Origin of the sequence: Cylindrospermum sp. FACHB-282 (genome assembly GCF_014697195.1) — a bacterium.
Lineage (GTDB): Bacteria > Cyanobacteriota > Cyanobacteriia > Cyanobacteriales > Nostocaceae > Cylindrospermum.
Map to the genome: position 1 here is coordinate 1 of NZ_JACJRJ010000036.1, position 57,671 is coordinate 57,671.

Below are 57,671 nucleotides of genomic sequence, written 5' to 3' on the forward strand. Positions count from 1 at the left end.
GATTTTGAGCTATAAATTCCTGTAGTTCGCCGATGACTCCACCCACCGCAGGTATCTCTTGTTCTAAATACTGCTTTATCATTGTTCTGTTTTAGACTTGTATGCTCTCTCCGGTATTATCTCTTATTTTTTTTCAAAAATCAAATATTATTCCTATATATGTCTAATGGTAGTAGACAAAAGCGCACACTAACAGCCCTAAATAGTAATTAACATCTTAAAAGATTCTCTTTACTTTCTTCTTCCTCCTCCTTCGCGTACTTTGCGTACTTTGCGGTAATGCCGACCGCACCTACGCGAACGTTTAAAAATTATCTGCACCACTCAAATAAAATTACTAAAAACCTATGACTTCAACAATCTTAGAAGCTAATTATATCGAGTCATTGCTAGGTAAAGAAGCAGAAGACTTGCTTACCCATAAAGCCAAAGTATCTCAGGATTTGCTGCATTTACCAGGGCCAGACTTTATTGAGCGAATTTGGTTAAATAGCGATCGCCATCCGCAAGTATTGCGAAACCTCCAGCAACTTTACTCTAGCGGTCGTCTGGCGAATACTGGCTACCTTTCAATTTTACCAGTAGATCAAGGGATTGAGCACTCAGCAGGAGCATCTTTTGCCCCTAACCCGATGTACTTTGACCCAGAAAATATTGTTAGACTAGCGATCGCAGGCGGTTGTAATGCTGTGGCGACAACCTTGGGCGTATTAGGCAGCATTGCCCGCAAATATGCCCACAAAATCCCCTTTATTGCCAAACTCAATCACAACGAACTGCTAACTTATCCGAATCAATATGACCAGATAATGTTTGCTGATGTAGAACAAGCTTGGAATTTAGGTGCAGTGGCGGTAGGTGCAACAATTTATTTTGGTTCAGAACAGTCTACCAGGCAAATTCAATTCGTCAGCCAAGCCTTTAAACAAGCCCATGAATTTGGATTAGTCACAGTCCTCTGGTGTTATTTGCGAAATAGCACTTTTAAACAAGATCAAGATTATCATGTCGCCGCTGACCTCACCGGACAAGCGAATCATTTGGGTGTAACTATCGAAGCAGACATAATTAAACAAAAGTTACCTGAATGCAACAACGGTTATGGTGCAGTAGCCAAAGCCACAGGTAAAAGTTACGGCAAAACTGATGAGCGAGTTTATACAGAATTAACCACCGACCACCCAATTGATTTAACTCGTTATCAAGTACTCAATTGCTATTCTGGACGTGCAGGGCTGATTAATTCTGGAGGTGCAACTGGTAAAAATGACTTTGCAGAAGCTGTTCGCACTGCTGTAATTAACAAACGGGCTGGCGGTACAGGATTAATTTCTGGGCGGAAGACGTTTCAGCGTCCATTTGAGGAAGGAGTAAAGCTATTTCACGCTATTCAAGATGTTTATTTGTCTCCTCTAATAACCATAGCCTGACCTCACACCTAAATCCTCTCTGAAAAGCATATACAGGAGACTTATCTGATCTGCATTTTAGCCATTTTTGTCCCCCTGTCAGACTTTTTATATACAGGTAACCAGCCTAGGGGAAGACGTAAGCTCAAGGAGAATTTTTTAAAGTTTAAGCATTCGTAAAAGAGCTACGAGGAAATTTCCCCAATGTTGGAAATCAAGAGAATATTTAATCAATTGCACCGCAAACTTGCCATAGTCATGCTGGCTAGTGTAATCTGGCTAATTAGCTTACCTGCGCCTTTAGCTCAGTCCGCTGGTTATTATTCGGCAGAAACCCACAAGCTCGAAGTAACTCGTCCTTATTATGCTAGTAAAGAACGTAAAATAGCGCGAAGCGAGGCAAATAGACCTTACTACACCATTAAAGAACGGAATCAGTCCAAATTAAAGACACCAGCAACAGGTGACGACTATATCGAAAGTGGTAAGCGAGCAGGTGAAGTGATTCCTAAAGATTTGGGAACTGGAAGCCGGCAAAACATCCCATAAATACCATCCTTCAACCCGTGTCCGGCTCCGCTCTTCTTCTTCTCCTTCTCCTTTGTCCTGTGACTTTCTTTCTGTTACCTGCTCTTGAGTGAGGCTTTGAAACCCCCATTTCCTCATAGGGAATGGGGATTAGGGTCAGGGGAGCTAGATTTCCAAGGTTTGTGTTAATAACGCTACTTTCCAAACATCCTCTTCAACTAAAGCCACTCTCACCCCAAAATCATACCTGTACAAGGCTCTGGGGCTGGTTGAGTTATTTTAAATTTTCTGCTAATTATTTTTTTTAAATTCCGGCTCTTGCGTTGTTTTTATGGTGATTGAGGATTGATTATAACAAAACCCTTATGGGGCAAGGGTTATAAAAAATTATGCCATCATTTTGAATGAAATGCCTAGGACTTACGCACTGTACAAATTTACCCTCTTTTCAAGCTTTTTCGATGCGTCCCCTGACGCATCCTACACGTAGTGTGCGTTCCCTAACGCACAATTTATAGGAGTTTCAATGAATAAAATCGATGAACATATTCACCATTGTTTGTCAATGCGTAAGTTCTAATGCCTACGAAATAAGGCTTTCAACGATTTTGAACCTGGTTTTCCATAAAAAGTACCGAAGAGCCTAAATTCCTTACGCTACTCTGGATTTTGTTTGTACTTTAGGCTGTACTTTGCCCAAAATTAAACGTACTTTTTAAGCTCTAAAATTCTCCTAATTTGAGAGCCGCTTAACTTAATTTGTGTTGTTTTTTCCCGATATGTTGCTAAGTTCATTGCTCTCCATCGACAAAACTCATATCCATATCCTGCTGGGTCTTTTTGAATTACTTCTAATAACAAATTAAGTAGGTGGGTGGGAAAATTCATAAGTATGTCATTGTGAGTGAAGCAGAGTGTAACAAATCAATTGCCAGGACTTTGACGGTTTTAGACTTTGTTCCATAGTTTAAGTTGATTCGTGCCTACATACCTACCTACTTATCATATTCTTTGGTAACTTTACGAAACTTACTGTCTCTTCTTCCATCTAAAAAAGCTTCTCTCTTTTTTGCGTCGCCATCAACGGCCCAATACGCTACTGTTTGGATATGCAATATCTAAAAAATACTAATTTATTGGTAACTTTTTTAATCATTCATCAACAATAAAATGAGAATGACAATTTTCTTTATTACATAGACTTTTTTATACTATCAAAATATTCCAGTAGCTGTTCACTCTGTTCTTGAGACAGACTCTTTTTTGCTGGCATAAGTCACTGGCAGTAGCTGCTTACTTAAGCATTTATTATACAATAAAGTTACGTATTAATTAATCAAAATTAAATTGACAAATTGAGTACAACTATGTGAATATCACTATTAATGTAAATCTGAATGTAACCATCATTCCACCGGAATATGTTTACGTAATTTTACAACAAAACACCTTTTACTAAAATTGGAGAACTTTTTAATGTTGCGTCGTTCTTTATTAGCTTGTGTTGCAATGCTAGCTAGCACTGCTGGTTTTGCTGGTGCTGCTAGTGCTGATACTGCTGATACCGCTACTGTTACATTCAGTGGCAGTATACCTGGTGTATGTCGTTTTGATAATGCTACTGGCAGTGGTTCTTTGGCAAGCTATAGTAGCGACTATTATCTGCTTGCCTACCCAGGACTGGGAGGAACAATGCCTACGCTCAATGTTACTTGCAATGCCCCTGGTTCTGTTTCTATCGGTGCTACTACACCAAGCGCTTCTAACCCTGTTGCCACTAGTGTATATGCAGGCTTTAACAATGGTAGTTACATTGATTCTAACCCTGTGTATGTTGAGGCAGGTTCCACAGTTCCAGTCTCAGTTGGTATGTATGCTACTAACCAAGATGGAGGAACTCTTCCTTCAGGAAACTACGAGTACACAGTAACTTTGACCGCGGCAGGAAACTAGTTAGCCAACTTGTAGTCAATAATCCAGATAAGTTCATGCTTATTAATGAATTATTGACTATGACTCATACAAATTTAAGATGAAGCTGCATAAAATAAGCCTTCAAAAATGAAATTGTAAGATGGCAACGAGCAGATTTGCTCTGGGGTTATTGTTTCAAGGACTTGTTGTAGACGTGAAAGTAAGTCCTGGGGGTTTGTAAAAATTTCTCCTTGAAGTTGGCGTTTAATAAATTCCCAAACTCCCTCAATTCAATTGATTTCCTGACTATGTGCTCTTTGACATACAGGAATCAATTTTTCGGCGTTGCTGAATTGAACTAGAAAATTCTCAAATCTAATTTTTAAAGCTTTTCCATAAAGCGGGGGCAAGTGGCTTGAATCCGAAGGCAGTAATCAACAAGCGGGTTTCATTTTGACACAAATATCCTAGCCTTTCAGTTCAAAATAATTGATTTCATGGGTAGCACAAGCAAAACCCAACAAATCCTAAATTTATGTTTTATTTTCTAACTGAACCGTATTGATTTATCTGGCTAATTATTGTATTTTGCTCAGTTAAATTTTAAATTCTGAATGACTTATGAAGTATCAAATTAGTCGTACTGCTTTGCGTCTGGGCGCTTGGGTTCTATCAGGGGTATGTCTTTTTTCTAACGCTGCTTTTGCAGAGGTTAGCATATCACCTCTGGTAATTGAAGGGGAGGCAAAACGCGGTCAATATCAAGATGCAATCAACATTACAAATACGAGTAATCAAGCGCTTCGCGCTCGTGTCTACATTGAGTTTTTTACCTATAATGATAGTGGGTTTCAAACTGTGCCTTCTAATGCTAGCGACCTTAGTCCGTATCTACAGTTTTCCCCACGGGAGTTGACTCTACCGCCAGGGAAAACCCGACGAATACGCCTAATTTCTCGACTTGCTCCCAGCCTTCCTGATGGGGAATATAGAGCGGTAGTTTTCACGGAAAATCTCAAAGAGGCAACTGGAGTAGATAAAACCGGTACTGCTATTAATCTTAAAACTCGTATTGGGGTGACAGTTTATGTCCGCAAGGGTAAGCTGTCTCCGAGTTTAGCTGTGGATCGAGCCAGCTTTAATGATCAACAAAAACAGATTCAAGTCTTGGTTCGCAATTCTGGAACAGCATCGGCTCGAACTTCACTCAACTGGATACTAAAGCTAGCAGAAAAGGTTGTCAAAACTGGCAGTGTTATTCCCAGTTCTGTAATAGCAGGACAAGAGCGAAATTTATTACTCAATTTCCCTGATAAAGATCATCGCCTTGCCCCTGGTAATTATCAACTAAGTGGTGAGTTGACATGGGGTGAAAACAACAACAAAAGCAAGCTTCCATTTAACATTAATGTAACTGTACCGCCTCAAACTGCTGGCTCACCTGAAGGCACTGGATTACCAAGATTAAATATTAAAAAGTAAAAAGTGCGTACTAGTATTTTTTGTTACTTTTTACTGATTTGCTCCAGTGACCAAAAATCCCGGCTGAACCTTATACCTCATCCCTCTCAGCTTGCAGAAAGCGGTGAAATCTGCCTATGGAACAAAATTTTTTTTCATAGGCAATTATCAGCCTACAATTTAAACCCCAGGTGGGTGAAAGGTTGGGATAAGATGTCACTTTTACCTTTTGCCTTTTACCTTCTGATTACCACCCCAGTAGGGGCTAATCCCCCGATTGTCAATCCGCCTATTCCCCGGATCCCAGAGGGAACTAATCCGCTAATCACGAATCCGCCTATTCCTACTCCTACTCCCACTCAGACAATCCCAACGGGGGCTATTACTCCTCCTGTCAAGCCAGCAAGCCCTACAACCACTACTCCAGCAGAGTTGCCTAAAGACTTAGGAAAAGCAAGTGTATTTCCAGTAGGGTTGAATCTGGGCAAGCGCAACGTGAATCCCAGCATCTTGGTGCGAGGGCAAGAAGACGGGACACAGGCAATTAATTTTGACAATTGGCTGTTGTCCTATGATGATGTAATTCAAGCATTGAAATTAAATGTTACCTCTTTACCAGACGGTCAGTTAGAAGTGCGAACGGCTGGTATTGTAACTCGCATCGATCCAAAAAAAATTCGCACAGATCCAGAACTAGGACTGGTTTTTTCAACTCAAGAGTTACAAGCTCTGTTTGGTGTGAAAGCTGAATTTGACATCAATGAGTATGCAATTATATTGGAAGTGCCTTGGTTAAATAAATCCAGTACCAACGTTGCGGAGACAGAAACTCCCATTCAACTAGAAGGGTTGCCACGCATTGCACCTGCAAATTTCAGTTTGGCGGCGGTTGAGCAAAAAGTAAATGCTACCGGAACCCAAACTAGATCACCAACTTATAAAGGAGAATTCGTCAGTGTCGGTAGCGCTTTCGGTGGATCATGGTTCCTGCGTACCAATCAACGTAACTTCCAAGATTGGCAGACTTGGAGTGTTGCTGACGCTCAGTTTTTGCGACAAACCCATCAAGCTGATTATATTGTTGGTTCCCAACAGACTTTTTGGCAAACTCAGCAAACTCAGCAAACAGGCGGCTATTGGGGCTTTACATTCATTCAACGGCAGGGGTTTGTACCCCGTCAAGTCTTAGGTGCTGGTTCTACAAATTCTCACCAACGTTTGGAAGCAGGCTCAATTGGACGGACAATTTCTGGTAGGGCAGAACCGGGTACTTTAGTGCGGTTGACGCAAAGTATTGGCGATCGCGTCATTGCGGAAGTGTTGGTTGATTCTTCTGGCATTTACCGCTTTGAAAATATCAAGAATAGTAACCAATTCTCTGGCGGAGGCTATCGCGTCTTACTGTACCCTCAAGGACGACTCACAGCCCAACCGGAAATTCGGGATGCCAGCTTTTCTAGTGTACCAGGACAGTTACCACCGGGGGCATCAGGGTTGATCGTTTCTGGTGGGTTGCGACACTCAGTTTCTGATTCTGAGAATGCAGGATTGTTGGGCAAATTTTCAGATTTCCGCGGTGGAATTGCTCAAAGATGGGGTTTATCGGAAAATCTGACGGTAGGCTTAGGTGGAATTTACGATAAATCCCCTAGAGCAATGGCGGAATTATTTTATCGTCCCTCAAAGGTACCTTTGCAGGTAGCAGTGTCAGCACTAACTGGTGATGAGTGGGTGTGGAACGCAGATATCCGCTACGACCCAACTCCCAGCCTAAGTGCTGCATTTATAAGTGATAGCTATTCTAATCGTTTGAATGTCAATTGGCGAGTGTTTGGTGGCTTCACCTTATTCACAAACGCTGTCAGCGACAATGGTATGGCTGGTGGAGTGCAAATTAACTTGAGCGGCAAAAATGCTTTTACCTTTGCTCGTGCCAGTCTAGATAGTAAAAATTACTTTCGCTGGAATTTGCTGCAACGTCTCGGCAAAATGGAATTCACGCAACGCGGTAATGAAGTTGGCACTTTGTCAGAATTTAGCTACAACTTTTCTAAAAACCTTTTTTCTAATACGGGAAACTCATTGGTGTTAAATTATGAAACACAAAATCAAAATCGCAGTGACAAGTTACTAACCGTGGGTTGGCGCTATCGCTCACCACAACAGGCGATTGATGGTAACTACCTGTGGGAAGCACAGCTAGGTTATGGCATTGCTTCTCAGGGTAGTGGAGGAGTAGTCACATTATCAACAACAATTTTACCAGGCTTACTGTTGCGGGGACGTTATCAAGGTGTAACGGTAACTTCCGATCAAGCTAGTTTTAGTGTAGATTTAGTGTCTAGCTTAGGTTTACAACAAGGGATTACCCCAGGCGATCGCCGTTCTGAATACTTCCGTACCCAAGGTGGATTGTTAATTCAACCCTTTTTTGACCGCAACGGTAATGGTAAACGCGATGCAGGGGAAGACGCTTATACAGAGAATGTTGAATCCCTACTTGTTATCAACACCCGCTCTATTAAACCTTTAAAACCGGAAGTTCTAGGCGATCGCATTTTATTACGTCTTCCACCTGGAACTTATCGTCTTGACCTTGATCCAGCAGGTTTCCCCCCCGACTGGCAAGCTACGATTGATGCCTTAGCCGTTGATGTAGTCGCTGGCGGTTATACCCCGATTGTGATCCCACTATTTCCTGCTTACACACGATCAGGGGTAGTTACGGATGCTCAAGGTAAAGCCGTTGCAGGCGCACGGGTAGAAGCTATACAATCAGATAAAGGAATTCGGCATTTTTCCGTGACCAACGGTGCAGGAGTATATTATTTAGAAGGCTTGCACCAGGGTAACTATACTTTGCAAATCAACGGTAAATCGGTTGACAGCTTGAAATTGCAAGAGTCTTCTGAACCATTCCAAGAACTTAATTTGCAACAGCCGTAAAGTTCTCAAAGCATCGCCATTATTATCTATAAAGGTGACTGTAGTAAGTAAGTCAACCTTAAAAAACATCAAATAGACCTAACCCCCCAACCCCCTTGCCTAGTAGGGAAGGGTGAGAGGTTTGAGGAGAGGTCTTACGTTTAATTAAGTTGATCTACTTATTAGGAATTCTAGGTTTGAAGAAGCGTCGGAGGAAAGCGAGCACATTCTCAATGGATGTAAAGAAAAATTTCTGTTTCTTAGAACAGGGATAACTTATGGAGAAGGGGAAAAGTTCCAACGAGGTTGGATGTATAGAAATTAGCTTAAGCTAAGGAATTCTGCAAAATGCAAATCTCGACCGGGATTGTGGGATATCCTTAAATAAGATAGAGATTCGCCGAATAAAGTAGAGTCAGTAACCCAGCCCTAAAGGGACTGGGCTTGCAAGAGTAATCAAGCAAGCCGTACTGACCAGACCACCCTAAGCCTAGTCAAAGGGTAGCCGTTATTTGAGTCACGACACCGGAGAATGCGTAGCCCCTTCGGGGTTCAGCAGTCGCTCATGGGGGAAACCCCCAAGACCGCGCTGCTTCACTAGTTAAGAGCTCTGTCGCTTGCGATTAAACAGTTCTAAGGTCACTGGGACAGTGTTGCAAGCCTAACAAGCTCTTATAACAGGTCGTTCGCGAAGCGTCTCCCCTTGGGAGATAGCTAACATTACCCCAGAAATGGGAGGCTCTTTGGAGCAAAACATTATGCGTACAGAGTTGGAAAATTTGAATCGGTAATTGTCCCGTTGAAAGTACATCACAAAAGTACCCCGAATTTCCCAACTCCAAGGCGGTAATGAAAAATATTCAAGGCGGTTAAAACCGCACGAGTCGTTTCCCTCTCAGCACTCTTCGTGACTGAGTTTCCCACTTACCGCAAGGTCTTATGAAGCTGGCAGCAAGAGTAAGTCAGGTAACACCCTCCATAACCTTAGCGATCGCAGCTAAAGCTAAGGCTCTAAAAGCAGAGGGAGTAGATGTTTGTAGTTTCAGCGCTGGAGAACCAGATTTTGATACCCCAGCCCATATCAAAGCCGCAGCAGCAAAAGCTTTGGATGAAGGCAAAACCAAATATGGTGCAGCAGCTGGAGAACCAAAGTTAAGGGAAGCGATCGCCCACAAGCTCAAAACTGATAACGGTCTTGATTACAAATCAGAGAATGTCATCGTCACCAATGGCGGTAAGCATTCGCTGTACAATTTGATAGTGGCGCTAATTGATCCGGGTGATGAGGTAATTATCCCTGCTCCCTATTGGCTAAGTTATCCAGAAATGGTGACTTTGGTAGGTGGGGTATCGGTAATCGTAAACACAGATGCAACAACCGGTTATAAAATTACCCCCGAACAACTGCGTCAAGCCATCACCCCCAAAACAAAGCTATTTGTCCTCAACTCCCCATCTAATCCTACAGGGATGGTTTACACGCCAGAGGAAATCAAAGCACTGGCCCAGGTAGTAGTTGATGCAGATATCTTCGTTGTTTCTGACGAGATTTACGAAAAGATCCTCTACGACGGTGCCGAACACATCAGCATTGGTTCCCTTGGTAAGGAAATTTTTAACCGCACCTTAATCAGTAACGGGTTTGCCAAAGCTTACTCAATGACAGGATGGCGTCTTGGCTATTTAGCGGGGCCTGTGGAAATTATTAAAGCTGCAAGTACCATCCAAGGCCATAGTACATCTAACGTGTGTACCTTTGCCCAATATGGTGCGATCGCCGCCCTACAAAGTGAGCAAGACTGTGTTGAAGAAATGCGCCAAGCTTTCGCCAAACGGCGACAGGTGATGTTAGACAGACTCAACGCCATTCCTGGATTGAGTACCGCCAAACCCGACGGCGCTTTTTATCTGTTCCCTGACATCAGCAAAACTGGTCTTAAATCCCTGGAATTTTGTGACGCCTTGTTAGAAGAACACCAAGTTGCAGTCATTCCCGGAGTCGCTTTTGGTGCTGATCACAATATCCGTCTTTCCTACGCCACCGATATGACAACTATTGAAAAGGGCTTGGATAGGTTGGATAAATTTGTGCGTAGCCGTATTTAGTTCTGATCTTGATTTCTGCTAAAATCGAGCATCTTTAGCCTGAATTTCCCAGTCTCTGACTGGGAAAAATCATTGACTCAACTAAAAGGACTCCACCATCAGGCGTGTATCTGGTAATATATCGAGTTCAGGTATAGGATAATTTGGATCTGTTACCCGATTAACCGCATTAATTGCCGATACAACTGCACCCTCCTGCCATCCCGGTAAGGCAGAAAGCTGATCACCAATGATGTAAAAGTTTTGGTTGCCCTGAATTAGGCTATTGTAGTGAGTCTCTTTCTCCTCAACAGCTTGCCAGTTTGCCCAACCACCCTTCTGATAAGGTATATTTTGCCAAGCAATAGCCAAGCCATGCTTCAAGCCATTGGCAAAATCATCACCTCCCAAGTTTTTAGCCCCTGCTTTGGCAATTTCTAGGCGCTTTTGTGGGGGTTTTTTGCCCCACTCAAAGGCTACACCTTGAAAATTGTAAGCTCCAGTTAGCACGCCCAATTCAGCATGGTAGTTATCTGATGGGTACCAGACTTGTCCGATTTCGTCGCTACTCCACGAAATTCCACCATAGATGGGAACATCACCAGGATTATTAGCCTTAGCCTTCTGCCACAAATCACGCTTTGCTTGCCAGCCCACCTTTGTAGCATCTGCTAGGAATTTAGGTTGGTATCCATCAGCAGAGGCATTACCACTACCATATTGCGCTTTATAAACTGCTTGTAACGCGGCTTGAAACTTCTGGTCAAAGTGTTTATCCTCCAATACCCCTTTCAACAAAGGAATCGGCATATTACTGAAGCAATAATCTGCTTCTATCATCTGTTCTACACCATCTTGTTGAAAGTAAATGCTATATCTTTTCGTGTCAGCACTATAGGTAATTTTTGTCACGGCAGCGCCTAGTCGAATATCGCCACCCTTTTTCTCCACCTGGTACTTAAAGGCATCAACAACTTTGTCCATACCGCCTACAGGTTGAAACAGCGTGGGCTGCCAGAGAAAATCTTGGGGTTGATAAAAGGAAGTTCTTCTTGCCCAAAACTCCGATGCCAGCAATTCTTTGAGTTGTAAAGGTTTTTCAATTTCACCTGCCGCCACACCTGGTAAATGAGTATAGCCAGATCGATCAGAACCTAAGTAATAACCTGGATTTCCTTCAACCGCCTGGAGATGTCCAAATCTTTCGAGTAATTGCTTAAATTGTTCGATTTCCTTTGGCGAAAAGTAGGCACATTTAGAGTCTTCCAAGAATTGGAACAACATCTGAGCAATCCAACCTCGTGTGTCATTATCCAAACGTCGGTTTGGTACTGAGCCACCAAAAGCGCCTTGTATGTAAGTCAGATTGGAACGACTATCCATTACATAAACTTCCAGAGGTACTTTAAACCGCTTGAGATAGTCTAAGAGATGTGTGTGAGCAGAGGGGATTCGCCCAGGCCCAGCATTCAGGTAGGGTTTATAGGGTTGATCTGGTTCACTCTCAAAAATACATTCTTCAGGCTCAAATCCCTCTTCGGCAATGGCATCACCAGGACGCACAGTAAAGTTTCGTCCACCTACTCGTTGATTCGCCTCCAAAATCACACAACTACAACCAATTTTTTGTACGAGTAACTCATAAGCAGTGGTTAGACCCGCAACACCAGCCCCAATAATCACAGCTCGCTTGTTGTGACCAATATTTTTATTTTCAGGCGGAACCACAACGTTGTTCCGAGCGCGTTTGAGGTACTCAGCAATTGAACCCCTGGCGGAGTCGATTGCTGCCCAGGCAGATAACTGAGGGTTTGCTTCCAGCAAGGCGTGTCGGCTCATGTTTTTCCGTGTTGTCACCATTTTCATAACTCCTAAAAATCAGACATCAAAATTTTTACAATTCCTATTTAGTGACAGCAAGATAAATCCTTGCTGGACATGGATTACAAGTCAAAGGAAAAATATTCTTGTGTGAACGCCATTAAAACCCGAAGGTCACAAATTAATTGACCAATTTCCAGATGCTTGACCACCAAATGTTTTTTGATTGTCATCTGCCTCAAGGCTCAATTTAACAAGTGATATATCACACCAAACAGTAGTTGTAATTATGATTTATTTCAATAAATAATTTATGAAACTTTCCGCAGAGGTTTCATTATTGCTCAGTAAATATACCTCAGTAAATACCGCTAACTTATAAAGTTTAGATAAATAAATAACTACTTTTCAATAATAAAAACTACTCATAGATATAAAAAAACTGACCATTACTCTCAAGCTGTTTAATCTTTTTCAAGAGAAAAATTATTAACCGCTGAAACATGGGTCACAACTTGCTATTGCTATAGTTGTCTGTATAGTTATCAGAGCTAAATCAACTCTTTATGCAAATTTCTAAAAAAAGATTATAGTAGTTATTCTGTACTATTAATAGATTAGATATTTCCAAAATCAATTTTTGTAAATTGTAAAAGGAAAGGTAGTCGATTAATTTATCACACGCTTTTGGCATTTAAACAGATGTTAGCCTTTTTATCTCAAGCTATTGAGCGGAAATATCAAGTCGTTGAAAGCATCTATATTCCGTCAGGTTAATATTGACCAATTTTCGGCTAGTTAATCATAAGTAATCATAATCTATACTATGTCTGCTGGTTAGAATATTCTCTATTTGCAAGTATCAACAGCTACGAATACTCTAGCGATCGCTCTTCGGGAAAAAACTTTTTGGTTTACTGATTATCAGTTGCTTTGTTCTAGACTTCCATTACTCACTTATGGGAAATTAATTAAGACAAGCTTTTTGAAATTTCCCAAAATGCCACAAGTTCAACACGTAGTTCTACTAAGTTTCAAAGAAGAAGTCACAACTGAGCAAATTACTTATTTGTTCGGCTTACTGGCAGAACTTCAGCAATTGATTCCAGGTATTACCCACTTTTCTGGTGGGCCAAATTCTAGCCCCGAAGGACTAAACCAAGGCTACACTCACGGATTTCTCATGACTTTTGTCAGTGTTGAGGCTAGAGATGTCTATCTCCCTCACCCCGAACACGAAAGAGTCAAAGCAGAACTCAATCCATGCATCGAAGCTGTCCTCGTCTTTGATTTTGACTTCAAATCCTAAGTTAGAGTTTTAGGGCTGGTAGTTCACAGCAACCCCATCTCTCGCAATCCCTGGCGTAATCGTTCCGCCTCTTTGGGGTTATGCTGTTTGTGAATAGCGATCGCATTTCCAAAGGCAGTCAAACTAGCTTTAATATTGCCCACCTTCAGCTGCACCACCCCTAAATTCTGATAAGCTTCGGCATAGTTGGGATTTAAGCGGATGGCTTTTTGGTAAGATGCGATCGCATCTGTAAACAAACCCAAAGCCTTAAATATCATCCCCAAATTATAATGTCCGGCGATAAAATTGGGGTCAATCTTCAAAGCTGTTTCATAAGCTGTTTTTGCACCGTTAAAATCTCCAGATGCTTTAAGTAAATTGCCCAGATTATTGTATGCTCCCAATTTCAGCATCGGGTAAATCGGCAACTTAATGGCAGCTTGATACTGGAAAATTGCCTCTGGGGAATTTTGCAAATGACTGTAAGCAATGCCCAAATGGTAGTGCAGTTCGTACAAAATCTCATAATTTTCCTCAGCCACGGCGATTCCTCGCGTCAGTAAATCCATCCCTTGGGCGATTTTCCCAGATTCCACATACAATGCCCCTAACTTACTGCACACATAGGGGTCATGAGGATGGGTAGCGAGAAACTCCTCCATTGTGGCTTGAGCTTTAGCAAATTTGTTGAATTGTGCGATCGCCTTTTTTTGATATCCTGAATGGAGAATTGCCACTCCTGGTAAATAGCCTACCTGCCAATGGAGTTCTTGCCTTAAAATTGCCGCCACGCTGTCATCCACCAAAGCATGGTAAGGACGTTCAAAGCGAATATCTGGGTGATGGCGAAATAGCCTAGAAACCATAGAATAAGGTGATTGTTCCGCCCCAACTTCTTGACGAACCAGATTAATCAGCAGATATTCCTCACTGCTGATAGCTTCTTGCAATGCTGGCACAATTTCCGGTTTTAGCATTTCATCGGCATCTAAAACCAAAATCCAGTCACCTGTAACGTACTTTAGCGCCTCATTCCGGGCAGCACTGAAGTCATTACACCATTGAAAATCATAAACCTTTGCCCCGTAACCTTTGGCAACTTCAGAAGTGCGATCGCTAGAACCTGTATCTAGAACAACAATTTCATCTACAACATTTCTCACACTACTCAAACATTTAGGCAGTGCAGCCTCCTCGTTTTTCACAATCATGCACAGACTTAGACTCATATAGCAATTAAATAGTGTTTACAATTAATAATTTATAAAAAAACATAAATATGATTTTAGGGTGCCTTAGGCGCATTTGTATCAGTAGGACATAGGCCGGGAACAAGATATATAAAGGATTTGCCAGTTAGATTTGTTTATACTTATTATAAGTGCTTAGAACAACTCATCATGTTAAATTTAAACCTACCAAGGTACTTACCCTCAGCCGAAGAACTACCCGACTCTGACGAAACACCTGTGGATAATGAACTACAAGAATTAATACCAGGTTTACTCAAAGCCATATTGCTCCTACTATGGGCAGATAAAATGGACTGGTTTTTTGCGGTAGATATGGGAATTTATTATCACCCTGATAAACCGCCAATTGTCCCCGATGGGTTTCTAAGTTTAGGGGTAGAAAGATTTTATGATGAAGAACTGCGCCCTAGTTATGTATTATGGGATGAAAACATTCTCCCGATTTTCGTATTAGAGGTAGTTTCCCAAAATTATCGCAAAGAATATAGCACAAAATTAGAAGAATATGCAGCTTTAGGTATTCTTTATTATGTGATTTATTCTTCTCGTCGTCGTCGCAAACCACACCTAGAAGTGCATAAATTAGTTAATGGCAAGTACGAGTTACAGCCAGGAAACCCAGTTTGGCTACCAGAAATTGGCTTAGGAATTGGTTGTGAACGGGGAAACTATTGCGGTGTCACCAGGGAATGGATGTACTGGTATGACCAAGCAGGCAAGCGTTACCCAACACCACAAGAACAAATTACCACAGCACAACAGCAAGTACAATTTGCAGAACAAAGGGCTAAGTTTGCTGAACAAAGAGCGCAACAAGAAGCCCAACGCGCCCAACAAGAAGCTCAACGCGCCCAACAATTAGCCGAAAAATTGCGGGAATTAGGGGTAGATCCTGATAATCTTGCATAAAGGAAAGTCCACTATAATCTTCTCTACAAAGATTTTTTCAAAATAGAGTGAAGATCGGTTTTTGTTGTCGTTGTTTGCTTTGAAAATATAGCCAATACAGCTTAGGTAAAGGCTTTACACCCCACTTTGTTGCGATGGGTAACAGCACCCCCATAGCGATATCGCCATGACATATCACAAGCAATTTGCCCGACATCATATGAGATCATTGAACACTCTCAGCGTCTAAAGATGCCCTCGATTCTTTAATCAACGAGCCAACTTGCTACTGCTGGATTACTCCAACCGGAGTAGAGGTCAATTCTCCTAAAGCTTAAATGACCGTATCCCTACCGTACTCAATTAATTTTTGTGGCTTTTAAGTCTAATCAAAATCTAGCTTTCCTAAACTGCTACACCGTTAAGCGTGACTACGCACTCAACTAATCCAGTTAAGTTTTTACCTTGTTTAGTTATACTTGTATTTTCGACTTAATTCTCATATTATCACGTTCACCAGGAATTAGGCGACTAAAGCGCACGAGTCGCTTATATCTCAGCACTCTTCGTGTCTGAGCTTTATGCTTACCGTGTACTTTGTAAACAGTCAACGACAGTCAACGAAGTCTGAACAGAATGGAACAACATCGGAAGTCAACAGTCGTGATCACGGGTGCCTCATCGGGGGTTGGCTTGCAAGCCGCGAAAGCTCTTTCCCAAATGGGGCAATGGCACGTGGTGATGGCCTGTCGGGATTTATCGAAGGCCCAAACCGCTGCCCAAGCCGTGGAAATGCCCCACGACAGCTACACAATAATGCACCTCGACTTAGCCTCCTTAGAGAGTGTTCGACAGTTTGTGAAGGACTTCAGGGCAAGCGGTAGATCCCTAGATGCTTTGGTGTGCAACGCCGCAATATATATGCCTTTAATCAAGGAGCCATTGCGAAGCGTAGACGGATATGAATTGAGCGTTGCCACAAATCACCTCGGTCATTTTCTCCTGTGTAACCTCTTCCTTGAAGACCTGAAAAACTCATCATCCTCAGAGCCAAGATTAGTCATTTTGGGAACCGTGACGCACAACCCCAAAGAGTTGGGAGGAAAAATTCCGCCGCGTCCGGACTTAGGGAATCTGGATGGCTTTGCAGCCGGATTTAAAGGGCCCCACGTCATGATTGACGGTAAGAAGTTTGAGCCTGTCAAAGCTTACAAAGACAGCAAAGTTTGCAACGTACTGACCATGAGAGAATTGCATCGGCGCTATCACGAGTCACACGGCATCACCTTCAGTTCTCTCTATCCCGGATGTGTAGCTACAACAGCCCTATTCCGAAACCACTATCCCTTATTTCAGAAACTCTTCCCACTTTTCCAGAAGTACATCACCGGCGGTTTCGTGACCGAAGAGGAATCTGGCAAGCGGGTTGCGGAAGTAGTCTCAGATCCTGCATACAGCCAATCTGGTGCTTATTGGAGTTGGGGAAATCGACAGAAAAAACAAGGCAAATCTTTTCTTCAAGAAGTCTCTGCCGAAGCAAGCGATGATGACAAAGCTGAACGTATGTGGGAACTGAGCGAAAAGTTAGTTGGACTTGCGTGACGCAACCTTTTTCCAAAGAAAGCGATGCTTCTTCATGAGCCAATACTAAGCGGGTAAGTGTAGCGAACCGCATACAAAGAGATTTTGAAACTCTTGTTTGCGGTTTAGTTGTAATTATTATGGTTTAACCTGATTTTGGACTTAACAGAAAAGTAGGTAATTAAAACTAATTTGTGATGATATGAATCTGTTAAAGTATCCTTCATATACTAGGACTTAGGCACCGTAAAAATTTACCCTCTTTTGCGGCTTTTTGGATGCGTCTCTTTACTCAACTTTCCCCGTAGTGTGCGTTCCCTAACGCACAATCTATAGGACTTTCAATGAATAAAACTGATGTTCATATTTACCATTTTTGTCAATGCATAAGTCCTATACCTAAATTATCTAAAAAAATAGTGGATAATATCTAATCATATTCTCAACATATATAAATCAAAAATATCCGCAATGAAAGCACCCTTTTTCGCAAAAATTACAGATTACTGGCACAGATTTAAGCAATGGTGTTTGGATACACCAGAAAGATCGGTCTTAGAAGCTTACCAAGCGGCTCAAATCATTAGAACAATTGAAATAGAACAATTTGACAGCCAAAAGATATCTACTGAATCAGGAACATTTAATGAAACTGAGATGTCTTATTGGCAGGTATATTTAGATAAAAATTTAACTATTATCAAGGTTAGATTAGGAGAATTTAATTTGAGTCGTACCTTCATCAATATATCTAATCCCCTTTTGTTAAAAAATCTCAAATTTATTGATGAAGTAATATCCAAGTATGATCAAAAATATCAACCAATTAGTAATAGTAGCTTATTGTCAAATACTCAACCACTACAAATTAACCGTCAGGTGGTCAATGAACAGTCAAATTCATCTGATAACGGCACTAAAATGCCATCTCTATCTCAGAAAAATAGCGTATTGCCAAGGTCTATTGGCACCACCATAAATAAAATTAAACGAGATTTTTCACCTCAAGCAGAAGAACGATTTGTGAGAAATTACCGAATCTCTACAAATCGGACAAGAAGTGCGATCAAATTTTTATTACTTCTCATTATTGTGCCGCTGCTAACTCAGGATTTTTCTAAGCAACTTTTAGTCAATCCTATAGTAGAGAGGATTAGAGTTGAAAATACAACTCGGATTTTCCTCAACTCGGAAATGGAAACAGAAGCTCTCAGTGAATTAAAAATTTTTGAAAATAAATTAAAGTTTGAAAATTTACTTCTTCAAACACCAGAAAATTTGCCAGCAGCAATAGAAGAAAAGATTAAAAACAAAGCCATTGAAATAGCAGGTAAATTTCGGAATCAAAGTATTGAAGCTGTCAGCAATGTCTTTGCGGATTTGATATCACTGATTGCTTTTGGCATCGTTATTGCTTCGAGCAAAAAAGAAATTTTGATTGTGAAATCTTTTCTCGATGAAATTGTCTATGGTCTCAGTGATAGTGCCAAGGCTTTTATAATTATTTTGTTCACAGATATGTTTGTAGGATTCCACTCACCCCATGGCTGGGAGATTATCCTTGAAAATTTAGCAACCCATTTGGGAATACCAGCGAGTAGAAGCGCAATATTTCTCTTTATCGCTACATTTCCGGTAATTTTAAACACGATATTTAAATACTGGATATTCCGCTATCTCAGTCGGCTATCTCCTTCAGCATTAGCTACATTAAAAGAGATGGATGAGTAAGTTAAGCAATTGAAAATTGTCTCATTTACAATAGACCATCCGGCTCCCCTAAGAGATAAAAAATTGAAGTATGTTTCCGAAGGAGAGCTAAAATTAATAGAGTTTATTTATTGAGCAAATGAAATTACTACTTATGAGCATCCTATTCAGTCAAAAACTACGCAATGCACTAGGTATTTCTGCTTTAGTGCTTATTAGTTTAGCTAAGAGCCATCTATATACTCAGTCAAAAAATTACGATAAACAGAATTTATCTGCTACTCAGCAAGAAAATGTTACCTCACCACAATCACAGACTTCTCCTGGTTTAATTCAATCTGTTAGTACAGTTACCACAAATTTTCTGTATCCTGTTATTCCGCAACAAACGCAAGATAAACCTTTATCTAGAAAATATTCTGCATCTACATCTGCACCTTATCAAGTAATCGATGAGTGGAAAAAATATAAATTCAGCATTAATGGTAGTCAAATTTTAACTCCAACAAAACTGCCAACCACTAAGGTAAATTTTAATCAAGCAGATTTATTAACTGTTCTCTCGAATACCAGAAAATATTTTCAAGACTACGCTGTGGAAGACCCAGATATTTTACGTACAGGAATTTTGGGTACTCAAGGAGTGACTGTAGAAGATATTCTCAAGACTTTAGATTTTATGGTGAATGTCTTAAGGGAGGATATTGCCAATAATCGAGCTAGTCGTTTACAAAACTCTGATTTTATTAATAGCAATTTCCGAGTCATTAAATGGTCTGCTAATAACCCAAAAAACCAGAGTCAGAAGCAGTTAAGAATTACAAAATATGCTGTTTTTACTCATCCAGGCTCTCGGACAAAAACTTCTACTTATAAAATACCTATCTATAGTTTAAAAGAAAATTTTGCTGTTGGCAAGTTTTATGAAAAATACACAAAGCAAGATGTTTTGTCAGGAATTTATGAGCCTGGTGGTAGAGAATTTGGTAAGGTTGAACCCCTGGCTTATTTGACCCGTTCTGGTTTAGAAGAAGCATTGATGGAAGGAACAATACTGATTAATTTTACAGATGGTTCTAAAGGATTATTTAATGTAGATAGAAACAATGGAATATCTTACATTAGAGGGTTAAAAGCAACAGCCCAAAAGCGTTATTGGTATTTTAGAAAGGTTGACGATATCAAAGGTTATGGATACAAGATAGATGCGAAAATTTCCATCAAGCCAGGAGTGACTTTTGCTGGAGATGTTTTAAATATTGGTTTAGGTAAAGTGATTATAATTGAGCATAATCAAGGGGGACGTAAACAGCTGCAAATGGGAGTTGTTGCCGATACAGGTGGTGCATTTTTACCCAATCTTCATCAACTCGATTTTTTGGCAGGTATTTTTCAGAATCATAAAGATTTTGGGGCGCACATTAGCCAACTTCCTGAATATGCTACAGCATACATTTTAGTGAAAAAGTGATGTTTTTGGCAGGCATTGAATTTTTTCAAAAAAAAGCCATCACAGCAGCCGGAGAACCTGAACCATCGCGCAACCGGAGAACCCCAATCACCAAAGTAGTACCTTGGGGTGGTAGCTGATCTAAATTGGTGAGATTCTCCAAGACAATACGTGGCTGTGCTAGTACCAGATGGTTAGTTGCAAAAGTGCTGTCTTGTCCAGAGTCTACACCATGAGTATCAAAATTAACTGCTGCTGCTGGGCGAATATCTATAACTACCGCAGGTACGACCAAAGACTGGGCGGGGTATTGGTCAATTCCGATACCTGAATTATCAAAACTGTTAGGGGCATTAATATGAGTGGCGCTATGTTCCCCTAAGGAAAAACGCCGCAGGTAATAGCCATCTTTGGGGATTTCAGCAACGGAGGAAAATTCCACTGGGGAATCTCCCGGCCATTGAGGAATACCTGTGTCGATTATGTGACTCAGATGAATCACGCGGGAGTAGTATATGGTTGGCATATTTACTGAGCCAAGCTGAATATTTATGTGCAAAAACAACTATATTCGGCAATTATAGAGACGTTGTATGCAACGTCTCTAGATTGATTACGCCGGAGTAAACTTCAGCGCCACCCCATTCATGCAATAGCGTTTACCAGTGGGTGCAGGGCCATCGTTAAACACATGACCTAGATGCCCACCACAGCGGCTGCAATGTACTTCAGTTCTAGTCATAAACAAGGTACGATCTACGGTAGTGGCGATCGCCCCCTCAATGGGGTTAAAGAAGCTGGGCCAGCCAGTACCACTGTTAAACTTAGTATCCGATGTAAATAGTGGCAGTTCACACCCTGCACACACATAAGTGCCTTGAGCATATTGTTTATCCAGTGGGCTGGTGTGAGCGCGTTCTGTCCCATGTTTCCGCAATACATAAAACTGTTCCGGCGTTAAAGTCTTACTCCACTCTTCTTCAGGTTTAGTAATTTCAAACTCAGTCTTGGAAGTTGCCATAGTTTCTGAACTCCGATTGATATAGCGAAACAAAAAGGCTGTGCCCACTAATGCGGCACTAATCTGTAAAAAATAGCGTTTGTCCATATATCTATATTAATAACCAACTACACTGGGTTACTGGAATACATCTGACGCTACATGGTAAATACCATAATATAGGTATTAGGGGTGATGCAGTAATTAATGCCTAATCCCCCATGACCAATTACCAATTTTACTAATGTCTAACCAAACTCTTTGCGTTGTTGCCCGTTTTAATGCTTTACCTGACAAAATAGAAGCGCTAAAAGCTCTATTGTTAGAATTGATTGAGCCAACCCGACAGGAGCCAGGTGCGATTAAGTATGAACTCTTGCAAAACCAGGCTGACTCCGCAGAGTTTACTTTTGTAGAAGAATGGGCATCTGATGAAGCCCTTAAGGTTCATCTAGCCTCACCCCATTTTCAAGCAGCTGCTGCTAAATTAGAGGCTTTGGTCGCTACACCACCGGAAATCCGCCGCTACAATCTTTTGGCGTAGTTAAAATTCAGCAGTCTTGATATATTTAAACCAAATTCCGCAACTGAGTTGGTATAAAACTGGCTTTGGGACGATTTTAAGCGAATTGGTTGGGTAGAAGGATTACTTGGTAGCCCTGTTCAATAGTTGGAATATTTCACCAATAAATTGTGAAGATTGCAGCGATCGCACCAAAATAGATGCAGCATTCTGAAGTATCTTGTTCCACAGCCATTAGTTTAAAATTCAGAGCTACTACATCGATGTGCCAACTGCTGGGAATGAATTGCAATGTGCCAACGGATATTTGTTTTTCCTTTGAAGGTTTTTCTGCACGGGGAGGAAAAACCGATGATCATCGCGATGGCTGGGGGATTGCGTTCTTTGAAAAAAAAGGATGTCGCATTTTTATAGATGCCAAACCCTCTGTAGCCTCTCCAGTGGCAGAGTTAGTCCGGAGTTATCCCATCCACTCTACCCATGTAATTGCCCATATCCGCAAAGCTACCCAAGGTGAAGTCGTCTTAGAAAATTGTCATCCTTTCCGGCGCGAACTGTGGGGGCGTTATTGGGTGTTTGCCCACAACGGAAATTTGCCAAATTTTCATCCTGAAAACAGGGGCTTTTTTCAATCTGTGGGTAATACCGATAGTGAACAAGCATTTTGCTTGATGTTAGAAACATTGCGATCGCACTTTCCTCAAGGTAAGCCTCCCCTAGAAGAACTGTACCCGGTACTCTATAAAATCACAGAAACTTTAGCATCAATAGGCGTTTTTAACTACTTGCTGTCAGATGGAGAACACCTTTTTGCCCACTGCTCAACCAAACTCTGCTATATTGTCCGGCAAGCACCATTTGCTGCTGCTCACTTGATTGACCAAGACATGACCGTAGATTTTCGGGAGTTGACTTCACAGAGCGATCGCGTCGCTGTCATCGCCACCACCCCCCTCACCGATAACGAAGTTTGGACACCAATCCAACCAGGAGAATTGCTAGTATTTCGGGATGGGCTACCGCTGAAGTCTGGATAGGAGGGCGTTGGATCGACTCCATCAAAAATCCTACTTTACCAGGGTGAAAACGAAATATTTGCTGATTTTTGCCCGGACAAATCTCTTAATAAGAAAGTGCCAAATTATATGTGTGATTGACTCTTGAGTCAGTCTGTAAATACTTATCCACTATCCCCATTACTTTATCAGTTTCTACTGGTTTAGTGATAAAGTCCGTAGCACCATATACCTTAGACCGAACTCTATCAAAAAGACCATCACTACCCGTTAAAATCACCAACGGTGTATTGGCAAAAACAGAACTCCGTCTTAACTGAGCGCAGAGTTCGTATCCGTTGACGACTGGCATCATTAAATCCAAAAAAATCAAGTCTGGCTGACTCTGAATGAGAATTGGTAGAGCTTGCACAGGATCTTGAATATTGATAAACCTCAGCCCATTTGAGCCAATAATCATTTCTAGCATTTTACAGACTTGGGGGCTATCATCTACACAGGCTATTAGTGGAGCATTCTTTGTCCTTGGTTGTGTAAAGTTATAGTTGTGTTTGACTTTAGTGCGTGGTAAGGGCAAGTCGGGTACTTCTATCAGTTCAGTAATTCCTTGATGGATATAGGGAAGCAATGAACGTGTAACTGGCAATACACTCTGCTTCATTTTCACTGCTAAATCCCAGAGGCTATATTTGCCGTTGATGAACTTGGCAAAGTTTTTGTAGACAGCTGGACTTACCTGCCGCTGGAGTTGCTCTGGTTTCCGCAGAACTACTCCTAAGTTAGGAGAAAAACTCCCTAACCCAGCTTCTGACCATTTCTGCCAGGAGTCTTGCATTTGCTTGAGAGCTATACTTACACAAGTGGAACTGATTGGTGCTTCTAACCTCACTTGTTGTTGGCCTTTGGCGAGGCGTAGCCCATCGCAACTCAAAGAGGTAGAATTTGCTTGTTGAACTAGATCAAATAAAAGCTCTGCTATTGTATTGTCCACAATAGCCTTGATTTGTTCCCGTTGGATTTGCTGTTTTTTATATAATTTTTCCAGGAGTTGATAATCCCAGTAATCTATTAATAAATCTTCCGAGGTTAGCTCTACCTGAGCAATATCAATTTGGGGACAATTTTTAGCTATATTTCTACGCCAACGACGAGCGGGATGAGTCCCTCCTGTCGCCCAAACTAGTTGTCCCAGTTGATAATAAAAAGTCCATTTATTTCCCTGGGAACTTGTAATTTTTAATTCCCCACTATATTGTTGTTGCGAACATTTTTTGAATTCATTAATAATAAATAGTGTGTTCGATTCTATAAGTGTTTCATTAGTCATAATTCTAACCTTTGATCACTAATTGATTTGGCAGAATGAAAATTTATCTCGACATATTACGATATGCTAAGTTTTGTTTAGAAAACTTCAATCAGTATAATCACGGATATTTGTTATATTGATATTGATCATTGGTAATTTTGTCTTGAAGAAATAGTAGATAAGATGTATTTTTCATATTATGAGGAAGAACTAAGCCAAGATATGATTGCTACCGTGAAGTCAGGTGATCTTCATCACTAGCTAAAATACAGTTACTACAAGTGTTGCCGGAGCTAATGGGTTTAGACTATCAGAGTCACTACCAAGCCATTCATAGCCCAGTGTTACTGATAGATTTTTGGTACAGCAGAATTGGAAACTAAGGATAAACACCAAAGTTCCTGTAGGGTTGTGTAATCCCTTCCCTGGGTGCGTACCACCAGGCGAGGCTTCTGAAAATTTGCCGGAGCCATTGAATATTAGGAAATATAAAGGCTGAAAAAGCCCCTTAGCATCTTTCTTGAGAGATATTTGAATTAGCTTAATATCCATCTCCAAATAAATATTGTAAAAACATTAACTTTCTTGTACTGTACGGTGCGGTACTCATAGTCCTTAAAGTTTGGATGGTCCTTCCCCTTGACAAAATTAAGTAAAAGTTAAAGAGAGATTAAGAATTGCAAATTTAACTTTCGCTAGTTAAATAACTCTTCATAAATGCGATCGCACGGAGTGCCCCTTGGGGAAAACCCGTCCAATGTCCAATGAAAGGATAACTTTAATGAAGCCGTCGGAGGCGATTGCAGCACTACTACAGCACAGGCTTGAGGGCTAGAACTACCAGAGATATTTCTAGTCAAAGTAATTTAAATTCTCTATCAAACTGCTACAATCCCCATATTCCCTATCAGAAATGTGATGTTTTTCCCACATTGACGATCAGATACTTGCAATCATACATCACCATGAACTATATATACTGTATTCCCACCGATTAACTGTAGATTTAGAGGACGAGAGAAAATGAGTTTGTGGCAGCGCCAACTGAAACGATTGCAACTTATTGCTGAACAGAGAACCAATCGGTTCAGGCTGAATTCGCTCAAAGGCTTTGTATCATTATTTTTGGTAGGGACGGTCTTGAGTGTGGCGCTTGCCGCCTGCTCTGGTGGAAATGTCAGCAACTCTACGGCTGATACCCCTGCGGCTAATCCTGTCGCCAACAATAAAGACAAAGTAGAACTAACCCTGGTGTCCTTTGCCGTCACCAAGGCAGCACATGAAGCCATCATTCCTAAATTTGTGGAAAGATGGAAGCAAGAACATAACCAAACCGTCGAATTTAAGCAAAGCTATGGTGGGTCTGGTTCTCAAACTCGCGCCGTCATTGATGGTTTGGAAGCAGATGTTGTCCACTTGGCACTGGCAGGGGATACCGCAAAGATTGAAAAAGCTGGATTGATTCAGCCTGGTTGGGAGAAGGAAGTCCCCAACAATGCCATTGTCTCCAGATCGGTGGCAGCATTAATAACTCGCCCAGGTAACCCTAAAGGTATCAAGACCTGGGCAGATTTGGAAAAAGACGGGGTAAAACTAATTACCGCCGATCCCAAAACATCAGGTATTGCTAAGTGGAATTTTCTGGCGCTGTGGAATTCCGTGATTAAAACCGGGGGAGATGAGGCGAAAGCTACCGCATTTGTGACAAAGGTTTACAACAATGTGCCAATTCTGACGAAAGATGCTCGCGAAGCCACGGATACATTCGCCAAGCAAGGTCAGGGAGATGCCCTAATCAACTACGAAAACGAAATTATCCTGGCACAACAAAAGGGAGAAAAGGTTGAATATGTAGTTCCGGATGTCAACATTTCCATCGATAATCCCATCGCCGTAGTAGATAAAAACGTCGATAAGCACGGTAACCGTGAAGTGGCTGAAGGTTTTGTCAAATTTCTCTATACTCCAGAGGCACAGCAGGAGTTTATCAAATTAGGATTCCGACCGGCGGATGAGACTTTAGCCCAAACCAAGGAAGTTGCAGATAAATTTCCTAAAGTGAAAACTCTGGGTACGGTTCAAGACCTTGGCGGCTGGGAGGCTGTCGATAAGAACTTCTTCGCAGACGGCGCTCTTTTTGACAAGATTCAAGCCCAAAAGAAACGGTAATTAGTCAACCCCCTAATCGTGAGTCACCGTTAGCCAAATGGGGGAGTTAAAAATTCAAAATGAAAGACTTAATTTTGAATTTTAGGTTGCAGCTTAGAAGCCTAGTAGAGTTGCAGAGCAAAGCTTATCGCTTTCTTAGCTACGATTTGGTGAACAGTAGAAACAGAACCGACAACTGGCAAAACTTCTTTTTAATTTTGAATTGTTTATGAGTCTATCTCCTTCTGTGCAAATTGACAGTAAAACTCCTGTCTGGAAGGTATTCTTGGAGCAGTTAATTCGCCTTCCTTGGACTTGGCGAATTACTCTGGGATACCTGAGTGTGATGTTATTTCTTCCCATCGCTGCCATGTTTCTGAAAGCGAGTACTGAACCTCCTGCTAGGTTTTGGGAAATCGCTACTAGTGAAATCGCACTAGCAACCTACAATGTCACCTTTGTCACGTCAATTTTCGCGGCTTTGCTCAATGGCGTCTTTGGGACTCTGATAGCTTGGGTTTTGGTGCGCTATGACTTTCCCCTGAAACGCATAATTGATGCCACAGTGGATTTACCCTTTGCCCTGCCAACATCGGTTGCTGGGCTAACACTGGCAACTGTTTACAGTGATAATGGCTGGATTGGTTCACTGCTGGCGCCACTAGGTATTAAGGTATCCTTTACCCGCTTGGGTGTAGGGGTGGCGATGATATTTATCTCACTGCCTTTTGTGGTGCGGACTGTGCAACCTGTGCTTCAAGAAATGGAATATGAAATTGAAGAAGCTGCTTGGTCTCTGGGGGCTTCTCAATGGCAAACTTTCTGGAAAGTGATTTTGCCGCCTTTGTTTCCCACAATTTTGACTGGTGTGGCTTTGGGTTTCTCCCGTGCCGTTGGGGAGTATGGTTCAACGGTGATTATCTCTTCCAATACGCCTTTTCAAGATTTGATCGCACCTGTGCTGATTTTCCAACGTTTAGAGCAGTATGACTATTCTGGTGCAACTGTAATTGGCATGGTTTTATTAGCAATTTCCTTGGTGTTGCTACTGGCAATTAATTTCTTACAAGCTTGGGCGAGACGATATGACCAGAGATAGAGCCAAACAAGAGCAAAGTTGGGTACCGGCGGTTTTGATTGGTATTGCGATCGCCTATTTAGCCCTAGTTCAATATATCCCAGCGATCAACGTTTTTGTCCAAGCTTTCCACAAGGGAGTAGGCCCATTTTTTGCCAACTTAACACGCCCTGCCTTTCTGCATGCAGCTTGGCTAACGCTGATACTGGCTGTGATTGCAGTGCCGATAAATACGGTGTTTGGTCTATGTGCCGCTTGGGCGATCGCTCGCCATAAGTTCCCCGGTCGCGCTATAATTTTGAGCATTATTGACCTCCCCTTTTCCATCTCGCCGGTGGTGGCCGGATTAATGATTGTGCTACTGTATGGGCGACAAGGGTGGTTTGGCCCTTGGCTCCAAGAGCATAATATTCAGGTTGTCTTTGCCTTTCCCGGCATGGTGCTGGCTACAGCATTTGTGAGTATGCCCTTTGTTGCTAGGGAAGTAATTCCTGTGTTAGAAGAATTCGGCAGCGACCAAGAAGAAGCTGCTAAAACCTTGGGTGCAAACGATTGGCAGATATTTTGGCGGGTTACCCTGCCCAGCATCCGTTGGGGCTTACTCTACGGGATAATTTTAACCAATGCCAGAGCAATGGGTGAATTTGGGGCGGTTTCTGTAGTCTCTGGCAATATTGGTAATACAACCCAGAGTCTACCACTGTTTGTTGAGGATGCTTACAAACAGTATGAAACGGAAGCTGCCTTCTCTGCGGCTGTACTCTTGGGACTGCTAGCAGTCGTAACTTTAGTACTGAAGGAGATTCTCGAACGGAAAACCCGCATTAAAGATGTTGAATAGCACAACCAAGCAGTTAATTTTTGATATGGCTAGTGATCACAATACCCTTACCCATAAACAGATTCAGGTCAGGATTCCCAACGACTATCATCAGGAACCTGTAATTTCTCGCCTGGTATCTGACTACGGACTAGTTGTGAATATCACGGCGGCGCTTTTGGCTGCCAATGCTGTTGGCGATGGTTGGTTTAAACTGGGGTTAGAAGGAACAGAAACCCAAATTCAAAATGGGCTAACCTATCTCCAAAATTTGGAGTTGCAAGTCTGGGATGAACGTGACATACTTCTAGATTGATGCCAGCCTACAGTGTAGGCTTGTCAAAAAAAATCCGGTAGAAAGTGCCAACAATCTCTGCAAAACACTTTAACTACCGTGGATTTTTTTACTTTTAATCTCAAAGTGTTGCTGATTTATTCACCCTCAAAGCTACCGACTCCAGGTTTCTGAGAGCGATGTTTTTCTTCTTCTTCGACAAATTGCTCAACTGCATAGACATCTGGCCAAACTGTCGCGCCGTGTTCATAAGCATCAATACCAATGCGATCGGCTTCGGGATCTACACGCAGGTGGCCGATAGCCTTCAGACCACCAAACATCAAAAAGGCAAAGGCAATGGTGAAAAGTGCGATCGCCACTATACCCAAAAGTTGTACTAAGAGCAAGTCAAAGCCACCGCCTAAAAATAACCCAGCTTTTTTGTTCAGTGTCAGTTCTGACTGACCAAATAAGCCGATGGCGATCGTACCCATCATACCGTTGATACCGTGAACCGCAAAGGCTCCCACTGGATCATCAATGTGGAGTGATTCCACAAAATCAATCCCCCACACTACCAAAATCCCACCAGTGAGTCCAATTACCACTGAAGCCCAAGGTGCAACAAAAGCGCAACCAGCAGTAATTCCCACTAATCCTGCCAGAGAACCGTTCAGACAATAAACTAAATCCCACTTACCTGAACGTAAGTATTGATAAAGCATCGCCGCAATAGCACCAGCGCCAGCCCCAATGGTGGTATTGATAGTAACTAAACCAATTAAGCCAGGATTACCAGTACCGAGGGTGGAACCTGGGTTGAAACCGTACCAGCCAAACCAGAGAATCATGGTTCCCAAGGTCGCTAAACCCAAATTATGGGCTGGTGGGATTGTTCCCCAAGCCGGACGTCCAGGACGCGGGCCAAGTAAATAAGCACCAACTAGGGCTGTCCAACCACCGACGCTGTGAACGACAGAACTACCAGCAAAGTCATGGAAACTCATTTTGGCTAACCAGCCGTTAGCATTCCAAACCCAGTGGACGATGATTGGGTAGCTGATGGCCCCCATCACAGCGCTATAGATTAAGTCACCAATAAAGTCTGTTCTTCCAGCCATCGAACCAGTGGTGATGGTACTGGCAGTTGCAGCGAAGGCAAACTGGAAGAAAAATAAGGTGTAGGCATTTAGCTGTGAGGGAATCCCTGGTACTGTGCCCATTGGGAAAACACCATCTACTGGTAGCTGACTGAGGAAAAAGGTATCTGTACCAAAAAATCCGCCTGCACTTGTACCGAAGGCAATACCAAATCCGACACCCCACCAGACTAAAATGGTGACAGCAGCATCAACGAAGTTTTCTAATAAGGCGTTAACTACACCTCTTTGGCGGAGCAAACCTGCTTCTAACATCGAAAAGCCGGTTTGCATGAAGAATACTAAAAACCCAGTTAGCAGTACCCAAGTAGTGTCAATGGAAATTTGTAATTTCGCTGTAGTGTCTGCTAGAGAGTTGAGGGTTGGAGGATCTGCCGCTTGGACAACTGTCGGCGCACAAACGGCAAACACCATTGAACCAATCGCCAGCGCCAGTAGGCGGTGCCAGGGTCTAATACGCTTATTCATTGCTGTTTTTCCTGCTCGCAAAGCCGTAATTTAAGTTCTAAAAATGCTTACCAAAACAAATTAATTTAATTAGGGTAATTAAACAAGGTTTTAACCAAAAGTTTTGGACAAGAATTGTCTCATGGTCTTTGTCAGTTGTTTATTTTTTCTTATATTTCCAGGTGTTTTAATTCCTATCAACAAAAGTGATTCAGCGAAAAAGATGATATTTTTCGCTTATGCATAAACAGATAAATTTGACTGATTTTCTATTTAAAAAAATAAAAAAATCTGTAGCGAACAATACATTTTTTGCAGTTTTGTGGCAACTAATACTATGAGAACATCAGAAAAACCAACTATATTCCTTACAGCATCGGCATTTGCTGTGTCCAGAATATAGGAATCAGATTTATATTAACTTTTATACAAATTTGACTACTTTCGATCACCATTAAAAGACGGTAAACAGCAAAGTAATTACTGGAAAACCAGTAAAGAAAGTTACTCTAAAGTATATCTCTGCGAAGGCTGTTATCATGAGACAATTACAGTGAAATTTCTATGACATCTGTTTTAAATATTGCTCATAACCGAGTTGTTCGAGTTTGGCTTGCTTTGCTATTACCGATTCGGATAGGCTTTGGCGATATTCTTGGACTCTTTGCATTAATTCTGGTTGTTGAGTAGCCAAAATTTGCACTGCCAAAAGTCCGGCATTTTTAGCATTACCGATCGCCACTGTAGCTACGGGGATACCTGCCGGCATTTGGACAATTGAATACAATGAATCAACGCCCTGTAAGTTACGGGTGGCTACAGGTACGCCAACTACAGGCAGTGGGGTTAAAGATGCTACCATGCCGGGAAGATGAGCCGCGCCACCGGCACCAGCGATAATCACCTTAAGCCCGCGTTGGTGTGCAAGTTGGGCATATTCCACCATCCGTTGTGGGGTACGATGGGCAGAAACGATCGCCACTTCGTACTCAACGCCAAATTCTGCACAAACAGCGATCGCTTCTTTCATTGTGGGCAAATCGGAATCGCTGCCCATGATAATACCAATTTGGGGACTCATAACAATTAAAAATTAAAAATTAAACTTTATCTTGATAAATACCACGTAAGTCAGATTATATGAGCAAAGCCACACAAAATTTGATGCCGACCAACCTAGATATTATCAACGCACGGGTACCAGGATATCAAGATTTGCAGATGCTCCGGATTAACCAATTCGGCATAATTGAGCAAATTCTGCCAATGGGTACAGTACCAGCCAAGGATTTGCCAGTGTTGGATGTTGCTGGTGACTGGATTTCCTTGGGAGGTGTTGATTTGCAAATTAACGGCGCATTAGGATTAGCCTTTCCCGATTTATCAGCTGAAAATGCTCACATACTCCAAGACATTTCCCAATTTTTGTGGGATGTCGGCGTAGATGGATATTTACCAACCCTGGTGACAACATCTGTAGAAAATATTCAGCGATCGCTAGCCGTTATTGCTAATCTTACAGCAGCGCCGGGGGCAAAGATCCTCGGAGTCCATCTAGAAGGGCCTTTTTTAAACTACGGTAAACGGGGCGCACATCCAGCAGAGTACCTGTTACCCCTAACCATGAATGAAGTGAAACGGGTTTTAGGTGACTATGCTCATGTTGTCAAAGTCATCACCTTAGCACCAGAGTTAGACAGCACTGGGGAAGTAATCCCATATTTGCGTTCTTTAGGAATTACCGTCAGTTTAGGACATTCTCAAGCAACTGCAGAGCAAGCACAACAAGCCTTTGCACTTGGCGCCACAATGGTAACTCATGCTTTCAACGCTATGCCACCATTGCATCACCGCGAACCAGGGTTATTAGGCGTAGCAATTACCCATCCTGATGTGACATGTAGCTTGATTGCAGATGGACAGCACGTTTCGCCGATCATGTTGCAAATTCTCCTCCGTGCCAGTAAAGGGTTATTCCTCGTTAGCGACGCCCTCTCTCCTTTGGGATTACCCGATGGGGTGTATCCTTGGGATAGTCGGCAAATTGAAATTATCGATGGCACAGCTAGATTAGCAGATGGCACCTTATCGGGGACGACTTTACCCTTATTGATCGGAGTGCAAAATTTGGTGAAGTGGGGGATTTGTGATGTTGAAAATGCCATTTTCCTGGCTACAGATGCACCCCGCTTGGCAATTAGCTTACCCAGAATTTCCCCAAATCAACCCGCCAGTTTATTGCGCTGGCATGACGATGAAGCTACAAAAGAACTAACTTGGCAAAGATTAGGCTAAACTTTGCATCTTTGCGTCTTTGCGTGAGATATCATCCTGAAAAATCTATAATTTGAAAGATTGGGAACCATTACAGATTAAGCCTCATGAACGCAGCCGACGATAAAACGATAGTTCGCGAGTATTTCAATTCTACAGGGTTTGACCGCTGGAAACGGATTTACGGTGATGGCGAAGTTAACAAAGTCCAGCTAGACATCCGTAATGGACACCAGCAAACCGTGGATACAGTCATCGGCTGGCTGAAAGCTGATAACAATTTAGCAGAATTATCAATCTGCGATGCAGGCTGTGGTGTGGGTAGTTTGAGTATCCCCCTAGCAACAGATGGCGCCAAGATATATGCCAGCGATATATCGGAAAAAATGGTGACAGAAGCCAAGGAAAGAGGTTTAGCCACTTTGGGAAATGCCGAAAATCCCACTTTCGCTGTGCAGGATTTGGAATCTTTGAGTGGTAGTTATCACACCGTCATTTGTTTGGATGTTCTCATCCACTACCCCCAAGAAAAAGCAGATGAAATGATTTCTCACCTCTGTTCTTTGGCGCAATCGCGGATAATTCTGAGTTTTGCACCAAAAACCTGCGCCCTGACTATACTCAAAAAAATTGGTAGTTTCTTTCCTGGCCCAAGTAAGGCAACTCGCGCTTATTTACACCGGGAGGCTGATGTCGTGAAAATCCTAGAAAGTAACGGTTTTTCTATACAACGCCAGTCGATGACTAAAACTCGCTTCTACTTTTCTCGCCTGTTGGAAGCAACACGTAAATAAGGTGACAATCGCAGCAAAATAAATACTATATTTTTGCTGCGATTTGGGTAGTTACACGGCATTTAAAATATTACTGGAAGCTTCGAGGAAGTAAGGTTAAAATCGCAAGCAAGGTTTACATCAGAAAAAAAATATGAAAACTCCTGAAAAATTGGCCGCAGGTTGGCTACTCACACTCGGATTCATGTTTTTAACGATGTCAGTCTCAGCGGTAGTTGAGAAGACTGCTAAACCTCCGGTGATTGTCTATCCCCAAGACGAATATGATTTTCCCGCACCAAATACCCCTGAAAAGATTAATGATACTATCGTTTGTGGGATAATTTATGGTATTCCTAGCACGCTGCTGGGGGGATGGTTAGCGTTAGGATTGTACCGCCAAAGCCGACAAGATAAAAAAGCACTGAAGGAACAAGCAAGCGATCGCTTACAATCACAATTTTATCAAATGCTGCAACAAAATCATGGGCGCGTCACTGTTTTAGGTTTTGCGATGCAGTCACAACTACCAGCAGCTACTGCGAGGCAATATTTAGATGAGAAAGCTAAAGAATTCAATGCAAATTTTAAAGTGAATGAGGAAGGGGCAGTATCATATCATTTTGATGTCTAATTAAAGTCCCAATGAGGGATTATTAGCTCTACCCCGTTAACTCTACACCAATTTACGGCTAGGTCTTATGACACAGATTTTTGTCACCATCGCTGCCATTTTCGGCGGTTTGTCTGTTGCCGGTGGTGCTTTTGCTTCCCATGCCTTGCGGGAAAAACTCAGTGAGCGATCGCTAGAAATTTTTGAAGTTGGCGCTCGTTATCAAATGTACCACGCTCTAGCACTGTTGTTAGTCGCCCTACTCATTAGCCGCACTCCATCGCCATCAACTACTTTAATAGCTAGTGGGTGGCTATTTATTATTGGTGTGACGATTTTCTCCGGTAGCTTGTACGCCTTGAGTTTAAGTGGTGTAAAATCCTTGGGAGCGATCGCACCACTGGGGGGAGTAGCATTGATGTCTGGGTGGGCTGCTTTAGCTTTTGCCGCTGGCAATCTAAAATTTTAATATCTTTTGGACGAAGCAGAAAGCAGATCCCGAAATTCCCAATGGCCGCGTTCAGCTAAACGGTGGATTAAAGCCTTAGCAGTCTGTTTTGCTGTGTCATTGCTGCCTTGAATGGCTTTAGCCAGGATAGTTTTGATTTCATCGTGCCAACTATAGATACCCCAACCTTTGTGATCTTTATTAATCATCAATTTCAGGCACTCCACGGCTGATTCTGGCAGCACATCAGCAAGTGTAGCCAAGCGTTCTAGCACCAAAAAGTCAGAATCTACCTGATCAACTACTTCCAAAACCAGTTTAATCTGTGCGATCGCCCAAGAGTTATCGAACTTTCCAGAACCGAACCACCAGCCAAAGGCAGCAAGTTCAGTGGCATATAAACTAGGTTCAGTAGAATTCCGGGCTATTTCCAGACGGCTTTCCCAAAGTAATTGCAGCCGCTTGAGGATTTGTGGTACTTTAGCCGAGCTTGCCGTAGGTATGGCATTTTGTGTATGCTGGAGACTGCGCCCTACAATTTGCAGAGCATAGCCACGCAGGGCACTAGGAGCCAAGTCAAAGAACTGCGCCAGTAAGCCTCCTGGCTCATGCAAATCAAGCTTTCCACGCCAATATAGAGCCATCAAGTGCTGGGCAAGACTTTCATCAGACTTTGTTAGTTGTTGTTTTCCATTCAGCCCTTCGATTGTATGGCGGTATTCTGCTTGCAGTAAATCGAAGCACTTGTCATTCACACGGGAAAAACTAACGTAGCTTTCCCAAGCCGCAAAGCGGAGGTTACTTAAAGTCTGAGCCTGAGGAAAAATTTTCTCTACATTCTCACTCGCCCAGTGCAAATCTAGTAAAATCAGCGAAGGAAACCACTGACCATAGACTGAGTGAATTGCCAAGGATGACTCTTGCTCTGGGCGAAGGTGTTCATCAAGTACCTGCCTAACTTCGGGCATTTCCTCAAAACCCCGCTCCAGTTGCCCTGCTCCCTCAGATGTTAGCTCCCAGTGGCGGCGAATCCAGAGTGCATAGCGGATAACTGTATGCATCGCTTCCCCTTGGTCATTAACTGTATTTATCGCCAGTTCACAGGGATGATGAATTGATATTTTGGGCGTCGGTTCTTGAGCTTGATTTAAAAGTTTGATGGTATACCAAACTTCCTCCCGAAGCTGAAGGGGAATTCCGATTTGCTCATCTGTCAGACCAAGTTCTAGCAAGTCTAACACTGCTCGACAAGATTCGCGCCAATCGTTATCAGTTGTCTGAGAATTCTGGGCTAACCAACTACACAAACTCAAAACAGATTTCCAAGAAAATTGTCCTTGTTCTCTCTGTTGTCCTTGCTGATTATTTAACCCTTGACGCAGCCCTTTGAGCAGATTGAATAAATATATTGGGTGCAAATCTGTAAAGTGAGCAGAGGCTTGGGCATAGCGTTGAAGATTTTTTTCAGCTAGTTTTGCCAAAGCAGATCCTAGCAATTGGCGTGATGATTCTTCTAAACAATCTCTAGAGTCCGGCTCCCATCTTTTCAGAAAAGATATTAGCTCTTCAATGGTCATAGATGCCAATTCTGAGTCAGTCTTCTGACGTTCAACGGTTAGGAGTTTAACCTCTTTTACCTCTCCAGAAATAAGCTCTGAAACTGCAACAGCACCAAACTTATCAACTAGCCGATTATACTTTTTTTGCCACTGTATGGTAAGACTTTCTTGTAATGACTTGATCTGGTTTGGTTGCCAATTTATCACCCAGTTAACTTTTTTTTCTTGAGCTTCTCTAGGGGATTTAGCAAAATTATTTTTTAGTAAAATTGCATATTTATAATCTTCGTAATCACTGCCATCTGTGAAGCCATGAGAAACGGTCAGTCTTGCTATAAGTAAATCTTGGTCTGCATCTAGAAACTCACGAACAGGGTAAGGTGCAGTGCTATGAAAAATCTGCCAATCCCAATCTGAGAGCATTGACAAGAGTGTTGGTATTTTAGTTTGGTCTTGTCCTAAAAATTGTTTTGCTAAATCCCGCGTTGCTACTACATAAATTTCTTTAATTTCATATTGAATTATGGGCGTTTTTCCAGTAGTCTTGCAAGACTGAAAATATATTTTTTTCTGGAATAGGTTCAAACTGTTTACCATTTAATTACACAACTTATTTGCTAAAGATATATATATGTCCTAAGTATATATTGATAAATAAATCACTATTTTAACAATCGTATTTCTACGTAAAAGTAGACTTGGCAATATATTTTATTTGAATAAGTCCCATTTGCTCATCATTAAGCACCCGTGTTTGATTTAAGACTTCTGTAAAAATGACGTGAAAGCCTTGATTCACCATAGGGGCAATTCATGAATCGCCCCTACATTTTGTACTTGATGGGTATGTCCTAAGATTGTGTCCACAGGGGAAAATCGCCATGATTGAATTAGCCATTACTCTGACAACCTTTGAACCACCCATCTTAAATACACATCATCGGCGTAGCTGGAAATTACGCCAAAATTAGATAAATTCTTGTGAAAATTGGCTAAACAAGATTTTGTCAGGTGAGGAGAGTTATGGGCTGACGCAAATTAGCCTTAGCTAGCTGGGAGGTAGCGCCAATCTATCCAAATAGAATAGGTGGAATGGATGAACTAAGCATCCCCCTAGTGACATACTCTACACACTGACCGGAGGTTATTCAATCCAAAATCTCAAATCCTGAGATTGCTTCGGTTAATATCCCCACTCTGCTAGCCGAAATATTTAGACTTTATTTTTCTGGAACATCCGCCGCCTACCTCCATTTTCAGGCTCAGTCTTTCGCAAGGGTACTACCTCAGCTTCACTACTTTCCCGTGCTACCCGAATTAGTAATGCAATAGCTACCAAACTGGCAACCATCGAATTGCCACCATAACTAAACATGGGTAAGGGTAAGCCAGTAGTTGGTAGGGCACCTGTAGCAACGCCAATATGCAGCAATGATTGTCCCACCATGACAGTTGTCACACCAATTGCTACTAGTCGATGTACTGGTTGTTTGGCCTTCAGTGCCACAATTAATCCTAGAGTGGCGAATAATCCTAAGAGTATCAACAGCAGGAGGCTACCAACAAAACCAAATTCTTCGGCGAAAATTGCAAAAATAAAATCGGTGTCTTGAATTGGTAAATAAAATAGCTTTTGTTGGGAAAGTCCAAATCCAGCACCCCAAGTTTTACCAGAACCTACGGCTAGTAAACTTTGCACCAACTGGTAGCCATCCCCTGTAGCATCAGCCCAAGGGTTGAGAAATGACATCACTCGCTTACGCTGATATTCTTTGATGCTAATACTGAGTAATGCTAAAAGTACTCCACCGACTGCTGTTCCTCCTAGATACTTGTAAGGTAATCCAGCTGCTAGGGCAATGAACCAAATGGTCATACCGCAGAGTGCTGTTGTACTCAAGTTAGGCTGGGCGAGAATTCCTAAAAGTACAAGACCGAAAACTCCAAGCCAAGCCAAGCGAATACCCCAACGCAATCGTTCCCACTGACCAAAAAGCCGCGCACTTTGCAGTACTAAAAAGGGTTTAATTAATTCTGAGGGTTGAAGGGGAATTGGCCCTAGGGCTATCCATCGGGCTGCGTCAAAAGCTTTCTTTCCCAATCCTGGTATCAGGGTGACGAAAATTAAGATTAAAAATACCATCAAAAACCAATGAGATATCCCCAAAATTTTCCGCAAGGGGAGATTAACAATGATATTGAATAAGATTAAGGAAGCTAAGGCCCAAAGAACTTGACGTTTAAAGTAGTACATCCCATCATCATGACGCGCATCAGCGACGGGATAGGATGCTGAAAATAGCATGATTAAGCCGGCAAACAGCCAAATAAATGTTAACCAACGCAATAACCGCGCATCTAAAGCCCAGCTGGAGACGGAATCATCAAAAATTGGTATTAGGTGGCGTAGGTTCACTATGGTTTCAGGATGGATAGGAATTTTAAATTTTAGTTTGGAAAATTGTGTTTGCTATTGGGTTTGTTCAATCTGATGTACCGCTTGGATTGCGCCATTAACATAGGATGGCACAGATGGCGATTTTGTTGGTTCTATTTGCTCTAGGAGGATGCTGACAGTGGCAATTGCATCCTTAATATCCCGCACCCAGTAACCTTTGCTCGCTCTTTTTTTTTGGCGATCGTACAGTCGTGGAAAAGCTAGTCCTACCAACGGTACACCCACAGATGCACATTCGTAAACTGTGTTGTAGCCTGCTCCTCCCAGTACAATATCAGCTGCTGCTAGACATTCTATTCCCGGATGGTGAGACACCCATAAAGTTTCTGGAGATTCTTTTGGGCAATTAGGGGCTAAAATTCTGACTGCACAATCAGGAAAATTCTGGTGTAGCTGTAGCGCTAGTTGACCAAAAATAGATAATTCTGATGTTTGACCGGCTGCGCAAACGAGGATGGTTTTGACGGGTTGGTCAATTCTGAGAATATGCGATCGCACAATACCTTTGTCTGGTAACTCCCAATCATTCCGCATTAACCAAGGTGCTGTATGCTGCACACAAGGTAAGTCACAAAAGGGTAAGTCTTTCCCTTCTCCAGGTACAATTACCAGATCAAAGTTTTCTACTACAAAAGACCGCAAACCCTTGACGGTAATATAGTGTGGGTTAATATCCCGATGTATTAAAATCCGGGGGATGTGGTGCATCTGGGGCAAAATATCTGCTAACTCACCCCCCAAGCCTCTAGGAAAAGTATCGATAATTAAGCGATCGCATTTATTCAAGTTGCGGAAAATTTCTCGTACATACTCGCAAGTTTGGCTAAACCCAGCATCATCGGGAATCCAATGCACTAAGCAACCTTCATGGCTGATTTGCGGTGCATAGGGACTATTGGTAATTATCCTCACTTTTCTTTGCTTTGCAGCGATTCTTCCCAATGACAAAGCACGAGTTAGATGTCCCCAACCACCACCTAATGCATAAATTAGCCACTCTTTAGTCATTGGTCATTGGTCATTGGTCATTGGTCATTGGTCATTGGTCATGTGTCACAGAAAAGAGGACGACTATCAACTTGCTCCCATATTACGTTCAAAGTCAGTGTCGCTTTCATCTTCTAAACTCGCACCATCAGCTTCTGTAAAGTCTATGTTGCGCCTTTGGTTGTAGTAATCGCTACCCCAATATCCAGAACGATAATCACCATAATCTGAATAATAAGCATAGTCAGTTTCATAAGACTGGTTACAGTGTGGACAGTCTGTTGTATCAGTACGTCCACAGCGACGTTTGAAGAGAAAGCCTATCATGCGATCGCATTCCCTACTAGCGGTGAAGCTGATCACTATGTCGCAGCTACCAACCGAAATGCGATCGCCATTTTTCAGGCTAGCCTTAGTCAACTTTACGCCATTAATTTTTATACCACTAATAGTATTTTGGTCAACAATAATTAACTCTTGATCTTGCCAATCAATCAAAGCATGGTAATCTGCAACTAAATCATCTTCAATCACCAGCCTAGAAACCTTTTTACCATTGCTTTGTTGTGGCATTTTGGCAAATTGTCGCCCAATGGCCACAGGAGTTTCTAATAATGGTTCTAGGCGTTCTTCTGTATTTGGATCTATCCAACTAAGCTGAATCTGCAAAGTTTATTGTCCTCCTGTTAAATTGACTGCATAAGCTAAAGCCATCTGTTGTTCGCGGGTGAGAGTATCAAATCCCAAACAAGCAAATGCAATGGGTGATATCCCGGATTTTGTATAAAAAAGTATTGTTTGGGATGGATTAATCAAAGAGATTTTACCTTCTTTAACTTTCACCTGATAAACTAACTGTTTGGCTGGTGTTCCAATCTCAAAGCCATTTTTCCCAGGCTTAACCTGATAAATTTCTTTTTTAGCAGCATCTTCTAGCTGATAATCTCCGTTAGCCAGACGATTGAAAATATATAAATCCTGATTTCCCTCTTGGTTCTTTAAAGTCCAGTTACCTTTAGCAGTCACCACATAACCCAAGACTTGATCAGCAGCATTTTTAAATTTAATTCTCCCCGGTTTATCTACTTTGATTCTGGCTAATTCTTGGTTATTAGCATCAATTAATTTAGCTCCATCTGCTTGCTGTTTGAGGGAAAATAAATCTGAACCTCCCGCGGTTTTAAATTTGATTTTATCTGCACTAGCAGCAACATTAGTGGTAACTGGTGTTGTTGGCTGACTATTTAATGTGGCTGCATTATTAGCTGGAGATTTAGTACTACTGCTGCAACCAAAGAGGGAAATAACAAAAAATACTGAAACTAAACTGGATAGAATTGTCTTTTTCATCATTTGGCAAGTTTTTTAGCTAAATTGAGGACTTGATAAAGACTCAAAAACATCATGGCAATTGTTTGATATATCTCTTCTTTATTCTCTGCCATTTGCGAAGCGACTCTGACGACAAGATGCATTTCTTTATCTGTAACTTTTACCCCTCTCATATAAGAAGTTGCGGGAAGCTTGACTGCATCGCTGATTTCATTTTCTAAAATCTTCACAGATCTATATCGCCGCTGGGAATAGTTTAAGATTAAGCTGATATCTAATCCCCGCGATTTTGTTTTTGATTTGTGCTTGCTTTTGCCACTACTGCTACGTTTCCAGCCATATTGCCTTTTAGATAGCCCATTTGCTGTTAATTGAAAGCGAGTTTTGTCTAAAAACTGCCCTTGAATTTTCAACCATACATGCTCATGATTATCTATCTTCCATCCTGATTTATCAGGATGTGGCATGGTAGTTGTCTTATACTCTTTTTTATCAATTGGTTGAAAAGATAACTGCAATTCGACATCAGCCGTTTTTTCTATATCTCTATCTAGCATTTGCAGAATTTGTTTTGCCACCTCATATCGATAATTGCTGATGTTTAATTTGCTAAATTTAAACCAGGTTATCAATTCACGAATAAAGACAATTATCAAACCTAATACTACTAATATAATAACCACGGCAAATATAGGTATGATGAAAATCACCACAACCGACGCAACCAAGCCTAAAAAGTAGTAAAGCGCTTTTTTACCAGATTGTTTTTGTTTGATTTCGGCGAGTTTGTCAATTTCGGCAATTTCCTGCAAATCAACTACAATATTTTGAATTGGTGCTGTTAATTCATAACTTAGATTTTTACTGAATCTGTTTAATTCAATAGGCATTTTATGCAAACTCCATCAACTCAATTTCAGTAGAAATTTAATAGTTATAGCTTGTCACTGCGTAGACTCTATTGCAATTATTCTTAAACTTAGTTCTGGAAAGAATTAGATAAATCCAGATAAAAGTAGCCGCCAGTATAACAAACGGTAAATTAAGTGTCAATCAAAAGTTTAGTTATTTATGAATCAACATGAATCAACCGAAAATTGCTTATATTTCCTTTGACACCGTTCCTGCCCCCAAGGGTGCGGCAATTCATATTACGGCTTTTTCTTTGGGTTTAGCAGCGGCTTTTGGCGATATTCAGCTAGTCACAGTTTCTTCAACAGCCGAAAGTAGAGATTTTTCGGAATTTTATCCGCAAGTGATGCAGACAACAATAGCTGCTTTGGGTGATAATTTGATTGAGAGAATTTTGCATTTTCGTCATTTGCTGCGGGTATGGTTGCAAAATCGGCGATTTGAGGTAGTGCATATTCGTTCAATTTATGAAGGTTTGGTAATAGCAAGCAATAAACAGCAATATTGCGATCGCCTAATTTTTGAAGTCAACGGCTTACCCTCAATAGAACTAAAATATCGCTATCCTGCCGTTGCTGATGATCGGGAACTGCTGCATAAGTTGCATACCCAAGAACAAATTTGTTTAGAAGCAGCCGATTTAATTGTCACACCCAGCGGTGTCACTGCTAAATACTTGCAAAGCCGAAGTATCCCCGCAGATAAAATCCGGGTGATTCCCAATGGTGTAGATTTAAATATTTTTACTGGCTGTTTAGATAATTCTTACCGCCCACCCCAGCCAGAAATGTGGCAGATGTTATATTTTGGCACGCTTTCACCTTGGCAAGGTGTCAATCTAGCAGTTGAGGCTTTGGGACTAATAAACCGAGATTTTCCTGCCTATTTGACAGTAATTGGCCAAGGTAAAGACTATCAAATTAAAGCACTCAAGCATTTGGCACGCAAGCTAGAAGTAGCAGATCAGCTAATTATTCTCGAACCAATGTCGCAAACACAATTGGTTGAACATATTCAGGGTTCAGATGTAATTTTGGCACCTTTAACGCCCAACGATCGCAATTTAGTTCAAGGTTGTTGTCCCCTGAAGGTTTTAGAAGGTATGGCTTCAGGAGTACCTGTGATTGCTAGCGATTTGCCAGTGGTAAGGGAATTGGGGGAAGACGGGGTAGATTTTTTGTTAGTCAAGTCGGGTTCAGCAAAGGCAATTAAAGATGCGGTGTTGGGGTTGCGAGGTGATAGAGAATTATCAACCCAACTGGCAGCAAATGCCCGGAGGCGAATTGAAGAGCATTATACTTGGAAACTTGCCAGTGAAGCTTTGACGGCTGCTTATAGCGAATTAGGAATTAAGCGATTGATGACAGTTTGAAGTTGCAGTTTTTCCTGAGTGAGGGAATAATTAGTCAAAATGCGATCGCTTGCTGCTTGCTTAATCTGACTTTTTTCATCTGCTGACATTGCCAAACATTCCAGCACCGCTTCACCCAACTTGTGGAGATGAGAACGAGGTAATATAAAGCCATTTTCACCATGGAACATCACCTCCGGAATCCCACCTGCATCGCTACCAATACAGCAACAACCACAAGCCATAGCCTCAAGCAGCCCATTTGGCATTCCTTCCCACAGTGAAGGCTGAAGGTAAATATCGCATAACCGCAGATGTTCTGCGATCGCTCTAGGGTTAGATAAATGTCCCGTAACAATAATCCTTCGGGCATTTTCTGGTTGTTGGTTTGTATAAAATTGCAGCACAGATTCCTGAGATGCCCGTACCTCACCAATGATTAACAAGCAAGCAGGGCGCTGACTACGAACTGTTGTTAAAGCATTCAACAGAAACTGCTGTCCTTTCTTTTCCCGCAATTCCCCACAAAATCCCAATATTACCTCATCAGCAGCAATTCCCAAAGCCTCTTTACTAATTTCCCCCCTCCTCCCTTGTGGTGAGGGGTTCCAAGGACAAAATATTTCTGTATCTACCGTATTCCTCAACACCAACACATCATCCCGTCCACTCAGCAGCCGAATTTTACCAGACATATCAGCACTTACCGCCGTAATCAGGTTAGCGTGTTGCAGCGTCCATTGCAGACGCGCAAAATCTCCCGGCGGAAACATTTCGCGGTCAATATCATTACCACGGGCGCTAACAGTGCTGACTAGTCCTTTAAGTCCAGTAAACCAAGTAGCGAGAAAACCACTAGGAAACAGATAATGTCCCCACACAGCATCATAAGTATGAGTTTGGTGTAACCAGTCCAGCACATTTAAAGTGTGGGGCATAGTTAGATCCCAATGACGGTATAATCCTATTCGATAAACGCGAGAATTTACCCCTATAGTTTCCGGTGGTGAAACTTCACCCGGTTGTAGGTAACGACTCCAAGTAACAACATCGACATCAATCCCCAATTGGCAGAGTGTATTTACCAATCTTGTTGCACTTCTCGCCAACCCTCCTAAATCTGGTGCAAATCTTTCGGTAATAAATAACAGCATCTCCCACCCAGTAACCTATAAATCAGTCTCATACAGGACTTACGCAAAAATCACCAAAAAGCTTAATTTATCTAACCGCCAAGAGGAGGCAGGGCGTTGCCGGGGTTCCCCTTGGGATAACTGGAAGGGGACTCGGAAGGACAGGTACTATTCTTGCCCTTACGTTAACAATTCTCGAAAAAAAAGAGGTCTATATTGACCCCTTAAAAATTTACTAAAATAATGTTTGGTTTATAGCAATTACTACAGCCCAGTATTAGTACCTTGCTTACCGGTTGCCAATTCCACCTTAACGATTTTGCCACCTGCTTTTTGAATACGTTGTTGTTCGCGGAACCAGTTCTCATAGGGAACTAGCTTGGTGAAGTAGGTATTTTGTAGTTCGCGTTGGGTACGAATCCGGCTTTGGCTAGGAACACAAGCTGTAATTTTAAACAAACGGGTCATTTTTGGAAATCTCCTGAAGTATTTGCAGAAACTTTTTTTATCTCAAAATCTTGAGTGCAAATCTTTAAATTAATGGTTCCAAGGCTGGAAATCATGCGTAAATACTAGACCGCTAACACTCACAATCAATAAGCAATAGAACGTTCTAGCACTCACGATTGATTTCCAGACCTTAATAAAGCCGCACCTAAATCATTAAGTGCAAACTAGCTCCTAGCTCAAGCCAGAGGAGATATAGTCTAAGTAAACGCCCATTTCCTTACCAGCGTCAGAACCGACTAAGCTAGCGGTTACTTCTTTGATAGCTTGGATAGCTTGTACGGTAGCACCGATGGGTACACCCAAGGAGTTGTAGGTTTCCTTCAAGCCATTGAGCACACGCTCTTCCAGAATGGAAGTGTCGCCAGCTAACATAGCGTAGGTAGCGTAGCGGAGGTAGTAGTCCAAATCGCGGATGCAAGCAGCATAGCGACGGGTGGTGTACATATTACCACCGGGACGGGTGATGTCAGAGTATAGCAAAGATTTTGCTACAGCTTCTTTGACGATCGCAGCAGCGTTAGCGCTGATGGTGCCAGCAGCACGGACACGCAGTTCGCCTGTTGCAAAGTAGCCTTTTAGCTTCTCCAGAGCAGCGGTGTCAAGGTATTTACCTTGAACGTCTGCGGAGTTAATTACAGAGGTAATTGCATCTTGAGCCATGTTGTTAATTCCTTATTTCCAACAGTAGAGAAACAGTTTTACCCTACAGTAGGGCGCCAACTACGTAGTCAAAGTAGGAACCAGCTTCAGCAGCGTCTTCAACGGACAGTAGTGAAGCAGCTACATTCTTCAGGCCACGAACACCTTCAGCAACGCCTTCGATAGGAGTGCCTAGTGATCTGTACATTTCGCGAACACCAACGATACCGATTTCTTCGATGGGTGTTACATCACCAGCAACGATTCCGTAGGTAACGAGGCGGAGATAGTAATCCAAGTCACGTAGGCACGTAGCAGTCATTTCTTGACCGTAAGCGTTACCACCGGGGGATACAACATCAGGGCGCTTTTGAAACAGTTGGTCGCCAGCTTGCTTAACTAAACGCTCGCGGTTGTCTGTCAAAACTTGAGCGATGCGGAGGCGGCGTTCACCACTGCCAACAAAGCTCTTAATCCGATCTAATTCGCCTGGGCTGAGATAGCGGGCTTCTGCGTCAGCATTCACGATAGCTTTCGTGACGATACTCATTAATGGATTCCTCCAAAACTAATGAAACCAGAATTTGATTAAACTGGTGCGACTATAAATTTGGTTGAGAGTAGGTTCGTTTGCTCGTTTTTTAGATACAGCAGTTAAAAAACTGCCATAGCTAGCAAATTTCGCGATCGCTTGGGTAAATATCAACTACACAAGCGCTAAAACTCATCTACCTTCCGCCAAACATTTTCCGGCATTATGTTGAGCATTTATGACTGCTCTTCACACTTTGTAACATTGCTTTTCAGATTTGCTGTCATCCGAGCAATCTGAAACCATTGTTACGAAAGGTCGCGAAGGGGTATTGGGGAAAAAAGTAATGGGTTAAGAGTTTTTCCCAGTTCTCAATCAAGAGTCCCTAATCCCCAATCCCCTCCCCTAGGGTCTTAGCGATCGCTAGGGCGTCCGGTGAGTACAGCAGGAGACAAACTAGACCAGGATTGTTTCACCAAGTCAGCTGCCGCCTGTACACTGCCGAGGTAGTTACCTGCTGGCAGGGATGGGAAGCGTGGGTAAGGTACCACATCTTCACCAAAGTAGCGGGCGTACTCTGGGCTATCGATAATTACCTCTACCGCTGCTCTCAAACCGCTATCAGCCAGCAGTTTGTTATACTGGCGAATTTCGCCCTGAGTGGCGGGTGCACGTCCCAACAGGTGACGGAATAGGAACTCAATCACTTTGGTGTTGGGATAGGGCGTATAGAAGCGTTTGCGATAGATTTCTGAACTAGCTAGCTCACGGACAAACTCACGGACGGTAATTTCTCCGTTACGTAGTTTGCTGTCTAGTTCAGTCCGGCGGTAATAATCGGGAATCTGACCGCTAAATACATCCAGCACCTGAGTGTAAATAGCGTTGATTACCAATTGTCTTTCTGGTTGATTTGTGCCATCAGTGAGGCGGTAAATCCGTGCTGGTTTGCGGCGGCTTGTACCTACACCCACTTCCACTGACTGTCCGCGACCATCGTTGAAAGAACGACCCAATTCAATAAACAAGGGTCTGCTCTTGTCCACAGCCCTTTCTTGTGCTGCCAAGTCTGCGATCGCCTTGGCCAAAATTGGCGTCTTGGCAGATTCTATCCGGGGCTTCACTACCTTAAAGCTAGGTACAACCACATCATCATTCTGCTTGGTTAACTGGTTGTACAGCTTTTCAGTATTCGGGAAGTTAGCCGCGGGCAAGGTTGGGAAGCGACGGTAAGGCACTGTATCTTCACCAAACACCTGACGATACTCGGCACTATCCACCAGGGCACCAATAAAGGCACGAATACCTTGAGTAGCCAAAATCTGGTTATATTTACGGATTTCAGCTTGGTCAATAGGTGCGCGTCCTAGGAAGTGTTTAGTTCCTAGTTCAATTACCTTGGTGTTGGGGTAAGGTGTGTAGAATTCTTTCAGGTAGAGGTTTGAGTAACCCAAGCCCTCAATAAATTCCTTAACGGAAATTTCACCGTTCCCTAGCTTGCTTTCTAATTCAATGAATTCGTTTTTGGCGATGTAAGGTGCTACATCACGTTCAAAAATTTGGCGATAAGCAGCACTGATCAAAGTTTGCACCGCAACTTTATCGCTGGTATTCGCCACCAGCTTAAAGACCTTCGTCTGTTCACGCTGCTTGGTAACACCTTGATTAATCCGGAACTCAATATCCGGTTCTGTCCGCTCTTCTATGACTGCACCCAGTTCCACAAAGCGTGGCGTTTCTTGTTTCTCAAGTTTTCCGCCAACATCTTCGCGAATACTGCCAACTCGCAAGCGTCGCAGAGCCTCACCACCAGGAGTCAGATAGCGCTCATAAGGAACTGTATCTTCACCAAATGCCTCGGTGTATTCTAAGCTGTCAATGATGGCGTCAACGACAGCGTAAAAGCCCTTCTTCGAGGCAATGTCAAAGTACTTGTTGTTCTCTTGACGACCGTAGGTAGGACGACCTAACAAGCGGCGGTGGATGTACTCAATCGCCTTACAAACATACAGCCGTGTCCAGTACAAATTGCGGAATAAATCCGACTTAGCCAAAGCACGCACAAACTCCCGCAGAGAAATTTCGCCGTTTTCCAGCTTGATTTCTAGCACTTTCAGGCGCTGACCTTCATAGACATCGCGACCGAAAACTTGCAGGTAAGTAGCTTTAATTACTGCTTGCGTAGAGCTTTCGGAGAATTTGACACTCGCACCCTTAGCAGCCTTTTTGCCAATAGTGCCAGGAAGTTGATCTAACTTAAACACCTTGGGCCCAAAAGAACCAGGAGCCACACCCCGCGCTTGGGGATTGCTATTTTGGTTATTAATACCTGGCCCTTGGTGAATCAGGATACGTTTGGTATCCTTGCCAAAAGGAGCCGGGCTGGTGCTGGGGTTACGAGTTTCTTTCGGAAAAATCGCCCCAAATTGAATTTCCAAGGGGTCATTACCAGAACCGTAGGGGTGTTGATCTGGTAATGGGCGATCGTAAGCAGCGAATGTGGTAATAAACTGAGGTACTTTGCGGAAAGGCGCACTGTAATTAAACAGGTCTTGCTGTTGTCCCCAGTTGCGACATTCTTGTGCTTCTTGACCCAAACCCCGGATGTAGGGTACTGTCTCTTCGCCAAAGTAGTCTGAGTATTCTTCAGAATCCACCAAAGCATCCACTAAGGCTGCTAAACCGCCTTGGGAAATAATGGCGAAATACTTTTGTACTTCTTCTCGGCTACTTGGCCCCCGTCCCAGAATATGACGGAAAGCCAATTCGATAACTCGGCTGTTAATAAAAGGCTGGTAAAACTGTTTTTGGTAAAGGGGAGATTTCGCGAGACGACGGACAAATTCCTTCACGGAAATGTCGCCATTTTTAACCTTAGATTCTAGGTCAGATACCGACAAGCTATAAGCACGGGTAATATCGCGCTCAAAGATTTGCCGATAGGCAGCTTTAACTACCTCATTTTTTTCGCCAGCTGACAACCCAGGCTTCATCGCATACTTGGGACGCCGTTCTGCCGCACTAAAATAAATTTGCGGCAGTTGCAACCCTTGTTGGTCACCGGAGGGACGTTGGCGCAGTTTGGTTGAAGGTGTGGGTGCTTTGAACTCTGTCAGCAAAACATCCATGTACTGAGACACAATCTCTGTGGCCTCAGCATCTTTGCGGAAATAAGAAAGGGAAGCTGCTTTAATTTCTTGCAAAGCCACCAGAGTTGCTTCACCAGAGCAGGCATTTTCAATAATTTCCCGCAAACCTCGTGTATTGACAACGATGATATTCGGGTCGCCAGCCACGATCGCATAGGTAGCATAGCGCAAGAACCACGATAAGTCCCGCAAGCTCTTCGCCATGTTACTTGGGCCGTAACGGGCGATGTTAATTGGTCTAAAGCCTGGAGGTGTCGGCCCACCAGATGAGGTGTTAAAGATTGAGCGCAAATTTTCTAGAAACCCACCACGACTTTCAACGTAGGTTACGGTTCCCAGTTTCATGCCCTCTTGAACATCACCACCACCGGCAGTAGCCATCGCTAGCTCTCGTTCTCTTGGCTTTTCTAAAAAAGCCATTGGTGAACCACCGACAAAAATTCGGTTGGCAGCCCGAGATACAATAATTTCCGAATTTTCCGTTAGCGTCTGGGCAATATCTAGACGCTTTGCACCAGACGCAAAATAACTTGCTAGTTCATTCAGTTCGCCATTTCCCAAAAAGCGGTCTTGTTGCTCCGCTTGAGAAATTGTCGCCACAGCTAGAGTTTGATATAGTTGCGGACGCGCAACTGAGCTTCCACCACTTGCCTTAACACTCATTGGATTTGTAAAACTCCCATCATAATTATTTAGTGTGTTAAGTCTGGGTTGTTTTGAAGCTTGACACATCACCGTGGATATGCCTTATGCCTTCAGGGTACCGCCTTCAAAACTGCCAGTAAATTAACCCAGTCAATTTTTAGATTAGAACGTTTTGCGTTTACGCTGTTGGTTTATTAAGAAGTGTGTAGAAGCTGTAATCTAAATGGGTCAAGTTGAACAAGTTCATACTCTAGCTTTGCTCGTAGCAAATATAGGTCACGTCACAAAACGCTAAAACATAATTAGTGACGAAATTATTAATACTTAATCTTTTTTTAACTAATCTTGGTTTGCGTGCAACTGAAGAAAGGGCAGCGCTAATATGGCCGTCTTCTAAGTAACCTGGCTTAGTTAAGCCGAAATTATTCAGTATAAAATCATCCAAGTGCAATAAAGCTTCCAGGTTCAAAATCTCATGAATTTATCTCAAGACTTACGCAAGAACTCTCTCAAAGCCTTCTTCCTTCTCTTCGAGACGCGAAGCCTCGCCTCTGACGATACGCGTCCTTTGCGTCCTTTGCGGTTTGTTTCTTCATGATTTTCCGTAAGCCCTGTATCTATGAAAACTTACACCATGGATTTACTTAGTTATTATTTTTATCAGTCCCTAAATTCTAAATATGCTGAGGTTAGTTTTTCAAGCAACATTACAACTTGACTAATAGCAATTTTTTTTGGCTGTATCTGCCATTTTACCCATAATTCAGTATGGTAGCAAGTAAGATAATGCTGTTAACAGTCTAAAATATAGCTTCTAAGTACAAATAAATGATATAACTGATTAAAAGATATACACACGACACAATTATTGAATTTATATATTTGACCAGATTCGCTGCTTATTTGTGCAGTAAATCCGACACACTATATTAATTGGCTATAGGGTTTGTGAATTTGATAAAAATTACCCCTGGACAATCACTGACTGATACACAGAAAAATGGCTTAAAGTTAGTTTCCCTGTTGGGTGGGGGTAAACGCGATGTTGTTTTAGCCATTGATATTACCGAAAGTGTTGGCTTAAATGACCAAGGACGGATTCGCTTACGTCAAATAATTGAACACAGTCTCCAACCTGGGGATTCTGTTTATATTGTTCCTTTTGCCCAAGATGTAATTTTAGGTGAGTATCAATCTATAGAAAATCCATTAGGAACACCGATATATTTTAGTGGCAACAATCCAGAAAATATTGACAAAATATTAGCAAAAGTTCCTTTTAACTATGACCCTAAACGTTATGGTGCAGATATTCAAAAAGCTGAATTAACTGTATATCAAGGTATTGCTCAAATTAATCACAATCGCTTGTCGTACCAACAAATTATCAAGCCTCAATCGGTTGTTTGGGTGACAGATGCACCTTTATTTACTCAACCCGGAATTACTTCCCAAGTTTGGATAGAAACACCTGCTAATAGTCCTTTTAGAATAGCAGAATCGCCGGAAAGTCAAGAAAGACATAAGTGGCTAAATACTTTACCTTTAAAAGAGCGATCACTTACTATCAAAACCCAATACAATCAAGAATATAAACTTTCTGTAGTCGATATTGAACCTACAGTTCAAGAATTTTGTACGCCAGCACCAGGAGGACAAGAAACTTGTTTAGTTAATCCTTATTTAATTAAACAGCTATCCCTACCAACTTTAATTTTAATATTGATTTTCGGAGGATTTTGTTGGAGCATATTCAAGTTATATCGATTACAAAAAAAATGGCAATTGATAGTAGAATTTGAAGCGACGGAAAACCCTGAAGATCAAAAATGCCGACTACCAAATAATAAGCGGATTGCAATTGGTGAATATGATGCAACTTGTGTAGATTCTATTGACTGTCCAGGTACAGAAATTAGAGCCTATTTAGAGCGAAAAGGTGACAAGCTATATTTAGTGCCAACCAATCAAGCACCAATCTATTACAAAAATGAAGAAATTACATCACGTACTGTAATATCTAATTCTAATTTTAGAATTAATTGTCCAGACGCTCGTAAGGGTGACTACGAGATAATTATTAAAGTTAAAAAATAGTATTCAGGTAAAAATACCATGAGCCAAGCAACTACCAACAACCTTCAGTATCGGGGAATTAATCGCACAATTTGTATAGGTTTAGGCGGAACTGGTAGGGATGTATTAATGCGAATTAGACGGTTAATTGTTGACCGTTATGGAGATTTAAGCAATTTACCTATTGTCAGTTTTGTTCATATTGACACAGATAAAGCCGCAACTCAAATAACTGGAATTCGCACAGGCAGTACTTATCATGGTTTTGACCTAAGTTTTAAAGAAACCGAAAAAGTCAGCGCTACCATGTCATCTAAAGAAGTGACTATGTTTGTAGAAGGACTAGAACGGCGTTCAGAATATACTCGTCACGGACCTTATGACCATATTGGTAGATGGTTTCCTCCACAATTATTACGCAACATTAAAGCAGTTGAAGAAGGTGCAAAAGGTATTAGACCTGTAGGTAGGTTAGCTTTTTTTCACAATTACCAAAAGATTAAAACAGCAATTGAAACCGCAGAAAACCGTACCAGAGGCCACGAGTCTTTTTTATTAAAATCAGGTTTAAGAATCGACCCAGGATTGAGTATTTTTGTTGTCGGTTCTCTTTGCGGTGGTACAGGAAGCGGGATGTTTTTAGATGTTGCTTATAGTCTGAGAAATCTTTATGGTGATCAAAGTGTTCAAATTGTCGGCTATTTAGTCATTAGCCCAGAATTGTATGGCAACACCCCCAGCATGAGCGCCAATACTTACGCTGCTCTCAAAGAATTAAATTATTACAGCACTCCCAATACACAATTTGAAGCTTATTATGATACTCAAAATTTAGTATATGTACAAGAAAAGCGCCCACCATTTGAATACACTTATTTGGTATCTAGTCAGACAGGAGGTGAATATTCAATTCTTGCACAAGGTAAGCTGTGCAACGTCATTGCTCATAAGATTGCGATGGAATTTTCCAGTGAATTAGCTCCAGTAGTTAAAGGAAATAGAGACAATTTTCTCCAACAAATGATTAAGGAAGATAAACATCCACGCCCTAATAGCCAACGTTATTTAACATTTGGACTGGCAGCAATTTATTTTCCTCGCGATACGATTGTCCAAATTGCCTTAACAAAAGTCAGTTTAGAATTAGTAAAATTTTGGTTAACTGGTAAAGGTCAGAGTCCAGACCCCATGAACTTACTTGAGCAATTTTTGATTCAGCATCGTTGGCATAATGACCTAGCAAAAAAGGATGGTTTAAGTACCAAACTGGCAGAATCTGTACAAGAATCTAACAAAACATTTACTAATACCATTAATTCTTGGCGGAATAAATTAGAACGTTCGATTTCCGAATGTCAAAATCGAGATGACCGTCATAGTATTCGTCAGCAATTGCCAAGAGAGTTTCGAGAGCAATTTCGCAAAATTCAACCAGGGGAAACTGAAAGTACCAGGGGCATTTGGCTGACCAGAATTCTACAGGTTTGTCCAAATATCACTAAAGAACTAAAAAGGAATATTGATGATTATCTAAGTCAATTATTCACGCCCATAGAGTCTAACTTTTCGATTAAAAGCACCCGTGACTGGTTAGATGCTTTGCAACATGAACTGAATAACTATCAACGAAATTTGCAAGAAGAAATTTCTGATTTAGGTGGCATGAAGCGCTCGGAAGATATAGATAAAAAGTGGCGCGATGCTGATCAAATAATTGAGGATATTGAGCATAAACCTACCATTCCTATACTCAATAATAAAAATACCCAAGTCCAAGCTGAAGCAAAAAGGGTGTTACAAGAAGTCTGCAAACTCATCAAGCATAATTTTGATTTGACAGTTCTTGAGGAAACTCTAAAAATTGTTAATAATCTGCGAAAGCACCTTCAAGAGAAAGCAACTGAAGTTGCTGCTTTTAGTAGCTTGGTAGAGGATTTGCAAAGTGCTTATGAGAAAGCAGAAAGAGAATTGAAACAGTTAAATTTTGATGAAATGAGCGGTGAAGCAATATTTGATAGCGAAGATATTGACCGCTGTTATCAAACTATGTTATCAGCAGATGATTTTCGCAGCCAGTTAGTGTTAGTAAGTTCGGCAATTACAGAATCAACTGGATGGGGACAATCTTTGGCAAATTTTCTCGATAAAGAACGCACTACTCAAGACCAGCTACAAAAAGAAATTGATTTCAGGGTTGATAGCTTATTTGCTAATCGGGGTATGAATATTGTCAACTCCGTGATTAAGCGCTTCATGCAAAACTACTCTTTAGGAGCGCGTTCAACTCGCTTAGGACAAATTATGCAGGAAGCTGAACCCCTTCTGCGTCTGAATTTAAAAGACCCTTACTTCTTTGCTGATGAGCGCAACAGCAGTAAATTAGTAGGATTTAAAGATACAGATGAGTCAGAAGTACAACAATTTAAACTTTTGCTGGAAAATGATTTGGGAATTAATAACAATACACATAAATACACTCAAGCTGAGGACGAAATTTTAATTGTCAATGAGTATGCTGGGTTTCCACTCAGACTAATCAGTGGTTTGGAAAGAATGAGAAATCCCTACCTACGGGAACAGCATTCAGCCACATCATTCTTGCATAATGACTATCAAACTGCTTTTCCTGATATTATCCCACCTGATGCCAGAAAAATGGAGGAACTGGAGGATATTTTTTATCCTTGTTTAGCATTAGGCTTATTAGAAGAAAACCAGGAAAATCACGAATTAGAATTTCAATATTATGATGAATTGCAAGACAGTTTTTATACTGCTTCTCTCAGTCCACAGTGGATGCAAGCTTTAGAGGAACTTGCTAATAACCAGAGTATGACGGCAACTTTAAAGCAGCTTTTTGATGCTGAAATTAATAAAATTGCCAATGAATCTGCACTCTGGCAAAATGACTACTTACCCAAACTGCGGCAATTTGTCGAACAGGTGAAAAATCTCCCAGAAGACAGCCCAAATGAGCCTTACAAAAAAACAGTATACCTACCTCCAGAAAATACTGACCCCACATCTAAAGATGGAATTATAAATCGTTTTTGGAGAAAGATGGATGAGCAATTTAAAGCCCGAAGTTTTTCACCAGGCATTAATTCAGGTAATCAGACAGCTATTCGTGGGGAAATAGTTGTTAGTTCTCCTTTAAATTCTTCTGATAACCTAGCGAAACGGGTGCTAAATTTGGAGCCGTTAAAAAAAGCTTTAGATGATGGTTTTATGACTCCAGAAGAATACGAGCGAGAAAAACAAAGAATCTTCGCTCAATATCCACTTTAGTTTTTTATGGTAGTTCACATCTACCTAGTTTTAGCAATCTTCTCGCAACTACCAAAGGTAATTTTTATGCCACCAATACCACCTTACTTAATTATCCCTGTTGTAATTGTTATTTTACTTTCTATAGCCGCCATTTTTACCCGCTTTACTCTCTATCGACATTTGCTAGATTTGGCAAACAAGGTACAAAGATTAATCAAAAGAGATTCACGGGGAGAACAGCCAAAAATAGTAGAAGAATTAGAACGAAGGTTTAATCAAGCTAGTAGTAAATTAGAACAGGTGAATACAGCAGCATTGGTAGACCAATTTTACAGCCAAGAAAAAATTAGGGGATTCACCTGTGAACAAATCGATTACTTCTGCCGCATTATCCCAAATTTACTTCTATCTTTCGGCTTACTTGGTACTTTTTTCGGTATCACAGTTAATTTATCTGCGCTCAGTCAAATTATCAATCAAACCAATGCTAGTGATGTCAGCAATTTAGTTAATGAACTAAATAAACCATTAGAAGGCATGAGCATTGCTTTTACTACCAGTTTAATTGGAATATTCTTGAGTGCTGTATTAACAGTATTCAATAGTATTTGGAATACTAGCTTTGCGAAGTATCGACTTCTTAGTTGTTTAGAAGATTATCTAGATAATATTTATCTCCCGCAAGTACAGGGTGATACTCGACTCGATAAAATAGTTAATAAAATGGTATCCCAGCAAGATGAGTTTTTAACTAGATTTGGGGATACAGTGCGGGATGCTGTTGAAAAATCTATAGGAAATGTGGCAAAGCAAATAGCTGATGGTAATAAAGAAGTGACAGATTTAGCCAAGCAGGTTTATGAGCGATTTACAGAAGCTGCCGGCACTATATCTGGTGCTGCTAATACATTTAGCAATTCTATGACAGAACTAAATGCAACATCTCAAATATTTAAACATTCAGCAGAAATTTTTGAAAAAAGTCAGTTTTCTCAGCAATTATCAGCAGCTACAATAGATTTGGCTAGAACACAGGATAAATTTTCACAGTCTGCTACCAGTTTGGCTCAAACGACAGAATTAATTACAACAGTGCTGATTGAAATTCAGCATTGTAGTCAGATTTTAATTAATTTGGCAGAAGATATCAAGAGTGTTAATCAAACTTCATTTCAAATTTTAGATTTACACCAAACAAACCAAAATTATCTTGGTGAAATTATTCCTCAACTCAAGCAAGGATCTAACAGTTTCCAAAAAGCGGTTAACAAGCTTGATAAATTAGAAATGAGAATTGTGAATAAAGCTGATAGTTTAAATAATGTAGAAGTTGCTTTAACTCAATTGCTAGAGTCTGTTAAAGACTATACGAAACAGGTGAATGTGGCAATTGAAAATTTAGGCGATCGCTTTATTAATAATTTTTCGCAGCAAATCGATAATAATCATCAACAATTTCAGACTCTTATCACCATTTTTGAGCAATATTCTAATAATTTTAGTGTAAAATTTGATATGATAAAGTTAGATTTGATAAATTTCTTAGAGAAAAATAATGTTCAATTGATTTTAGAATATCAAAATGGCACTAATATCATTGTTCAAGGTATTAACAAGCAAGGAGATACAAATACAAGGGGTTTACAAATGGTAATCAAGAATATTCAAGAATGTAACCAACACTTGAATGATACTAAAAACTCTATTAACCAACTTAGGCAAGTAATGAAACTGCCAGAATAATAAATTTACATTGGTAATTTTTTGAAATAAGCGTTAAAGCGAAAAAAATTGAATCTATGGCTCGCCGCTCACGAGATATTGAATACAATGAAGACATAAACATTTGGCCGGCATTTACCGATTTAATGTCTAATGCCTTCATGATACTGATTTTATTTTTATTGATGACTATCGTGATATCAATAACCAAAAATAATAATAAACCTGTCAAAGAAGCAGTTGATTTACCTCTGAAAGTAAAACAGTTAGAGCAGCAAGTAAAAAATTTACAAATACAACTAGAATCTCAAAAGAGATTAACAGATACACCGCCAATCATTATCATTAAAGATGAGGGAGCTTATCGATTTGCTTCAGGTAGTGCCGAAATTCCTCAGCAAATGTCTAATTACATCTTGAGGCAAATAGTACCGGAAATAGAAAATAGAACGAAACAGTATGGTATTAATGTTGTTGAAATAATCGGACATACTGACGGTCAGCCTAATGGTAATGTAGCGAGTAATTTAGATTTGAATTTAGAAAAAGTAGTTAGTGGCGCATTACCAGTAGGTAAACTGGAATCAGGTTCTAATGCTGATTTAGGATTAATGCGGGCTTTGGCGGTAGTCAAGGTACTGCGTGATATCCAAATAAAAGAGCGCAGATTGTCGGGGCTGTCATTTCGTGCCTATTCTGCGGCACAGTTAATATTACCTAATGGATCATTTGCAGCGATCGCTCGCCAAGATGATGTCACGCGGCGACGTATTGAAATTCGTTTTACGCGTCTAGGTGAAGTGAAAGAAGTCAAGTAAAATCAACTACCTGGTTGCAGGCGATCGCTATGGGGGTGACCATCGCACCCCTAACCTCCACCAAAGTTAGTAATTTTTACTCTGAAGGTTCCCCATCCGCTAAACTCAAAAATACTGCGTTATTCCTAATCATGTCCGATTCCCAAGTAAGTGCTGCTGTTGCTAAACTCTACGACACCTACCCATTCCCCCCAGAACCACTACTGGATGAACCGCCACCTGGTTATAACTGGCGTTGGAATTGGTTAGCTGCTTACAGCTTTTGCACTGGAAGGAAACCACAAAAACAGAATATCCGCATCTTAGACGCTGGATGTGGCTCTGGTGTGGGTACTGAATACTTGGTGCATCTCAACCCCCAAGCTCAGGTAGTAGG

Annotated in this window: 46 protein-coding genes and 2 pseudogenes (1 of these 48 running past the window's edge); 28 read left to right on the forward strand and 20 right to left on the reverse strand. The window is 41.6% G+C overall.

Annotation, left to right across the window (positions count from 1 at the left end; genetic code table 11):
- Positions 1-347 precede the first annotated feature (347 nt).
- Together H6G32_RS17990 and H6G32_RS17995 are read left to right on the forward strand one after the other, a co-directional pair.
- Entirely contained in the window at positions 348-1,430 is a 1,083-nt protein-coding gene (locus tag H6G32_RS17990) for a class I fructose-bisphosphate aldolase (RefSeq protein ID WP_190460728.1), read from the forward strand.
- 183 nt (positions 1,431-1,613) lie between these two features.
- Complete coding sequence (locus H6G32_RS17995; protein WP_190460729.1) at positions 1,614-1,958, forward strand: hypothetical protein; 345 nt, start codon at positions 1,614-1,616, stop codon at positions 1,956-1,958.
- Between the two features lie 684 nt (positions 1,959-2,642).
- On the opposite strand, the pseudogene H6G32_RS27440 reads toward H6G32_RS17995, so the two are convergent.
- Positions 2,643-2,804 (reverse strand): annotated as a pseudogene (locus tag H6G32_RS27440) (IS630 family transposase); the annotation flags it as partial.
- A gap of 609 nt (positions 2,805-3,413) precedes the next feature.
- On the opposite strand from H6G32_RS27440, the gene H6G32_RS18000 reads away from it, so the two are divergent.
- The 4 genes from H6G32_RS18000 (at position 3,414) to H6G32_RS18015 (ending at position 10,343) form a co-directional block, all read left to right on the forward strand.
- Entirely contained in the window at positions 3,414-3,890 is a 477-nt protein-coding gene (locus H6G32_RS18000; protein ID WP_190460730.1) for a hypothetical protein, read from the forward strand.
- A 582-nt stretch (positions 3,891-4,472) separates the two neighbouring features.
- The gene (locus H6G32_RS18005; RefSeq protein WP_190460731.1) at positions 4,473-5,333 is read left to right on the forward strand and encodes a P pilus assembly protein, chaperone PapD; all 861 of its coding nucleotides are present in this window, start codon (positions 4,473-4,475) and stop codon (positions 5,331-5,333) included.
- Between the two features lie 192 nt (positions 5,334-5,525).
- Positions 5,526-8,258 carry a carboxypeptidase-like regulatory domain-containing protein gene (locus H6G32_RS18010; protein ID WP_190460732.1) on the forward strand — a complete coding sequence of 911 codons (2,733 nt, stop codon included), beginning with the start codon at positions 5,526-5,528 and terminating at the stop codon, positions 8,256-8,258.
- Between the two features lie 918 nt (positions 8,259-9,176).
- Entirely contained in the window at positions 9,177-10,343 is a 1,167-nt protein-coding gene (locus H6G32_RS18015) for a pyridoxal phosphate-dependent aminotransferase (protein ID WP_190460733.1), read from the forward strand.
- Between the two features lie 81 nt (positions 10,344-10,424).
- Here the strand turns inward: H6G32_RS18015 and H6G32_RS18020 are convergent, their stop codons facing one another.
- Entirely contained in the window at positions 10,425-12,182 is a 1,758-nt protein-coding gene (locus tag H6G32_RS18020) for a flavin monoamine oxidase family protein (protein ID WP_199328152.1), read from the reverse strand.
- A 603-nt stretch (positions 12,183-12,785) separates the two neighbouring features.
- Here H6G32_RS18020 and H6G32_RS27550 point away from each other — a divergent pair.
- Both H6G32_RS27550 and H6G32_RS18025 read left to right on the forward strand, forming a co-directional pair.
- A pseudogene (locus H6G32_RS27550) lies at positions 12,786-12,920 on the forward strand (ISH3 family transposase); the annotation flags it as partial.
- A gap of 76 nt (positions 12,921-12,996) precedes the next feature.
- Entirely contained in the window at positions 12,997-13,452 is a 456-nt protein-coding gene (locus H6G32_RS18025) for a Dabb family protein (protein ID WP_199328153.1), read from the forward strand.
- A 23-nt stretch (positions 13,453-13,475) separates the two neighbouring features.
- Here H6G32_RS18025 and H6G32_RS18030 read toward each other — a convergent pair whose 3' ends face one another.
- Positions 13,476-14,663, reverse strand: a complete 1,188-nt coding sequence (locus H6G32_RS18030) for a glycosyltransferase (protein WP_190460734.1) — start codon at positions 14,661-14,663, stop codon at positions 13,476-13,478.
- Positions 14,664-14,834: 171 nt separating this feature from the next.
- Between H6G32_RS18030 and H6G32_RS18035 the strand changes: the two genes are divergently transcribed.
- The 4 genes from H6G32_RS18035 to H6G32_RS18050 all read left to right on the forward strand — a co-directional run bounded on the left by H6G32_RS18035 (position 14,835) and on the right by H6G32_RS18050 (position 20,337).
- A complete protein-coding gene (locus H6G32_RS18035; protein WP_190460735.1) occupies positions 14,835-15,596 on the forward strand; it encodes a Uma2 family endonuclease in 762 nt (253 codons plus the stop codon).
- A gap of 615 nt (positions 15,597-16,211) precedes the next feature.
- Positions 16,212-17,177 carry a protochlorophyllide reductase gene (locus tag H6G32_RS18040; protein WP_190460736.1) on the forward strand — a complete coding sequence of 322 codons (966 nt, stop codon included), beginning with the start codon at positions 16,212-16,214 and terminating at the stop codon, positions 17,175-17,177.
- Positions 17,178-17,627: 450 nt separating this feature from the next.
- Positions 17,628-18,887 carry a proton extrusion protein PcxA gene (locus H6G32_RS18045; RefSeq protein WP_190460737.1) on the forward strand — a complete coding sequence of 420 codons (1,260 nt, stop codon included), beginning with the start codon at positions 17,628-17,630 and terminating at the stop codon, positions 18,885-18,887.
- A gap of 133 nt (positions 18,888-19,020) precedes the next feature.
- Positions 19,021-20,337, forward strand: coding sequence for a hypothetical protein (locus H6G32_RS18050; protein ID WP_190460738.1), 1,317 nt, complete (start codon positions 19,021-19,023; stop codon positions 20,335-20,337).
- Positions 20,338-20,362: 25 nt separating this feature from the next.
- Here the strand turns inward: H6G32_RS18050 and H6G32_RS18055 are convergent, their stop codons facing one another.
- Complete coding sequence (locus H6G32_RS18055) at positions 20,363-20,842, reverse strand: cyclase family protein (protein ID WP_190460739.1); 480 nt, start codon at positions 20,840-20,842, stop codon at positions 20,363-20,365.
- 87 nt (positions 20,843-20,929) lie between these two features.
- Positions 20,930-21,424, reverse strand: a complete 495-nt coding sequence (gene msrB / locus H6G32_RS18060; RefSeq protein ID WP_190460740.1) for a peptide-methionine (R)-S-oxide reductase MsrB — start codon at positions 21,422-21,424, stop codon at positions 20,930-20,932.
- 136 nt (positions 21,425-21,560) lie between these two features.
- Here msrB and H6G32_RS18065 point away from each other — a divergent pair, with 136 nt between their 5' ends.
- A complete protein-coding gene (locus tag H6G32_RS18065; protein WP_190460741.1) occupies positions 21,561-21,860 on the forward strand; it encodes a putative quinol monooxygenase in 300 nt (99 codons plus the stop codon).
- A 242-nt stretch (positions 21,861-22,102) separates the two neighbouring features.
- Complete coding sequence (locus H6G32_RS18070) at positions 22,103-22,876, forward strand: class II glutamine amidotransferase (protein WP_190460786.1); 774 nt, start codon at positions 22,103-22,105, stop codon at positions 22,874-22,876.
- 85 nt (positions 22,877-22,961) lie between these two features.
- Here the strand turns inward: H6G32_RS18070 and H6G32_RS18075 are convergent, their stop codons facing one another.
- Together H6G32_RS18075 and H6G32_RS18080 are read right to left on the reverse strand one after the other, a co-directional pair.
- Positions 22,962-24,182 carry a response regulator gene (locus H6G32_RS18075; protein ID WP_190460742.1) on the reverse strand — a complete coding sequence of 407 codons (1,221 nt, stop codon included), beginning with the start codon at positions 24,180-24,182 and terminating at the stop codon, positions 22,962-22,964.
- A gap of 677 nt (positions 24,183-24,859) precedes the next feature.
- Entirely contained in the window at positions 24,860-25,024 is a 165-nt protein-coding gene (locus H6G32_RS18080; RefSeq protein WP_190460743.1) for a hypothetical protein, read from the reverse strand.
- A 163-nt stretch (positions 25,025-25,187) separates the two neighbouring features.
- Here H6G32_RS18080 and H6G32_RS18085 point away from each other — a divergent pair, with 163 nt between their 5' ends.
- The 4 genes from H6G32_RS18085 (at position 25,188) to H6G32_RS18100 (ending at position 28,526) form a co-directional block, all read left to right on the forward strand.
- The gene (locus H6G32_RS18085) at positions 25,188-26,333 is read left to right on the forward strand and encodes a sulfate ABC transporter substrate-binding protein (RefSeq protein WP_190460744.1); all 1,146 of its coding nucleotides are present in this window, start codon (positions 25,188-25,190) and stop codon (positions 26,331-26,333) included.
- 208 nt (positions 26,334-26,541) lie between these two features.
- Positions 26,542-27,411 (forward strand): sulfate ABC transporter permease subunit CysT, encoded by an 870-nt coding sequence (cysT, locus tag H6G32_RS18090; protein WP_190460745.1) that lies wholly within the window; start codon positions 26,542-26,544, stop codon positions 27,409-27,411.
- A complete protein-coding gene (cysW, locus tag H6G32_RS18095) occupies positions 27,398-28,231 on the forward strand; it encodes a sulfate ABC transporter permease subunit CysW (protein ID WP_190460746.1) in 834 nt (277 codons plus the stop codon). Before cysT ends, cysW begins: the two co-directional genes overlap by 14 nt.
- Before the next feature lie 25 nt (positions 28,232-28,256).
- Complete coding sequence (locus H6G32_RS18100; protein ID WP_190460788.1) at positions 28,257-28,526, forward strand: NIL domain-containing protein; 270 nt, start codon at positions 28,257-28,259, stop codon at positions 28,524-28,526.
- Positions 28,527-28,642: 116 nt separating this feature from the next.
- Here the strand turns inward: H6G32_RS18100 and H6G32_RS18105 are convergent, their stop codons facing one another.
- Complete coding sequence (locus tag H6G32_RS18105; RefSeq protein ID WP_190460747.1) at positions 28,643-30,115, reverse strand: ammonium transporter; 1,473 nt, start codon at positions 30,113-30,115, stop codon at positions 28,643-28,645.
- A 541-nt stretch (positions 30,116-30,656) separates the two neighbouring features.
- The gene (purE, locus tag H6G32_RS18110; protein WP_190460748.1) at positions 30,657-31,175 is read right to left on the reverse strand and encodes a 5-(carboxyamino)imidazole ribonucleotide mutase; all 519 of its coding nucleotides are present in this window, start codon (positions 31,173-31,175) and stop codon (positions 30,657-30,659) included.
- 59 nt (positions 31,176-31,234) lie between these two features.
- On the opposite strand from purE, the gene nagA reads away from it, so the two are divergent.
- From nagA to H6G32_RS18130, 4 genes are all read left to right on the forward strand, one after another.
- On the forward strand, positions 31,235-32,389 hold the full coding sequence (nagA, locus tag H6G32_RS18115) for an N-acetylglucosamine-6-phosphate deacetylase (protein ID WP_190460749.1): 1,155 nt from the start codon (positions 31,235-31,237) through the stop codon (positions 32,387-32,389).
- Between the two features lie 86 nt (positions 32,390-32,475).
- The gene (gene bchM / locus H6G32_RS18120; protein ID WP_190460750.1) at positions 32,476-33,162 is read left to right on the forward strand and encodes a magnesium protoporphyrin IX methyltransferase; all 687 of its coding nucleotides are present in this window, start codon (positions 32,476-32,478) and stop codon (positions 33,160-33,162) included.
- A 133-nt stretch (positions 33,163-33,295) separates the two neighbouring features.
- Positions 33,296-33,775: a hypothetical protein gene (locus H6G32_RS18125; protein ID WP_190460751.1), complete on the forward strand. Its 480-nt coding sequence runs from the start codon at positions 33,296-33,298 to the stop codon at positions 33,773-33,775.
- 67 nt (positions 33,776-33,842) lie between these two features.
- Complete coding sequence (locus H6G32_RS18130) at positions 33,843-34,223, forward strand: DUF423 domain-containing protein (protein WP_190460752.1); 381 nt, start codon at positions 33,843-33,845, stop codon at positions 34,221-34,223.
- Here H6G32_RS18130 and H6G32_RS18135 read toward each other — a convergent pair.
- The 6 genes from H6G32_RS18135 to H6G32_RS18160 form a co-directional block, all read right to left on the reverse strand.
- On the reverse strand, positions 34,220-36,358 hold the full coding sequence (locus tag H6G32_RS18135) for a hypothetical protein (protein ID WP_190460753.1): 2,139 nt from the start codon (positions 36,356-36,358) through the stop codon (positions 34,220-34,222). The two genes, H6G32_RS18130 and H6G32_RS18135, sit on opposite strands and share 4 nt — an antisense overlap.
- A gap of 616 nt (positions 36,359-36,974) precedes the next feature.
- Positions 36,975-38,177, reverse strand: a complete 1,203-nt coding sequence (locus tag H6G32_RS18140) for an FtsW/RodA/SpoVE family cell cycle protein (protein ID WP_190460754.1) — start codon at positions 38,175-38,177, stop codon at positions 36,975-36,977.
- 54 nt (positions 38,178-38,231) lie between these two features.
- Positions 38,232-39,227 (reverse strand): UDP-N-acetylglucosamine--LPS N-acetylglucosamine transferase, encoded by a 996-nt coding sequence (locus H6G32_RS18145; RefSeq protein WP_190460755.1) that lies wholly within the window; start codon positions 39,225-39,227, stop codon positions 38,232-38,234.
- A gap of 66 nt (positions 39,228-39,293) precedes the next feature.
- Positions 39,294-39,875 (reverse strand): FHA domain-containing protein, encoded by a 582-nt coding sequence (locus H6G32_RS18150; RefSeq protein ID WP_190460756.1) that lies wholly within the window; start codon positions 39,873-39,875, stop codon positions 39,294-39,296.
- Between the two features lie 3 nt (positions 39,876-39,878).
- Positions 39,879-40,559, reverse strand: a complete 681-nt coding sequence (locus H6G32_RS18155) for a hypothetical protein (RefSeq protein ID WP_242046640.1) — start codon at positions 40,557-40,559, stop codon at positions 39,879-39,881.
- Positions 40,556-41,428: a hypothetical protein gene (locus tag H6G32_RS18160; protein ID WP_190460757.1), complete on the reverse strand. Its 873-nt coding sequence runs from the start codon at positions 41,426-41,428 to the stop codon at positions 40,556-40,558. The genes H6G32_RS18155 and H6G32_RS18160 overlap by 4 nt, the downstream gene beginning before the upstream one ends.
- Positions 41,429-41,619: 191 nt before the next feature.
- Between H6G32_RS18160 and H6G32_RS18165 the strand changes: the two genes are divergently transcribed.
- Positions 41,620-42,822, forward strand: coding sequence for a glycosyltransferase family 4 protein (locus tag H6G32_RS18165; RefSeq protein ID WP_190460758.1), 1,203 nt, complete (start codon positions 41,620-41,622; stop codon positions 42,820-42,822).
- On the opposite strand, the gene H6G32_RS18170 is transcribed toward H6G32_RS18165, so the two are convergent.
- The 5 genes from H6G32_RS18170 to H6G32_RS18190 all read right to left on the reverse strand — a co-directional run bounded on the left by H6G32_RS18170 (position 42,783) and on the right by H6G32_RS18190 (position 49,427).
- On the reverse strand, positions 42,783-43,955 hold the full coding sequence (locus H6G32_RS18170) for a glycosyltransferase family 4 protein (RefSeq protein ID WP_190460759.1): 1,173 nt from the start codon (positions 43,953-43,955) through the stop codon (positions 42,783-42,785). The two genes, H6G32_RS18165 and H6G32_RS18170, sit on opposite strands and share 40 nt — an antisense overlap.
- A 243-nt stretch (positions 43,956-44,198) precedes the next feature.
- Complete coding sequence (locus tag H6G32_RS18175) at positions 44,199-44,402, reverse strand: phycobilisome linker polypeptide (protein WP_190460760.1); 204 nt, start codon at positions 44,400-44,402, stop codon at positions 44,199-44,201.
- Between the two features lie 213 nt (positions 44,403-44,615).
- Positions 44,616-45,104 carry an allophycocyanin subunit beta gene (apcB, locus tag H6G32_RS18180; RefSeq protein ID WP_190460761.1) on the reverse strand — a complete coding sequence of 163 codons (489 nt, stop codon included), beginning with the start codon at positions 45,102-45,104 and terminating at the stop codon, positions 44,616-44,618.
- Positions 45,105-45,147: 43 nt separating this feature from the next.
- A complete protein-coding gene (gene apcA, locus H6G32_RS18185) occupies positions 45,148-45,633 on the reverse strand; it encodes an allophycocyanin subunit alpha (protein ID WP_190460762.1) in 486 nt (161 codons plus the stop codon).
- A 395-nt stretch (positions 45,634-46,028) separates the two neighbouring features.
- Complete coding sequence (locus H6G32_RS18190; RefSeq protein WP_190460763.1) at positions 46,029-49,427, reverse strand: phycobilisome rod-core linker polypeptide; 3,399 nt, start codon at positions 49,425-49,427, stop codon at positions 46,029-46,031.
- 930 nt (positions 49,428-50,357) lie between these two features.
- Here H6G32_RS18190 and H6G32_RS18195 point away from each other — a divergent pair.
- The 5 genes from H6G32_RS18195 to H6G32_RS18215 all read left to right on the forward strand — a co-directional run.
- Positions 50,358-51,506 carry a VWA domain-containing protein gene (locus tag H6G32_RS18195; RefSeq protein WP_190460764.1) on the forward strand — a complete coding sequence of 383 codons (1,149 nt, stop codon included), beginning with the start codon at positions 50,358-50,360 and terminating at the stop codon, positions 51,504-51,506.
- A gap of 18 nt (positions 51,507-51,524) precedes the next feature.
- Entirely contained in the window at positions 51,525-54,773 is a 3,249-nt protein-coding gene (locus H6G32_RS18200; protein WP_190460765.1) for a tubulin-like doman-containing protein, read from the forward strand.
- A 171-nt stretch (positions 54,774-54,944) separates the two neighbouring features.
- Positions 54,945-56,498: a hypothetical protein gene (locus H6G32_RS18205; protein WP_242046641.1), complete on the forward strand. Its 1,554-nt coding sequence runs from the start codon at positions 54,945-54,947 to the stop codon at positions 56,496-56,498.
- A gap of 56 nt (positions 56,499-56,554) precedes the next feature.
- The gene (locus tag H6G32_RS18210; protein ID WP_190460767.1) at positions 56,555-57,295 is read left to right on the forward strand and encodes a flagellar motor protein; all 741 of its coding nucleotides are present in this window, start codon (positions 56,555-56,557) and stop codon (positions 57,293-57,295) included.
- Positions 57,296-57,426: 131 nt separating this feature from the next.
- On the forward strand, positions 57,427-57,671 hold the beginning of the coding sequence (locus tag H6G32_RS18215) for a class I SAM-dependent methyltransferase (protein WP_190460792.1). It continues 934 nt past the right edge of the window; only the first 245 of its 1,179 coding nucleotides appear in the window; it begins with the start codon at positions 57,427-57,429; its stop codon lies off the right edge, out of view.

Excerpts from the sequence above, each read along its gene's own strand:
- H6G32_RS18000 (WP_190460730.1), top strand. The coding sequence starts at position 3,414 with ATGTTGCGTCGTTCTTTATTAGCTTGTGTTGCAATGCTAGCTAGCACT.
- H6G32_RS17990 (WP_190460728.1), top strand. The coding sequence starts at position 348 with ATGACTTCAACAATCTTAGAAGCTAATTATATCGAGTCATTGCTAGGT.
- H6G32_RS18145 (WP_190460755.1), bottom strand. The coding sequence starts at position 39,227 with ATGACTAAAGAGTGGCTAATTTATGCATTAGGTGGTGGTTGGGGACAT.
- H6G32_RS18055 (WP_190460739.1), bottom strand. The coding sequence starts at position 20,842 with ATGCCAACCATATACTACTCCCGCGTGATTCATCTGAGTCACATAATC.
- H6G32_RS18050 (WP_190460738.1), top strand. The coding sequence starts at position 19,021 with ATGAGCATCCTATTCAGTCAAAAACTACGCAATGCACTAGGTATTTCT.
- H6G32_RS18010 (WP_190460732.1), top strand. The coding sequence starts at position 5,526 with ATGTCACTTTTACCTTTTGCCTTTTACCTTCTGATTACCACCCCAGTA.
- cysW (WP_190460746.1), top strand. The coding sequence starts at position 27,398 with ATGACCAGAGATAGAGCCAAACAAGAGCAAAGTTGGGTACCGGCGGTT.
- cysT (WP_190460745.1), top strand. The coding sequence starts at position 26,542 with ATGAGTCTATCTCCTTCTGTGCAAATTGACAGTAAAACTCCTGTCTGG.
- H6G32_RS18190 (WP_190460763.1), bottom strand. The coding sequence starts at position 49,427 with ATGAGTGTTAAGGCAAGTGGTGGAAGCTCAGTTGCGCGTCCGCAACTA.
- H6G32_RS18070 (WP_190460786.1), top strand. The coding sequence starts at position 22,103 with ATGTGCCAACTGCTGGGAATGAATTGCAATGTGCCAACGGATATTTGT.
- H6G32_RS18160 (WP_190460757.1), bottom strand. The coding sequence starts at position 41,428 with ATGCCTATTGAATTAAACAGATTCAGTAAAAATCTAAGTTATGAATTA.
- apcA (WP_190460762.1), bottom strand. The coding sequence starts at position 45,633 with ATGAGTATCGTCACGAAAGCTATCGTGAATGCTGACGCAGAAGCCCGC.
- H6G32_RS18200 (WP_190460765.1), top strand. The coding sequence starts at position 51,525 with ATGAGCCAAGCAACTACCAACAACCTTCAGTATCGGGGAATTAATCGC.
- bchM (WP_190460750.1), top strand. The coding sequence starts at position 32,476 with ATGAACGCAGCCGACGATAAAACGATAGTTCGCGAGTATTTCAATTCT.
- H6G32_RS18100 (WP_190460788.1), top strand. The coding sequence starts at position 28,257 with ATGGCTAGTGATCACAATACCCTTACCCATAAACAGATTCAGGTCAGG.
- H6G32_RS18035 (WP_190460735.1), top strand. The coding sequence starts at position 14,835 with ATGTTAAATTTAAACCTACCAAGGTACTTACCCTCAGCCGAAGAACTA.
- H6G32_RS18170 (WP_190460759.1), bottom strand. The coding sequence starts at position 43,955 with ATGCTGTTATTTATTACCGAAAGATTTGCACCAGATTTAGGAGGGTTG.
- H6G32_RS18125 (WP_190460751.1), top strand. The coding sequence starts at position 33,296 with ATGAAAACTCCTGAAAAATTGGCCGCAGGTTGGCTACTCACACTCGGA.
- H6G32_RS18085 (WP_190460744.1), top strand. The coding sequence starts at position 25,188 with ATGAGTTTGTGGCAGCGCCAACTGAAACGATTGCAACTTATTGCTGAA.
- H6G32_RS18175 (WP_190460760.1), bottom strand. The coding sequence starts at position 44,402 with ATGACCCGTTTGTTTAAAATTACAGCTTGTGTTCCTAGCCAAAGCCGG.
- H6G32_RS17995 (WP_190460729.1), top strand. The coding sequence starts at position 1,614 with ATGTTGGAAATCAAGAGAATATTTAATCAATTGCACCGCAAACTTGCC.
- H6G32_RS18005 (WP_190460731.1), top strand. The coding sequence starts at position 4,473 with ATGAAGTATCAAATTAGTCGTACTGCTTTGCGTCTGGGCGCTTGGGTT.
- H6G32_RS18155 (WP_242046640.1), bottom strand. The coding sequence starts at position 40,559 with ATGATGAAAAAGACAATTCTATCCAGTTTAGTTTCAGTATTTTTTGTT.
- msrB (WP_190460740.1), bottom strand. The coding sequence starts at position 21,424 with ATGGACAAACGCTATTTTTTACAGATTAGTGCCGCATTAGTGGGCACA.
- H6G32_RS18040 (WP_190460736.1), top strand. The coding sequence starts at position 16,212 with ATGGAACAACATCGGAAGTCAACAGTCGTGATCACGGGTGCCTCATCG.
- nagA (WP_190460749.1), top strand. The coding sequence starts at position 31,235 with ATGAGCAAAGCCACACAAAATTTGATGCCGACCAACCTAGATATTATC.
- H6G32_RS18165 (WP_190460758.1), top strand. The coding sequence starts at position 41,620 with ATGAATCAACCGAAAATTGCTTATATTTCCTTTGACACCGTTCCTGCC.
- purE (WP_190460748.1), bottom strand. The coding sequence starts at position 31,175 with ATGAGTCCCCAAATTGGTATTATCATGGGCAGCGATTCCGATTTGCCC.
- H6G32_RS18135 (WP_190460753.1), bottom strand. The coding sequence starts at position 36,358 with ATGGTAAACAGTTTGAACCTATTCCAGAAAAAAATATATTTTCAGTCT.
- H6G32_RS18015 (WP_190460733.1), top strand. The coding sequence starts at position 9,177 with ATGAAGCTGGCAGCAAGAGTAAGTCAGGTAACACCCTCCATAACCTTA.
- H6G32_RS18075 (WP_190460742.1), bottom strand. The coding sequence starts at position 24,182 with ATGACTAATGAAACACTTATAGAATCGAACACACTATTTATTATTAAT.
- H6G32_RS18130 (WP_190460752.1), top strand. The coding sequence starts at position 33,843 with ATGACACAGATTTTTGTCACCATCGCTGCCATTTTCGGCGGTTTGTCT.
- H6G32_RS18210 (WP_190460767.1), top strand. The coding sequence starts at position 56,555 with ATGGCTCGCCGCTCACGAGATATTGAATACAATGAAGACATAAACATT.
- H6G32_RS18065 (WP_190460741.1), top strand. The coding sequence starts at position 21,561 with ATGTCTAACCAAACTCTTTGCGTTGTTGCCCGTTTTAATGCTTTACCT.
- H6G32_RS18105 (WP_190460747.1), bottom strand. The coding sequence starts at position 30,115 with ATGAATAAGCGTATTAGACCCTGGCACCGCCTACTGGCGCTGGCGATT.
- apcB (WP_190460761.1), bottom strand. The coding sequence starts at position 45,104 with ATGGCTCAAGATGCAATTACCTCTGTAATTAACTCCGCAGACGTTCAA.
- H6G32_RS18045 (WP_190460737.1), top strand. The coding sequence starts at position 17,628 with ATGAAAGCACCCTTTTTCGCAAAAATTACAGATTACTGGCACAGATTT.
- H6G32_RS18020 (WP_199328152.1), bottom strand. The coding sequence starts at position 12,182 with ATGGTGACAACACGGAAAAACATGAGCCGACACGCCTTGCTGGAAGCA.
- H6G32_RS18030 (WP_190460734.1), bottom strand. The coding sequence starts at position 14,663 with ATGAGTCTAAGTCTGTGCATGATTGTGAAAAACGAGGAGGCTGCACTG.